The sequence below is a fragment of the Ruminococcus difficilis genome (assembly GCF_016680995.1).
The window spans coordinates 1-57,671 of sequence record NZ_JAEQMG010000061.1; the positions used below are offsets into that span (position 1 = coordinate 1).

General features: G+C 53.8%; 49 protein-coding genes and 1 riboswitch (1 of these 50 running past the window's edge). Of the genes, 25 read left to right on the plus strand and 24 right to left on the minus strand.

From position 1 onward, the window contains the following. Window positions 1-85: 85 nt before the first annotated feature. The 3 genes from JKK62_RS07210 to rsxC are packed head-to-tail and all read right to left on the minus strand — an operon-like array spanning window position 86 to window position 2,975. Window positions 86-655 carry an RnfABCDGE type electron transport complex subunit G gene (locus tag JKK62_RS07210; protein ID WP_201427333.1) on the minus strand — a complete coding sequence of 190 codons (570 nt, stop codon included), beginning with the start codon at window positions 653-655 and terminating at the stop codon, window positions 86-88. Further along, window positions 652-1,602: an RnfABCDGE type electron transport complex subunit D gene (locus JKK62_RS07215; RefSeq protein ID WP_201427334.1), complete on the minus strand. Its 951-nt coding sequence runs from the start codon at window positions 1,600-1,602 to the stop codon at window positions 652-654. The genes JKK62_RS07210 and JKK62_RS07215 overlap by 4 nt, the downstream gene beginning before the upstream one ends. Then, window positions 1,602-2,975, minus strand: coding sequence for an electron transport complex subunit RsxC (gene rsxC, locus JKK62_RS07220; protein WP_201427335.1), 1,374 nt, complete (start codon window positions 2,973-2,975; stop codon window positions 1,602-1,604). The genes JKK62_RS07215 and rsxC overlap by 1 nt, the downstream gene beginning before the upstream one ends. A gap of 166 nt (window positions 2,976-3,141) precedes the next feature. Here rsxC and spoVAE point away from each other — a divergent pair, with 166 nt between their 5' ends. Continuing rightward, entirely contained in the window at window positions 3,142-3,495 is a 354-nt protein-coding gene (spoVAE, locus tag JKK62_RS07225; protein ID WP_201427336.1) for a stage V sporulation protein AE, read from the plus strand. Window positions 3,496-4,091: 596 nt separating this feature from the next. Here the strand turns inward: spoVAE and JKK62_RS07230 are convergent. The 6 genes from JKK62_RS07230 to feoB (JKK62_RS07255) form a co-directional block, all read right to left on the minus strand. Then, entirely contained in the window at window positions 4,092-4,256 is a 165-nt protein-coding gene (locus JKK62_RS07230) for a hypothetical protein (RefSeq protein WP_201427337.1), read from the minus strand. Window positions 4,257-4,557: 301 nt separating this feature from the next. Then, window positions 4,558-6,342, minus strand: coding sequence for a glycosyltransferase (locus tag JKK62_RS07235; protein ID WP_201427338.1), 1,785 nt, complete (start codon window positions 6,340-6,342; stop codon window positions 4,558-4,560). Between the two features lie 5 nt (window positions 6,343-6,347). Further along, window positions 6,348-7,181: a glycosyltransferase gene (locus tag JKK62_RS07240; RefSeq protein ID WP_201427339.1), complete on the minus strand. Its 834-nt coding sequence runs from the start codon at window positions 7,179-7,181 to the stop codon at window positions 6,348-6,350. Window positions 7,182-7,257: 76 nt separating this feature from the next. Further along, window positions 7,258-8,067 (minus strand): lysophospholipid acyltransferase family protein, encoded by an 810-nt coding sequence (locus tag JKK62_RS07245; protein WP_201427340.1) that lies wholly within the window; start codon window positions 8,065-8,067, stop codon window positions 7,258-7,260. Window positions 8,068-8,712: 645 nt separating this feature from the next. After that, on the minus strand, window positions 8,713-8,856 hold the full coding sequence (locus JKK62_RS07250) for a FeoB-associated Cys-rich membrane protein (protein ID WP_201427341.1): 144 nt from the start codon (window positions 8,854-8,856) through the stop codon (window positions 8,713-8,715). A 2-nt stretch (window positions 8,857-8,858) separates the two neighbouring features. After that, the gene (gene feoB / locus JKK62_RS07255; protein ID WP_201427342.1) at window positions 8,859-11,201 is read right to left on the minus strand and encodes a ferrous iron transport protein B; all 2,343 of its coding nucleotides are present in this window, start codon (window positions 11,199-11,201) and stop codon (window positions 8,859-8,861) included. A gap of 169 nt (window positions 11,202-11,370) precedes the next feature. Continuing rightward, window positions 11,371-11,482, plus strand: a riboswitch (TPP riboswitch). A 163-nt stretch (window positions 11,483-11,645) separates the two neighbouring features. Here feoB (JKK62_RS07255) and JKK62_RS07260 point away from each other — a divergent pair. The 5 genes from JKK62_RS07260 to JKK62_RS07280 all read left to right on the plus strand — a co-directional run bounded on the left by JKK62_RS07260 (window position 11,646) and on the right by JKK62_RS07280 (window position 15,182). After that, window positions 11,646-11,942, plus strand: coding sequence for a thiamine-binding protein (locus JKK62_RS07260; protein ID WP_201427343.1), 297 nt, complete (start codon window positions 11,646-11,648; stop codon window positions 11,940-11,942). Next, window positions 11,911-12,702 (plus strand): ABC transporter permease, encoded by a 792-nt coding sequence (locus JKK62_RS07265; protein WP_201427344.1) that lies wholly within the window; start codon window positions 11,911-11,913, stop codon window positions 12,700-12,702. Before JKK62_RS07260 ends, JKK62_RS07265 begins: the two co-directional genes overlap by 32 nt. Beyond that, the gene (locus JKK62_RS07270; protein WP_201427345.1) at window positions 12,699-13,715 is read left to right on the plus strand and encodes an ABC transporter substrate-binding protein; all 1,017 of its coding nucleotides are present in this window, start codon (window positions 12,699-12,701) and stop codon (window positions 13,713-13,715) included. Before JKK62_RS07265 ends, JKK62_RS07270 begins: the two co-directional genes overlap by 4 nt. After that, window positions 13,715-14,467, plus strand: coding sequence for an ABC transporter ATP-binding protein (locus tag JKK62_RS07275; RefSeq protein ID WP_201427346.1), 753 nt, complete (start codon window positions 13,715-13,717; stop codon window positions 14,465-14,467). Before JKK62_RS07270 ends, JKK62_RS07275 begins: the two co-directional genes overlap by 1 nt. A gap of 100 nt (window positions 14,468-14,567) precedes the next feature. After that, complete coding sequence (locus JKK62_RS07280) at window positions 14,568-15,182, plus strand: thiamine diphosphokinase (RefSeq protein ID WP_201427347.1); 615 nt, start codon at window positions 14,568-14,570, stop codon at window positions 15,180-15,182. A 288-nt stretch (window positions 15,183-15,470) separates the two neighbouring features. Here JKK62_RS07280 and JKK62_RS07285 read toward each other — a convergent pair whose 3' ends face one another. After that, window positions 15,471-16,145: a hypothetical protein gene (locus tag JKK62_RS07285; RefSeq protein ID WP_243411786.1), complete on the minus strand. Its 675-nt coding sequence runs from the start codon at window positions 16,143-16,145 to the stop codon at window positions 15,471-15,473. A gap of 92 nt (window positions 16,146-16,237) precedes the next feature. Continuing rightward, on the minus strand, window positions 16,238-16,705 hold the full coding sequence (locus JKK62_RS07290) for a hypothetical protein (RefSeq protein ID WP_201427348.1): 468 nt from the start codon (window positions 16,703-16,705) through the stop codon (window positions 16,238-16,240). A 217-nt stretch (window positions 16,706-16,922) separates the two neighbouring features. Between JKK62_RS07290 and JKK62_RS07295 the strand changes: the two genes are divergently transcribed. From JKK62_RS07295 to JKK62_RS07310, 4 genes are all read left to right on the plus strand, one after another. Further along, complete coding sequence (locus JKK62_RS07295) at window positions 16,923-17,816, plus strand: ATP-binding cassette domain-containing protein (RefSeq protein ID WP_201427349.1); 894 nt, start codon at window positions 16,923-16,925, stop codon at window positions 17,814-17,816. After that, window positions 17,806-18,573: an ABC transporter permease gene (locus JKK62_RS07300; protein WP_207752157.1), complete on the plus strand. Its 768-nt coding sequence runs from the start codon at window positions 17,806-17,808 to the stop codon at window positions 18,571-18,573. Before JKK62_RS07295 ends, JKK62_RS07300 begins: the two co-directional genes overlap by 11 nt. Before the next feature lie 194 nt (window positions 18,574-18,767). After that, the gene (locus tag JKK62_RS07305) at window positions 18,768-20,264 is read left to right on the plus strand and encodes a YdcF family protein (RefSeq protein ID WP_201427351.1); all 1,497 of its coding nucleotides are present in this window, start codon (window positions 18,768-18,770) and stop codon (window positions 20,262-20,264) included. A gap of 48 nt (window positions 20,265-20,312) precedes the next feature. After that, window positions 20,313-21,455 carry an HAD family hydrolase gene (locus JKK62_RS07310; RefSeq protein WP_201427352.1) on the plus strand — a complete coding sequence of 381 codons (1,143 nt, stop codon included), beginning with the start codon at window positions 20,313-20,315 and terminating at the stop codon, window positions 21,453-21,455. Window positions 21,456-21,504: 49 nt separating this feature from the next. On the opposite strand, the gene JKK62_RS07315 is transcribed toward JKK62_RS07310, so the two are convergent. The 4 genes from JKK62_RS07315 to JKK62_RS07330 all read right to left on the minus strand — a co-directional run bounded on the left by JKK62_RS07315 (window position 21,505) and on the right by JKK62_RS07330 (window position 24,860). After that, on the minus strand, window positions 21,505-21,732 hold the full coding sequence (locus JKK62_RS07315) for a hypothetical protein (protein WP_201427353.1): 228 nt from the start codon (window positions 21,730-21,732) through the stop codon (window positions 21,505-21,507). A gap of 20 nt (window positions 21,733-21,752) precedes the next feature. Beyond that, entirely contained in the window at window positions 21,753-22,541 is a 789-nt protein-coding gene (locus JKK62_RS07320) for a histidinol-phosphatase (protein ID WP_201427354.1), read from the minus strand. 391 nt (window positions 22,542-22,932) lie between these two features. Continuing rightward, a complete protein-coding gene (locus JKK62_RS07325) occupies window positions 22,933-24,339 on the minus strand; it encodes an autotransporter outer membrane beta-barrel domain-containing protein (RefSeq protein ID WP_201427355.1) in 1,407 nt (468 codons plus the stop codon). Window positions 24,340-24,587: 248 nt separating this feature from the next. Continuing rightward, window positions 24,588-24,860 carry a GIY-YIG nuclease family protein gene (locus JKK62_RS07330; RefSeq protein WP_201427356.1) on the minus strand — a complete coding sequence of 91 codons (273 nt, stop codon included), beginning with the start codon at window positions 24,858-24,860 and terminating at the stop codon, window positions 24,588-24,590. A gap of 224 nt (window positions 24,861-25,084) precedes the next feature. On the opposite strand from JKK62_RS07330, the gene JKK62_RS07335 reads away from it, so the two are divergent. The 12 genes from JKK62_RS07335 (at window position 25,085) to JKK62_RS07390 (ending at window position 35,358) form a co-directional block, all read left to right on the plus strand. Then, window positions 25,085-25,294 (plus strand): FeoA family protein, encoded by a 210-nt coding sequence (locus JKK62_RS07335; RefSeq protein ID WP_201427357.1) that lies wholly within the window; start codon window positions 25,085-25,087, stop codon window positions 25,292-25,294. Between the two features lie 104 nt (window positions 25,295-25,398). Beyond that, window positions 25,399-25,620: a FeoA family protein gene (locus JKK62_RS07340; protein ID WP_201427358.1), complete on the plus strand. Its 222-nt coding sequence runs from the start codon at window positions 25,399-25,401 to the stop codon at window positions 25,618-25,620. Between the two features lie 116 nt (window positions 25,621-25,736). After that, the gene (gene feoB / locus JKK62_RS07345; protein WP_201427359.1) at window positions 25,737-28,214 is read left to right on the plus strand and encodes a ferrous iron transporter B; all 2,478 of its coding nucleotides are present in this window, start codon (window positions 25,737-25,739) and stop codon (window positions 28,212-28,214) included. Window positions 28,215-28,311: 97 nt separating this feature from the next. Further along, window positions 28,312-28,488 carry a FeoB-associated Cys-rich membrane protein gene (locus JKK62_RS07350; RefSeq protein WP_201427360.1) on the plus strand — a complete coding sequence of 59 codons (177 nt, stop codon included), beginning with the start codon at window positions 28,312-28,314 and terminating at the stop codon, window positions 28,486-28,488. 436 nt (window positions 28,489-28,924) lie between these two features. Beyond that, window positions 28,925-29,368 (plus strand): MarR family winged helix-turn-helix transcriptional regulator, encoded by a 444-nt coding sequence (locus tag JKK62_RS07355; RefSeq protein ID WP_366503170.1) that lies wholly within the window; start codon window positions 28,925-28,927, stop codon window positions 29,366-29,368. Window positions 29,369-29,386: 18 nt separating this feature from the next. Further along, window positions 29,387-29,932: a glutathione peroxidase gene (locus JKK62_RS07360; protein ID WP_201427361.1), complete on the plus strand. Its 546-nt coding sequence runs from the start codon at window positions 29,387-29,389 to the stop codon at window positions 29,930-29,932. Between the two features lie 8 nt (window positions 29,933-29,940). Further along, complete coding sequence (locus JKK62_RS07365; protein WP_201427362.1) at window positions 29,941-30,354, plus strand: flavodoxin family protein; 414 nt, start codon at window positions 29,941-29,943, stop codon at window positions 30,352-30,354. A gap of 174 nt (window positions 30,355-30,528) precedes the next feature. Continuing rightward, entirely contained in the window at window positions 30,529-31,077 is a 549-nt protein-coding gene (locus tag JKK62_RS07370) for a hypothetical protein (protein WP_201427363.1), read from the plus strand. Window positions 31,078-31,089: 12 nt separating this feature from the next. Continuing rightward, on the plus strand, window positions 31,090-32,724 hold the full coding sequence (locus JKK62_RS07375; RefSeq protein ID WP_201427364.1) for an L-aspartate oxidase: 1,635 nt from the start codon (window positions 31,090-31,092) through the stop codon (window positions 32,722-32,724). Continuing rightward, on the plus strand, window positions 32,714-33,388 hold the full coding sequence (locus JKK62_RS07380; RefSeq protein WP_201427365.1) for a succinate dehydrogenase/fumarate reductase iron-sulfur subunit: 675 nt from the start codon (window positions 32,714-32,716) through the stop codon (window positions 33,386-33,388). The genes JKK62_RS07375 and JKK62_RS07380 overlap by 11 nt, the downstream gene beginning before the upstream one ends. 11 nt (window positions 33,389-33,399) lie before the next feature. Then, window positions 33,400-33,849 carry a GNAT family N-acetyltransferase gene (locus JKK62_RS07385; RefSeq protein WP_201427366.1) on the plus strand — a complete coding sequence of 150 codons (450 nt, stop codon included), beginning with the start codon at window positions 33,400-33,402 and terminating at the stop codon, window positions 33,847-33,849. Window positions 33,850-33,861: 12 nt separating this feature from the next. Beyond that, window positions 33,862-35,358, plus strand: coding sequence for a Na+/H+ antiporter NhaC family protein (locus JKK62_RS07390; RefSeq protein ID WP_201427367.1), 1,497 nt, complete (start codon window positions 33,862-33,864; stop codon window positions 35,356-35,358). Window positions 35,359-35,491: 133 nt separating this feature from the next. Here JKK62_RS07390 and JKK62_RS07395 read toward each other — a convergent pair whose 3' ends face one another. Beyond that, window positions 35,492-36,757, minus strand: coding sequence for a cation:proton antiporter (locus tag JKK62_RS07395; RefSeq protein WP_201427368.1), 1,266 nt, complete (start codon window positions 36,755-36,757; stop codon window positions 35,492-35,494). Between the two features lie 404 nt (window positions 36,758-37,161). Here JKK62_RS07395 and JKK62_RS07400 point away from each other — a divergent pair, with 404 nt between their 5' ends. Both JKK62_RS07400 and JKK62_RS07405 read left to right on the plus strand, forming a co-directional pair. Continuing rightward, entirely contained in the window at window positions 37,162-37,596 is a 435-nt protein-coding gene (locus JKK62_RS07400) for an ATP-binding protein (protein WP_366503173.1), read from the plus strand. 5 nt (window positions 37,597-37,601) lie between these two features. After that, on the plus strand, window positions 37,602-39,050 hold the full coding sequence (locus tag JKK62_RS07405; RefSeq protein ID WP_201427369.1) for a PP2C family protein-serine/threonine phosphatase: 1,449 nt from the start codon (window positions 37,602-37,604) through the stop codon (window positions 39,048-39,050). Between the two features lie 355 nt (window positions 39,051-39,405). On the opposite strand, the gene JKK62_RS07410 is transcribed toward JKK62_RS07405, so the two are convergent. The 6 genes from JKK62_RS07410 to JKK62_RS07435 form a co-directional block, all read right to left on the minus strand. Further along, window positions 39,406-40,515: a GGDEF domain-containing protein gene (locus JKK62_RS07410; RefSeq protein ID WP_201427370.1), complete on the minus strand. Its 1,110-nt coding sequence runs from the start codon at window positions 40,513-40,515 to the stop codon at window positions 39,406-39,408. 150 nt (window positions 40,516-40,665) lie between these two features. Beyond that, window positions 40,666-42,786, minus strand: coding sequence for an HD-GYP domain-containing protein (locus tag JKK62_RS07415; protein WP_201427371.1), 2,121 nt, complete (start codon window positions 42,784-42,786; stop codon window positions 40,666-40,668). Window positions 42,787-42,799: 13 nt separating this feature from the next. Next, window positions 42,800-43,144, minus strand: a complete 345-nt coding sequence (locus tag JKK62_RS07420) for an Hpt domain-containing protein (protein WP_201427372.1) — start codon at window positions 43,142-43,144, stop codon at window positions 42,800-42,802. After that, on the minus strand, window positions 43,138-44,844 hold the full coding sequence (locus JKK62_RS07425) for an EAL domain-containing protein (protein WP_201427373.1): 1,707 nt from the start codon (window positions 44,842-44,844) through the stop codon (window positions 43,138-43,140). Before JKK62_RS07425 ends, JKK62_RS07420 begins: the two co-directional genes overlap by 7 nt. A gap of 27 nt (window positions 44,845-44,871) precedes the next feature. Further along, window positions 44,872-47,790 (minus strand): amino acid permease, encoded by a 2,919-nt coding sequence (locus JKK62_RS07430; RefSeq protein WP_201427374.1) that lies wholly within the window; start codon window positions 47,788-47,790, stop codon window positions 44,872-44,874. Between the two features lie 56 nt (window positions 47,791-47,846). Next, complete coding sequence (locus tag JKK62_RS07435) at window positions 47,847-50,675, minus strand: PAS domain-containing hybrid sensor histidine kinase/response regulator (RefSeq protein ID WP_201427375.1); 2,829 nt, start codon at window positions 50,673-50,675, stop codon at window positions 47,847-47,849. A gap of 326 nt (window positions 50,676-51,001) precedes the next feature. Between JKK62_RS07435 and JKK62_RS07440 the strand changes: the two genes are divergently transcribed. Beyond that, window positions 51,002-53,572: an EAL domain-containing protein gene (locus tag JKK62_RS07440; protein WP_201427376.1), complete on the plus strand. Its 2,571-nt coding sequence runs from the start codon at window positions 51,002-51,004 to the stop codon at window positions 53,570-53,572. Between the two features lie 77 nt (window positions 53,573-53,649). Here JKK62_RS07440 and JKK62_RS07445 read toward each other — a convergent pair whose 3' ends face one another. Together JKK62_RS07445 and JKK62_RS07450 are read right to left on the minus strand one after the other, a co-directional pair. Then, window positions 53,650-55,776, minus strand: a complete 2,127-nt coding sequence (locus tag JKK62_RS07445) for a hypothetical protein (RefSeq protein ID WP_201427377.1) — start codon at window positions 55,774-55,776, stop codon at window positions 53,650-53,652. Further along, a protein-coding gene (locus JKK62_RS07450) for a family 2 glycosyl transferase (RefSeq protein WP_201427378.1) crosses the window boundary here: on the minus strand, window positions 55,773-57,671 show its 3' portion. The gene runs 342 nt beyond the window's last position; only the last 1,899 of its 2,241 coding nucleotides appear in the window; the start codon falls outside the window, past its right edge — the gene reads right to left on this strand; its stop codon occupies window positions 55,773-55,775. Before JKK62_RS07450 ends, JKK62_RS07445 begins: the two co-directional genes overlap by 4 nt.

Genomic DNA, 57,671 nt, shown 5'->3' on the forward strand with positions numbered 1-57,671 from the left:
GGGCAGGTGCCCAGCACCAGACAGAGAACGGGATTCTCTTTGATAATGCCTTTGGTCAGTTCTTTGAGGTAACTGCGTTTTTCCATTACTCTGCCCCCTTTACATTTTCGTTATAGAGCCGACACGCGTCGTTGACCGCCTTGGTGACGGCGCGTGAGCTGATCGTCGCGGAGGTGACCGCGTCGACCGTCTGCGCGTTGCCGGAGGCGTCGTCCTTGCTGACGACGATATCCTCGTTGACGTTCAGACCCTTGTATTGATCACGGAAGGATTCGTTTGAGGTGTTTTTGCCGAGACCCGGCGTTTCATCATTATTATAGAATACGTCTACGGCGATGATCGAGCCGTCGGCGATGCCGGTCATGACCTTGACCTGTCCGCCGTAGCCCTGGGTGGCGGTGGAGATCGCATAGCCCACCGTCTTGCCGCTGTCATCCAGACCCTTATACATGGTGTCGGGGATGACCTCTTCAAAGGTTTTCGCGCCGGGACAGACGGTCAGCATACTTTCTTCCTTGCTTTGCTGATCGTTGGCGGCGATCTGTTTGGCGGTGATGTTGTTGGTCAGCGCCAGCGCCGCGGTGACGACCAGACAGATCAAAAACAGGGAGAGCGTCGGGATCAAAACCGCTTTCGGGGTGATTTTTACTTTCATTTCTGCTCCCCCTTCTTCTTTTTGATGTAGCCCAGTGTGCGGGGAATGGTAGCGCGCTCGATCAGCGGCACCAGAATATTCATCAACAGGATCGAGAAGGATACGCCCTCGGGCATATTGGAATAGGCGCGGAGCAGGATCGTGAGGATACCGCAGCCGACGGCATAGATCACCTTGCCCCACTTGGTGACGGGCGAGGTAGTGTAGTCGGTCGCCATGAAGATCGCGCCGATCATCAGACCGCCCGAAAGCAGCTGATACAGCGGATCGAGTCCGACGATCAGGCTCATCACAGCTGCTGTCGCGAGATAGACGCAGGGGATGATGGGGGAGATGACCCGGCGGACGACCAGATAGACGCCGCCCAGGATCAGCGCCGCGGCACAGACCTCGCCGATGGAGCCGCCGCAGCGACCCAGCAGAAGATCGACATAGGAGTAGATGCCGGGCTCAGCCGCCAAAGGCGTCGCGGAGGTGGTCGCGTCGATCGCGGCAGCCTGAGGAGCGCCTGCCGCGGTGACCCAGTGCATCATCGGACGGGGGAAGGATACCAGCAGGACGATACGCGCCGCTAACGCGGGATTGACAAAGTTCATGCCGATACCGCCGAACATTTGCTTGACCACGACGATCGCGATCAGACAGCCGAACATGGCGATCAGTGGATTGATGTCCACGGGTAAGTTCAGCGCGAGCAAAAGACCGGTCACGACGGCGGATAAGTCGCCGATGGTCGTGTCGCGCTTCATGATCTTGCGCGAGATGAATTCGAGCAGCACACAGGTCGCGATGCAGATCGCTATCAGTACCATGGAGCGCAGCCCGAAGATCACGCACGCCATGACCGCCGCCGGGATCAGCGCGATGATGACGTCGAGCATGATGCGGCGGGTGGTGTTATTGCCTCTAAAATGCGGTGAGGAGGAGACGTGTAATTTTGCTTCCATTACTTCTTACCTCCCTTATCTTTCGAGGCGATCTCTTCACGCTTTGCCTTTTGGATCAGCGCCTTGCCCACGCGGATATTCTGCACCAGATGGCGCTTAGCGGGACAGGTGAAGGAACAGCAGCCGCATTCCATGCAGTTCATGGCGTTGTAGAATTTCAGCCCGTCGATATCGCCGCGGTCAGCCGCGTTCGCAAGCTCCAGCGGCTGTAAGTGCATCGGACACGCGTCCAGACATTTGCCGCAGCGGATGCACGCCGTGGGTTCGTGATGCTTCGCTTCTTTCTCGGACAAAGCCAGGATCGCGTTGTTTTGCTTGAGGATATACAGATCATCGTTCGGCAGGGCGATACCCATCATGGGGCCGCCCATGATCAGCTTGTAGGGCTGTTCCTTATAGCCGCCGACGAATTCGATGACGTCCTTGATCGGGGTGCCGATGGGAGCGATGACGTTGACGGGGTTTTCGATACAGCCGCCGTCGACCGTCAGTCGGCGTGAGATCAGCGGGATACCCGTCTTGAGATAACGGGAGATGAAGGCGATGGAGCCGACGTTCATCACAAGACAACCCGCGTCGCTGGGCAGACCGCCTACGGGGACCTCGCGTCCGGTACACGCCTTGATCAGGATCTTCTCGGCGCCCTGCGGATAGGTCGCCTTGATGGGCAGTACGCGGATCTCGTCCTCGGGATCGACCTTGCTGTCGGCGATCTCGCGCAGTGCCTTGATCGCGTCGGGCTTGTTGTTCTCGATACCGATGATCACGCGGTGGATACCGAGGAATTCCTTGACCGTGATGATGCCCGAGATCACATCCCATGAGTTCTCGAGGATCTCGCGGTGGTCGGAGGTGATGTAGGGCTCACACTCGGCGACATTGATGATCATGGTGTCGACATTCTTGTCCGAGGGGATATTGAGCTTGACGGATGTCGGGAATCCCGCGCCGCCTAAGCCCACCAGACCGCTGTTGCGGATCGCGGTGATCAGATCGGACAAGCTTTCGACCTTGGGCGGTCGGATGTCGGGAGAAAGGCGCTGTTCACCGTCGCTTTCGATGAAGATCGCTTCTACCTTACCGCCGTCGGGCATGGTGATTTTGTCGATTTTTTTGACTTTACCGGAAACACTGGCGTGGATCGGAGCGCTGACAAAGGCGTCGCTGCCCGCGATCTGCTGACCGACGTCCACGATGTCGCCGACCTTGACCAGCGGCTTACACGGCGCGCCGATATGCTGTGTCATCGGCAGAGCGACCATACTCGGCACCGGCAGCATCAGGCTCTCTTTGTGCGCTGTATTCTTGTTGTGCGGAGCATGTACGCCGCCCTTGGTGCGGTAGGGTCGCTTAGGAAAACTAAGTTCAGCCAAAAATATACCTCCTTCATAACAATATATACTTACTCTATTTAATAATTTAACGTATTAAAACACGCTATTAATATATAATAACATTAATAAGGCTGTTTTTCAATATAAAATAATTGTTAAATAAATAACTTATTGTCGAAGAATCAAGAGCAAAGGAGAGCTAAATATGCAGTTTTTATGGGCTTTTTTGGTAGGTGGAGCGCTGTGTCTGATCGGACAGGTGTTGATCGACCGCACCTCGCTGACCCCGGCCCGGATTCTGACGGGGTTCGTGGTAGCGGGCGTTGTGCTGTCCGCGATCGGGTTGTACGAGCCGCTCACGGAGTTCGCGGGTGCGGGCGCGACGGTGCCGCTGTCGGGCTTCGGGCATTTGATGGCGCAGGGTGTACGCGACGCGGTAGACAAAGAGGGCGCGATCGGGATCCTGACCGGTGCGCTGTCCTCGGCGGCAGCGGGCATCGGCGCGGCAGTGGTGCTGTCGCTGACGGCGGGATTGATCAGCAGACCGAAGGAGAAGTAGAGATAATTAGGAATTAGTAATTAGGAATTACCGGACGATGCAACGTTTATTGTAGGGGAGGGTCTTGACCCTCCCGCTGCAATGCGTTTCCTATATCGAAAACGTAAGATAAAACAGAAATATTTCTGTCGTGCGGATGGTCAATGACCATCCCTACGGAAACAGGTATTTGCTCCGCATGATGCAGCAATCGAAAAGGAAAGGTTTCGGTACGTCGGACACGCGTGTCCAAGCGCCGTACCCTACGGAAGTCAGTATTTGCTTCGCGGTGAATGACATTTATCCGGAACGTTCCGGGAGGAGCATTCCTCGGCGGAGACGCCTTTCTCTAAGCGAGAACGGCAACCCTTTTGTCCGCTTCGCGGACATTTCCCCTATCAGGGGAATCTCCCACTGTCACTTCGTGACGTCTCCCCAACGGGGAGCACCCCTCCCCTACACAATTTGACGGAAACGTCGCGTCCTCGTAATGAAAACAAAAAAAAGACACATGGAATCCATGTGCCTTTGATCGATGTCTTTATCATTGAGAAAAAAGAAAAGGGCACGCGTGCCCAAACTAAAAACGGAGGACTATTGCCCTCCGCCTTTAGTGCTTACTGTATTGAATAATCGAGGTATTCCTCAAGTTCTTCTTCTTCTCTCTTCTGCTTCTCTTTTATGACAAAGAAAGCGGTAACCGCAGCTGTGATAGCTGCTACTGCGGCAGCAATCCAGATAATCCACTTTACAGTTTTTTTACCATCGCAATTATTACACATACCGTGCCTCCTGAATCTTAATGTAATACAATGTATAAGAAAATAATACCAGAAATTTTGAAAAAGTCAATATATTGTATGTAAGTTTCTGAAAACTTTCATCATTTGCGGTACATATTGGGGTGATCGGGCAAAATCAATCACCGTGACAGCTTTATTATTGCCGCGGATGGGGCGATTATGCGGCGTTTGCGGTTTGAATCAAAGCTCTGCCGCGGGACGTCGAACACGCGTGTTCAAACGTCGTCCCCTACAAAAAGAGGCTACCACATCATCAAAGTGATAGCCTCCGGTCATTCTGTTATTCCGCGTCCTCCAGCTCGGCGGTATCGTATACCAGCGGCATGTGATACTCGCGCTCGTAGATCTCTTTCCACAGCTGATAGTTGCGGTCGAGCATATCCTTGACGCTCTCGCGGTAGGACAGATCGGGATTCGGATAGATCGGCTCGCCGATGTGGATGGTGTATTCCTGTACAAAGAAGCCGTCCTCGCCCATGATATCGGAATCCTGCATGGTGATGAAGCACGGCAGGACGGGTACGTTGTTGCGTACCGCAAAGCTGTAAGCGCCGTTCTTGAGGGGCTTGGGCTTGCGGTAGTTCCACCACATGGACTGCTCGGGATAGACGAGGATGAAGTCGCCCTTTTGCAGGAGCATATCCACGCCCTTCATGAACTTCTTCATGGTGCGCAGGTTCGAGGAGAGGGGCAGGGTGTTGCAGTTGCGCATCAAAAAGCCGTAGAAGCCGGGGAACGAGGTATAGTTGCCCTCGCGGATGACGCGCCAGAAAGTGCGGTCGGGCTGCTGTGCCGCGTCGTATGCCAGCTGGATCGCAAAGCTGTCGAAGGCGTTGAAGTGGTTGCAGGTGATGATCGCACCGCTGTTCAGATTGCGGAAGTTCTCGATACCCTTGATGTCCTTGATGATCAGCTTTTTGTCCGCGATCAGATAGTTGACGTAGCGGCGTGCCGCGGCAAAGGCTACCTTGCTCTTCATCTTCTTGGTGATACCGCGCTTGCCGTATTCGATCTCGTCGGGCATGAGGGTGCGTGAGGGCGGATCGTCCTCGACGTCCACGTCGAAGCGGCCTTCGCGCTCGAGCTGTGCGATCTTTTCGAGTATTTCAACTCTGTCCTTGGCACGGACGTAGCTGTCGAGCTGTTTTTGGTAGTTATCGTCACGATCGGTTTCAAATTTCGCCAATGCTAACAAGTTGTCCATGACCTCCGCATCATTTATTCTATCTTCATCGGTGAAGTTATCGAGCACCGCCTTGATCTCGTCATACACCTCGGTCTCTTCGGCGTAATGCCAGAAGATGTCGCCGCCGGTGCAGTCGGGGTAGTGCCACGGCTTGCTGACCATGATATAGTGGATGATTTTTGCTTCTTCGATCGGATAGGGGAAGGAGCAGTATGCCTCGGTGTTCCAGCGCTGGTCGAGCCACAGGATGTGATCCTTGCAGATCAGGTTGAGGTAATCCTCGTCCTGGGTGACGACGAACTGGTATTCCGCCAGACGGTCGGCAAAGCGCTTGAGGATCTCTTTTTCACGGAAGAGCTTGGCGTTGATCAGCAGCAGACCCGCGTTGAAGAAGTTATGGCGCGATACGCCGACGACCTTTTCGGCATAGGTGCCGTAGTGGTCGGTCTGCACCATCGCCTGTTCGTGGCACGCGCCGATCCATTTGTCGCCCAGATCGGTGTTGTACAGCTCGCTGATATCGCCCTGCACGACGGTGTCGCCGTCGATATAGATGACCTTGTCGTACTCGGGGAACATATCCGCGATGAACAGGCGGAAATAGGTGGTATTGCTGTAATAATCGCGCACGGGCAGCGCGTCGGTGATGGCATGCAGACGCTCGCTGACGTCGGTGAAGATGACGTCAAAATTCTCGTTGCCCTCAGCGAGCTTGGTCGCTTTTTTCTGTGTTTCTTCAGAGATGCCCGCGTGCAGGATATAGATGCAGTAGTGATAATCGGGTGAGGCGTTCACCATCATCGAGTGGATGGATACGACGGAATACTTGATAAAGCCTTCGTCACACGCGTAAAAAATCGGTATAGTTTTCTTGTTCATAGCTCTTACTCCGGTTTACTCTTCGTCATAATCGTGAGGTATTCGTTGAGGATGTCGTCAAATTCGTAGTAGCCGAAAACATTGTGGACCTTGTCGACCTGCCACTGCTTGATGTTTTCGGTGTGGGGGTAGGGGGTGTAGAACAGACGCTTGGAAAAATGTCTGACCACCGTGTGCGGGTGGAGAAATTTTTGGTCGTTGAAGCGCTGGGGCAACAGCTTTTTCTTTGTTGTCGCGTGGATCAGCGCTGTCTGGTCGGCAAAAAGGAATTTCTTTCGCCTTAATTCGCGGCGTGCCTTTTCAAATAAGCCATTCTTAATTGACTGCGCCATGTTGAACAGCAAAACGCCGGCGTTGACATAGTTGGGATACAGGAGGTATTTGCCGTAATGGTCGCGTGCCGCGGCGTATTCATAGCCCTCAAGGTCGATATCGTACAGCAGATGCACGTCGCGCTGGAAGAGGATATCCGCGTCGAGGTACAGCAGTTTGTCGTCCTTGGGGATGTCGTCGACCAGATCGGCGAGCAGCCGCAGCAGGGTGTAGGGCGAGCAATAGGCGCCCTCGTTGGGACAATAGGCGAATTCCTGCTCATACAGGGCGGTGACGTCGATGACCTTCAGGGTGTTTTCAGGATTATATTTTTGCACGGTCTTGCGGAGCAGTTCGATGTGCTCCTCGGGGACGCCGGTATATTTGGGATTCAGTCGGGGCAGTTCCATGGTAAAGATCCGGAACGAAAAGGGTTCGTCGGATTTCGTGCGCTTCATCAGCGATAAGGCGCAGGTGAGAAATCCGTCGAAAACACCGTCGTTTCCGCAGAATAGTACGTTTACCATGATATACCTCCGTTGATTGATGATGGTTTCACGCTGACAAGAGGTCAGGTGACATCAGGAAGATGACAGCAGTTTTTCAGCCTGATTCAGTCTGCTGAGTCGTGTCGTCCTCTTTTTCCTTTTTGATGTATTGGATGACCTCGACATTGGAGAGCTCGGCGCGTCGGCACATCTGCTCATACACCTCGTCGCGCAGCTTTTTGCGGCGCTGCTTGAGGGGCAGCTCCATATCGGGGTAAAAAGGCCCGTCGATGTAGGTGGTCATGCGCGGTTTGCGCTTGTTGCCGCGCTTCTGGTAGGTGTTGACAAAGCAAAACACCGGCGTTCCGTCCTTGGCGGGATAGCCGAAGGAGCCGTCGGGAAAGGGTCGGATATGGGTGTAGTACGGCCAGATATGCGCCTCAGGATAGATCACGACGGCGTGGTGCTTTTCGATGCGGCCCGCGATGCAGTCCTGAAAGTTGCGATAGGCATCCCGCGTATCGGGCAGCGGGATCGCGCCCAGCGAGGGGTTGATCCGTCCGAGATACGGCATCGATACGTTATTGGCGTGCACGATGAAGGACACCCGCTTGGGAAAGCAAAAGACGTTGGGTGTGAAAGGATCGCCGATCGCCTGTGTATGGTTGCCGTACAGGTAGATACCCTGCTTGCGAAAGGGCTTGAGCTTTTCGCGTCCGACCGATCGCTGGTGCAGGCTGAGCTTGGCGTACAGAAACGCGATCGGCGTCGCGACGATGCGATACCAGAAGAAGCGGGTGAACGCGCGGACGGGTCCCTTGCGGTCATAGACATAGTCGCCGTCGATCTTCTTTGCTTCGATGACCGCCGTGGAGAATTCATCGTTGAGTTCATCCTGATAGTATATCACCTTGCGGTTATCCACGAACAGCCTCCTTTACGCAAATTCCGTCGGCATGACGCTTCATGATACGCCGTTTGGTCACGGCGTTTTTCGGGAATCATTATAGCAAAGTTGTGAAGCGTTGAAAAGTAACTGTCGCCCCAAAACTGTCTACATCTGAACGCGATGGTTCTACAAAGCTCTCAACAGCGGGTAGAACGGGCTCTACCGACAGTAGAACGCACCGAAAAAACGCACTGTTCATGCGGATTTTTCGCAAAAACAGCACTCTACCGACCGAATTCGGGGGATTTAGACCGAATCTGCCGCGCATGGCAGAAAAAACGACTCCGTGATGATCGGAGCCGTTGTATCAAAAAGCAATAAAATAACACAATCTATTGCAAAAAATCCGTATCGCTGCATTGTCGGCAAACAGGCGTCAATCATAAAATTATTATAGCAATACAGAATAATAAAATCAATAGGAAAGTCCTGTCTGAAATGAAAAAAACCTGCTTTTTTTATGAAAATAATTCAGATTTTCTGAAAATGGTTTTGCGGTAAATTATCATCGACTTTACTCCCATATCATTAAGGAAAGGAAAAGGTATATCGCTGACGTTCGATCGAATGATGCGATTCCCGAAAGGAGCCTTTCTTAATCAAATGATATTGCGCTTTATCTCAGCTTTTTTTGCAGGGGTAGGGGCAGTTTTCACAGGAGCAGGAACAGCTTTTCCCCTTGCGTTTGCGCAGGATGATGAAAACCACCGCCGCGATCACAGCCGCGGCGATCGCGCAGATGATCAGGATATCGGCAAGGTTCATATTCAGCCTCCCATTCCGCACAGCACACAGATCAGGTGAACGATCGTGGTGACGAGGTAGGCGACGACGCACTGCCAGATGACCACGCCGATCGCCCATTTGTGTCCCAGCTCACGCTTGACGGAGGCGATCGCCGCCACACAGGGGGTGTAGAGCAGGCTGAACACGAGGATGGAGATCGCGGTCAGGGCTGTCATCGCCGAGCTGATACCGCCGGTGTAGAGGATCTTTAAGGTGGAGACAACGCTTTCCTTCGCCATCACGCCGCTGATCAGTGAGGTGACGATGCGCCAGTCGCCCATGCCGAGCGGTGCGAATATCGGCGCGATCAGCCCCGCCAGTTGGGCGAGGATGCTGTCCTGTGAGTCGGTGACCATGTTGAACTGCAGATTGAAGTTTTGCAGGAACCAGACGATGATCGTAGAGATGAAGATGACGGTGAACGCCCGCTGGATAAAGTCCTTCGCCTTATCCCACAACAGGCGGATCACGTTCTTCGCGCCGGGCAGTCGATAGTTGGGCAGCTCCATGACGAACGGCACCGCCTCACCCTTGAAGATCGTTCTCTTATACAGCATCGCGATCAAAATCCCGACGATGATGCCCAAGAGGTAGAGTCCGGTGAAGATCAGCCCTCTGTACTGCGTGAAAAAGACGCTGACAAAGAAGCCGTAGATCGGCAGCTTAGCCGAACAGCTCATAAAGGGGGTGAGCAGGATGGTCATCTTGCGGTCGCGCTCACTGGGCAGGGTACGCGTCGCCATGACGGACGGTACGGTACAGCCGAAGCCGATCAGCATGGGAACGATACTGCGTCCCGACAGACCGATCCTGCGGAGCAGTTTATCCATAAAGAACGCGACGCGTGCCAGATAGCCGCTGTCCTCCAGGATCGACAGGAACAAAAACAGCGTGATGATGATCGGCAAAAAGCTGAGCACACTGCCGATGCCCGTAAAGACGCCGTTGGTGACCAGCCCCGTAAGGATCGGGTTGACGTTGGCGCTTTCCATCGCGTTTTTTGTGATATCGGTCAGATTGGAGATCCCCGCATCCAACAGGTTTTGCAGGTTGCCGCCGATCAGATCAAAGGTCAGCCAGAAGATCAGCCCCATGATGAGGATGAACATCGGGATGGCGGTGAACTTTCCCGTCAGGATGCGGTCGATCTTGACGCTGCGGCGATGCTCGCGGCTTTCGGCGGGCTTCGTCACGGTGCGGGAGCAGACCTTGTGGATGTAGGAAAAGCGCATATCTGCGATGGCGGCGTTGCGATCCAGCCCGCATTCCTTTTCCATCTGGGTGATGATGTGTTCGAGCATTTCTTTTTCGCCGCTGTCAAGGTTCAGCTTTTCGAGGATGAGCTCATCGCCGTCGACGACCTTGCTTGCCGCGAAGTGCAGGGGGATGTCGGCTTTTTTTGCCTTGTCCTCGATCAGGTGACGCACCGCGTGCAGGCATCGGTGTACCGCGCCGCCTTTTTCATCGGCGGAGCAAAAGTCCTGCCGCATGGGTTTTTCCTGATAATGCGCGATGTGGATCGCGTGCGTGACCAGCTCGTCCACGCCTTGATTCTTGGCGGCGGAGATCGGCACGACTGGTACGCCGAGCAGAGATTCGAGCTGGTTGATGTCCACGGAGCCGCCGTTGGCGGTCAGCTCGTCCATGATATTCAGCGCGACGACGACAGGGGTGTCCATCTCGAGCAGCTGCATGGTCAGGTAGAGGTTGCGCTCGATGTTGGTCGCGTCGACGATGTTGATGATCGCGCGGGGCTTTTCGTCCAGTACAAAGCTGCGCGAGACGATCTCTTCATTGGTATAGGGCGACATCGAATAGATGCCGGGCAGATCGGTGATGAGGGTGTTTTTGTGGCCCTTGATGACGCCGTCCTTGCGGTCGACGGTCACGCCGGGGAAGTTGCCGACATGCTGATTGGAGCCTGTCAGCTGATTGAAGAGCGTGGTCTTGCCGCTGTTCTGGTTGCCGACTAAGGCGTAGGTCAAGATCGCGTCATCGGGCAGAGGATCGCCGCTGCCCTTGGGGTGGAATTTACCGCCCTCACCTAAGCCGGGGTGGTCGCTCTTTGCCTTTTTAGGAGGAGATATCTGATTGGTTTTTTCGATCGGTTCGACCTCTATTTTTTCAGCTTCGGCAAGGCGCAGGGAAAGCTCATAGCCGTGGAGCGTGAGCTGCATGGGGTCGCCCATGGGGGCGAGCTTGACCAGCTTGACCTGTGTGCCGGGGATCACGCCCATATCCAGAAAATGCTGGCGCAGCCGTCCTTCGCCGCCTACCGCCGTGATGACGGCGGATTGTCCTGTTTTCAGTTCTTTTAATTGCATGAAGGGTACTCCTTTGTGTATCTATTAAAAATGATACCGAATGACTTGCCGTTTGTCAACAATATATGGCGATAGTCGGGCGTTTTTATTCCGATTGCGGGATCAATTCATCAAAAACGGTTGTGATCCCGCTTGACAAACGTTTAACATAGGTATAGAATAAATGCAGAAAACACCACAGGGGGGCTGACGCAGAGTCGGCTGAGAGTAGAGCTGAGGCGCTCTTGACCCTTATACCTGATACGGATAATGCCGTCGTAGGGAGCTGTCATCAAGTTGATCTGGCACCATGCGGAGGCGTGGTGCTTTTTTATTTTCAATAGTCATTGCGAAGGGCGCAATGGTTAAGGTTGAGATTGCCACGTCGGAACAAAGTTCCTCCTCGCAATGACAATCTGAAATGCGCCCTGTGGCAATCTCAACTTATAATAAGGAGGTATTTGTATGAACGCAAGTGTAGCGATCCAGACGCTGCCCGAGGCACAGAATGACGAAGAGCTGATCCGCATCGTCGACGAGGTCATCGCGTATATCAAGAGCACGGGGCTCAAATGCTATGTCGGTCCCTTTGAGACCGCGATCGAGGGCGATTATGACGAGCTGATGGATATCGTCAAGGAATGTCAGCATATCGCCATCCGCGCGGGCGCGCCGTCTGTGCTGGCGTATATCAAGGTCGATTACCGACCGGAGGGGGATGTACTGACGATTGAGCGCAAAGTTACGAAGCACCATCAGTAAGGTCGCGCCGCGTGTCGGGATCTTTCTGCTGATACTGGCGATATGGTACTGCGTGTGCCGCTTTACGGGGATCCCCAAGTTCGTCCTGCCCTCACCGGGGGATGTGATCGGGGCGTTCAAGGAGGATTGGCAGCTGATGCTCAGTCACGCGCGTGTGACGCTGACCGAGACCATGATCGGTCTGTTTTTCGGCATCCTGATCGGTTTTTTGACGGCGGTGCTGATGGATCGGTTCGCGCTCGTGCGCAAGACGGTCTATCCGCTGATCGTGGTCAGCCAGACGATACCCACCGTGGCGATCGCGCCGATGCTCGTCATCTGGATGGGTTATCAGATGCTGCCGAAGATCGTGCTGATCGTGCTGGTCGTGTTCTTCCCGATCGCGATCAGCCTGCTGCAGGGATTTTCCGAGGTGGACAAGGATACCGTCAATTTGATGCGCTCGATGGGCGCGAATCGGATGCAGATCTTTCGCTATGTCAAGCTGCCGAATTCGCTGGGACATTTCTTTTCCAGCTTGAAGATATCGGTATCATACGCGGTCGTCAGCGCGGTCGTATCGGAATGGATCGGCGGCACGGAGGGTCTGGGCTGTTATATGACCAGAGTCCGCAAGTCGTTTGCCTCCGACAAGATGTTCGCGGTGATCATTCTGATCTCCGTGATCAGCCTGATCCTGATCTGGTTGACAGAGTTGATCCAGCACGCGTGTATGCCGTGGGAAAAAACACATTACCATCACAGGAGGAGTAAAGAATGAAAAAACTGATTGCTGTTATTTTAGTATGTTTATTGGCGATGGCAGCCGTAACGGGCTGCGGATCGCAGAAAACCGAAACCGATAAGTCGACCGCGGATTCCGCTGAAAAGACAAAGATCTCCTTTGTCCTCGACTGGACGCCCAACACCAACCATACGGGTCTGTATGTCGCAAAGGATAAGGGTTATTTTGAGGAAGCCGGTCTGGACGTAGAGATCGTTCAGCCGCCCGAGGACGGCGCAGAGATGCTGGTCGGTTCCGGCAAGGCGCAGTTCGGCGTGTCGTTCCAGGATTACCTGCCCCCCGCGTTGGCAGGCGCAGACGCGATCCCGATCACGGCTGTCGCGGCGCTCGTCCAGCACAACACCTCCGGCATCATTTCCCTGAAAGGAAAGGGCATCGACAGCCCCAAGGGTCTGGAAGGCAAGAAGTACGCGACCTGGGATCTGCCGATCGAAAAGGCGACCTTGAAGAAGGTGGTCGAGGATGACGGCGGCGATTTCAGCAAGGTCGAGCTGATCCCCTCTACCGTGACCGATGAGGTGTCCGCGCTGCAGTCGGGTACCGTTGACGCGATCTGGGTCTATTACGGCTGGGCAGGTATCGCGACGGAGCAGGCTGATCTCGAGACCGATTTCTTCGCGTTCAAGGACGTCGATCCGGTATTTGATTATTATTCTCCCGTTGTCGTCGGCAATAACACCTGGATCGAGGAGCATCCCGACGAGACAAAGGCGTTCCTCTCCGCGCTGAAGAAGGGCTATGAATACGCGATCGACGATCCCGACGGCGCGGCGGATATCCTGCTGAAAAACGCGCCCGAGCTGAACGCCGAGCAGGTCAAGGCGAGCCAGAAGTATCTGTCTAAGGAATACATATCCGACGCAAAGCGCTGGGGCTTTATTGACGCCGCGCGCTGGAGCGCTTTCTTCAAATGGATCAACGATAACAAGCTGTCTGAAGCCGAGGTTCCCGAGAACGGCGGCTTTACCAACGAATATCTTCCCGAGTAATGGCGGAGCTGGAAGTCAGAAATGTCACGTTCAGCTATGACGGCGAGAACAAGATCCTGAATAACGTAAATCTCAAGCTGAACGACGGTGAGCTGGTCTGTCTGCTCGGTGTGAGCGGCGGCGGTAAAACGACGCTGTTCAATATCATCGCGGGGCTCTTGGAGCCTCAGCAGGGACAAATACTGTTAAACGGCGAGGACATCACGGGACAGAGCGGCAAGGTCAGCTATATGCTGCAAAAGGATATGCTCCTGCCGTACCGCACGGTCGAGGATAATGTGGCGCTGCCGCTGATCATCAAAGGCATGAAGAAGAAAGAGGCACGTGAGAAGGTCGGCGGCTACTTTGAGGAGTTCGGCATCGAGGGAACGCAAAAGCGCTATCCCGTCGAGCTGTCGGGCGGCATGAAGCAGCGTGCCGCACTGCTCAGGACGTATCTGTTCTCGGCGCAGGTCGCATTGCTGGATGAGCCGTTCAGCGCGCTCGACACCCTCACCAAAAGCGAGATGCACCGCTGGTATCTGGACGTAATGGACAGGATCAAGCTCTCGACGCTGTTCATCACCCACGATGTGGACGAGGCGATCCTCTTGTCCGACCGCATCTATCTGTTGGACGGCGGCGGTCTCACCGATGAGATCGTCATCACTGAGCCGAAACCGCGCCGCAAGGAGTTTGTTCTGTCGGAGGAATTCTTACAGTACAAGCGCGATATCATCGCGAAGATCTACGCGGGCAAAACGGACGCTTGAACGAATCTCTCACCAATCGTAAACACTCAATCGTCATTGCGAACCTCCGTCAGGAGGTGTGGCAATCTCCACCGAAAAACCACGGAAAGAAGGTCATGGGATGAACCGATGCTTTATCTTCGGCGCGCTGAAAGTGAGCTGTTTGCCGATCAAGCCTGAGTCCGGCGACTTCATCATCGCTGCCGATAAGGGCTATGATACGGCGCTGTCATTGGGTATTGATCCCGACCTTGCGGTGGGGGATTTCGATTCCCTCAACAGGATCCCCGACGCGGAAAACGTCGTCACCCTGCCTGTCCGCAAGGATATGACCGATGTGGGTTATGCCGTGGAAAAGGGCTTTGAGCGCGGATGCGCGGAGTTCATCATCTACGGCGCTGTGGGCGGCGCGCTGGATCACACCTTTGCCAACGTCGCGATCGCGCACGATATCGCCCGCCGCGGCGCAAGGGCGCTGTTGATCGGCGAGGAATACTCCTTTACCGTGCTGCATGGATCCTCATTCACGTTTAAAGCGCGTGAGAGCGGCAGGATCTCGGTATTCGCCCTTGGCGGCACCGCGCAGGGCGTTACGATCCGCGGACTGGATTATGAGGTTGAGGACTGTTCGATCGAAAACACCTCGCATATCGGTGTGAGCAACGCCTTTGTCGGCAAAGAGGCGACGATCTCCGTCCGAGAGGGCGAGCTGTTGGTCGTATGGCAGACAGAATAGAAATAGATAAAAAATACAGGGAGCTGTCGCAGTTGATACGACAGCTCCCTGTTTAGCTTTCCCTTCGGGATAAAAAAGCCTTCCCCTCGGGGGGAAGGTGTCGACCATCGGGAGACGGATGAGGGGATAACCTTTCCTATAGATGTATGTCTCGGTGAGGATGTTTGCTGACCGAGGATTGAGGAAAAGTCTCACACTCTTTGTTAAGATAATCTTCCGGATAAGTAAGCCCCTCATCCGACTCAGCTTGTGCCGAGCCACCTTCCCCCCGAGGGGAAGGCTTGAATACTATGAATGAGCGGTTTTTCGGAACATCACGATCATCCAGATGTACATACAGGTTTTCGGGAGCATCAGCATACCGATCAGGGGGATCGCCTGCGCCCACAACACGACGGGCAGATAGAACAGAAAGCTCAGCGTGACCGCCAGCCACATCCATTTCAGCGGCTTATCCTGCTTTGCGGAGCGCAGCCAGAGGATCACGGTCATCACGCCCATGATGACGAACGGGATGTTGCGCAGGATACCCCACAGCAGGGACGGCTCGGCGCTCGTCCAACCGTTTTGCGGAAAACAGCACAGGGTGATGCGGATGATCGCGCAGACCCACAGGATGATGAGGATCGGCTTTTCGCCTTTGATATGATAGCGTTCACGCCGCGCGTACTCCATCAGCAGATAAAAGACGGTCATCGTGACGGAGGTGACGAGCTTACCGATACCGAGCGCGGCGGTGAAGTCGCCCTCGATCCAGTAGTTGAGGATACGCGGCACCAGATGAAACGCGTCGCCGCAGCCGAGGATCAGCGCCATCCATCCGAACAGGCGGATGTCCTTTCTGCCGTTGGCGTATTTGAGCAGACGGATACCGCTGACGATGGCAAAAACCAGATAACAAACGTCAAAGATACTTTCCGGTAAAGCGGGCATCAGGCGCATGGGGATGCTCCTTTCTTTCATAGGCTGAGATCGCGGTTCACTTCAAGATCGATAAAACAATCCGATAATCGAACGAGAGCCCGATTATCGGAGAATGTCAGCAACCGTCATGATCATTTGAGGGTAATGGAATTGAGCACCTCTTGGAACGCGGGAAGGTTCGCGCTCGCGTTCACCTTGCGGGTGACGTAATATACGGAATAGAAGTGCTTTTTATATTTGAAGGCGACCAGATCGCAGACCTGTACCAGCGCCGCGTCCTTGACCCTGTATTCAAAGCGGATGGCATACGCCTTTTGCTTGCCGATCTTCATTTTGTAATCGGTGACGCGCTGGTAGTTGAGCAGATTGCGGTGGAGAAAGGCTTCTACGTCGATCATATAGGATTCGGCGTCGGTGAAAAGATACTTAAAGCCCGCCTTTTTCCAGTTGACGGAAAGAATGATGTGCTTGTCGGCGTTATACACGCCCCAGCGGTCGGCGGGTGTGCGGAAATAGCGGATCAGCTCTTCTTCACCCATCAGGTCGAAGCCGTCGGGATAGGTCAGGTTGACCTCGTTGTTGATCTGGATACTGTTCATCTTCATCCTCCGTTCCCGCGTAATACACGTATAGTTTAAACCATTATACATCATGGCGAATCGTTTGTCACGAAAAAAATGCAAAAACATCTCGTTTTTTGATCACGACGCATTTGTCATGGTTTTGTCATGGTATATATGTTATCATAAGAGTATAACAGAGAGAAGCGCTCTCTGATACGATAGATCATTTTGTAATCGGAAGAAAGGAGAGATGATGATGAACACGATACTGACAACACAAAATCTGACGAAGAAATACGGCGACAAAATCGCCGCCGGCAACATCAATATCCATATCCGGGAGGGTGAGATCTACGGATTGATCGGCAGGAACGGCGCCGGAAAGACGACGATCATGCGGATGATCAGCGGGTTGTCCTCTCCGACGAGCGGCAGCTATGAGATCCACGGTGAACACAGCCGCGGGGTCGGCGTGCTGATCGAAAGCCCCGGCGTATACAACAATCGCTCGGCGTTTGATAACCTGAGGATCAAATGTATCGCGATGGGCTGTTACTCCAAGGAATATGTCGACGGTCTGCTGAAAACGGTGGGTCTGACGGATACCGGAAAGAAGAAGGTAGGCTCCTTCTCACTGGGAATGCGCCAACGTCTGGGCATCGCCCTCGCGCTGGCGGGAGATCCGAAGCTCATCGTCCTCGACGAGCCGATCAACGGTCTTGACCCGCAGGGTATCGCCGAGGTCAGAGAGACGCTCGAAAAGCTCCGGGATGAAAAAGGGATCACCGTGATGGTGTCCAGCCATATCCTCGAGGAGCTCGGCAAGGTAGCGGATTCGTTCGGGATCATCAACAACGGTGAGCTGATCCAGGAATTCACGAGTGAAGAGCTGGAACGCCGCTGCGGACAGTATATCACCGTCAACACCGACGATAACGAGAAGGCGATGGAGATCATCCGATCGCTCGGGATCGAAAACGCGGTACTCAGCGGCAGTAAAATACGGATCGACGAGCATCTGGATCAGACCGCGGCGATCAACAAAGCGCTGGTAACGGCGGGCTTAGCGGTCGACGAGATCCATACTACCAATATTTCGCTGGAGGATTACTACCTCAGCCTGACGGGAGGGAAGCATGATGACTAATTTATTAAAAATGGAATGGTATAAGCTCAGAACATCCAGGCTGTTTATCGTTTTATTGATCGTGACCTTTGCGCTCAACGCATTGCTTCTCGCGGCACTGCCGTTTGCCTCTTCGGCCTTGGGACAGGAGATGTCCGCGACAAACCTCTCCGCCGTCCTCGCTTCTCCCTTTGCGCTGGGACTGCTGATGATACCGATCTTCATCTCGGCGGTATCGTTTCTATATCTGGACTTTTCGGGAGGCTACATCAAGAATATCGCGGGACAGCTGCCCGACCGGGGCAGTATCGTATTCGCGAAATTCATCATGATCGGCGTCCATAACCTGATCTTCTTCCTCGTTGCCGCGCTGTCCGCTGTCCTCGCGTCAGCCGCGACAAGCGGTCTCGTCATGGATGAAGCGATAGGAGGCGGCGTGCTGACACTGCTGCTCAAATGGCTGTTATCCCTGTCCATTTGTACGATCCTGATGTTCTTCGCAGTCGGCATGAGAAACAAGACCCTCGCGATCATCATGGCGGTGGTCTTCTCGACAGGCGCGCTGTCACTGCTTTATCTGGGTATCAATTCGGGAATCTCGGCGCTCTTCAAGGTCGAGAACGTCAGCGTCGGTGACTACCTGCCCGATTCCTTGATGGGCTCCGTGAACGCGATCACAGGCGATCTGGTGGTCAACGCGATCATCGTAGCCGTCGCATTCATCGCGCTTTTCCTGAGTCTGACATATATCATGTTCAAAAAGCGAGACGTCAAGTAAAGAAATATCAAATCACCGAATCAACAAAAGCCTTTTCTTCATCGTTGAGAAAAGGCTTATTTTATTGCGGATTTTTGCAAATTAGGGAATGACAACGCTGATTTTTTGTGTTATAATAAATCAGATTGAGCTGTAAACGGTGACAAGCGGCAGTTCCGCATACAGCTTTGGGAGTATTGAGGTGACAAAAGAAGATGAAAGAAAAAATAAAAAAAGTAAAAAAGAAGAGGGACAAAAGATTTTTGATCCTGAATATCATCATCATCGCCGTGATCGTTTTTGCGTTCGCGTATGTCTGGACGGTCGGCGATGATTATACCCTGCACACGAACTTTTATCCGGAGGACGGAACCACCAAAAATGTGGTGGTCGACGTCAAGGATGACGACGTTGTGGAATTTGTCAACGTGCGAACCGAAAAGGGTGAGCTCGTGGCGGATTTTCGATCGGATAACCGCGGTAAGACGGATGTGCTGATCAGCTACAGCGTTGGTGACACAAAGATGGATCCGATGGTGTTCAATCTGGAGGTCAACGAGTTCGACACGATCATCGACCATACCATGGGCTCGGTCCGTTTTAACGGCGATAAGGTTGTGATCATCTCGATCATCGTCCTGTTGGCGTTGGCGGAGATCATGATGCTCTGGATGTACATCGATTACCGCAAACACGGCAAATTCTCTTATTCGATGATAGCCTGCGGCGGCTTGAGTATCTTCAACGCGATCCTGCTGGCGTATGTCATCTATTACCTCATCAACTGGCCGACGCTTTCGATCGGCGATTTCCTGATGCTGGTCACGGGCGCGGGCACGATCATGCTGATCATTCTGTTCCCGCTGATGTTGCTGCTCTCGATCCTTTTGGCGATCAGCAATATTTGGCTGATGAAGCACGAGGGGTATCGCCCCGTCAACGCGCTGGGTATCTTTTTCGCGGTCATTTGGGCATTAGGCACACTGTGGACGTTAGGGTTCTACTTCATCCCGTATGACAGCTTCAGCAGCGGAGGGGACAATTATAAGATATATAATCTGATCCTGATGGTACTGGTTTACGTTATCGGTTATCTGGAGTGTATGTTTATCTCCACGGTCATGTGCTCGTTCCTCGCGACCAAGTACAAGGTGCCGATGGATCGTGACTTTATCGTCATCCTCGGCTGTGCGATCCGCGGCGATGGAACGCTCACGCCGCTGCTCAAGGATCGTGTCGACAGTGCAGTCGCCTTTGAGAAAAAGCAGTATCGCACCAACGGCAAGCACGCTGTCTTTGTCCCCTCGGGCGGACAGGGCGCCGATGAGGTGATCTCCGAGGGTGAAGCGATGGAGAATTATCTCAAGAGTATCGGTATCCCTGAAGATCGCATCGCGCGTGAGGACAAGAGTACAAGCACCCTCGAGAATATGAAATTCTCCAAAGAAGTCATTGACGGCTTGTCCGACAGCGAGGATAAGAAGATCGCGTTCGCGACCTCGAGCTATCATGTGTTCCGCGGCTACATCATGGCGAAGAAAAGCGAGATGGAAGACGCCAAAGGTATTTCCGCAAAGACAAAGCCCTATTTCTTCCCGAACGCTTTTCTCAGAGAATTTGTCGGTCTGTTGTTCGACAAAAAGTGGAGTCACATCGTGTTCGTTCTTGCGATCGTAGCGTTCTTTGGTACCTTAGCTTATCTGATTATTTAATCAATGATTTTGATTAAGTAAAAATAGATTGATGAAAGGAGAATATCAATGGAAGAAAAGAAAAAGAATCCGACCCTCCCGTGGAAAGTCGTATCGGGCATTTTGGTCGTCGCGTTGATCGTGATGTCCGTGCTGTATTTCTCCGGTGCAGGGATGAACAACAAGGCTCAGCCCTCTGCCGAGCCGACAACGGTCAGTGAGTCAAACGCGAACAGCTCACAGGACGCACTGTCGCTGTGGACGGAATCCGCACCTCTGAAGTCGGAGCTGACGAGCTATATGAAGACGATCACCGACGAGAACTCAAAGGACTTTATCCCCGTCGAGAACCGTATCGCGGTGTTTGACATGGACGGTACCCTGTGCTGTGAGACCGATCCCGGCTACTTCGATCACAAGCTGCTGTATCACCGCGTGATGGAGGACGAAAGCTATAAGGATAAGGCGTCCGAAGAGGAAAAGGAGACCGCGGCGATCGTCAAGGAATACTTTGACACCGGCGAGTACCCCAAGGGTCTGGACGTCAAGCACGGCACTGCCGTAGCGACCGCCTTCAAGGGCATGACCCCCGATGAATTTGACGCGTATGTCAAGGATTACAAGAACACCGCGATGGTAAGCTACAGCAACATGACCAACGGTCAGGCGTTCTACAAGCCCATGCTGCAGGTCATCGACTATTTACAGGCGAACGACTTCACCGTTTACGTCGTCAGCGGTACCGACCGACTGATCACACGCGGTCTGTGCGACGGTGTGATCGACATTCCGAAGAGCCAGATGATCGGCTCCGACGAGAGCTTTGTCGCTACCAATCAGGGCGACAAGGACGGACTGGAGTACACCTTCTCTCATGATGACAAGGTCATCACCGGCGGTGAGTTCATCATCAAGAACCTCAAGATGAACAAGGTCAGCGTCATCGAGAGAGAGATCGGCGAGCAGCCCGTGCTGTGCTTCGGCAACAGCTCCGGCGACGCGGCGATGGCGAACTTTACCATCACCAACAATAAGTATAAGAGCGGCGCGTATCTGCTCTGCTGTGACGATCTCGAGCGTGAGAACGGCAACATCGAAAAGGCGGATAAAATGCGCGCGAGCTGTGAGGAAAACGGCTGGACGGCGGTTTCCATGAAGGACGACTGGACGACCATCTACGGCGACGGCGTGACCTACAGTAAAAGTAAATAAGTTTGATACAACAAAAGGGTTGGCGTTTTGCCAACCCTTTTTTTCAATATCAAATCCCGTTATGTCGGTCGACCATCTCCCGCAGCTTTTGCAGCAGCTCGTCGGTCGAAAGTCCCGCTTTCTCGCTCAGGTCGGCGAGGGTGGCGTTTTTGATCATCATCTTTCCGATCGGGGTGTTCACGATCTTAAAGCGGCTGTCGAGCTTGATCAGCTCCTCGGGCAGCCACGGATACTCCGCGAGGATATCGGTCAATTTGGTTTGGCTGTTATACTTCATTTTTATCATCCTTTATCTGATTATTTGATCCCGCGCAGGTTGATTTCATCGATAGTCGCGGGTGTGATCCCGCGCTTTAAGAGGTTTTGCTCACATTCTTGGTAGATCTCATCATTCAACAATGCCTCCGGCGTATGCGCGTCATAGCCGATGACTGCCTTGCTGCCGATCTTTGCGACGATATACCAGAAGGTCGGGTTCGGGTAACAGCGCTTGTTGAAATAGCCGAGGATGTTGTATTCCAGCGGGATGTCATGTGCCTTTGCAAATCGGCACAGGTCGGTCATCTGCTCGATATAAAAGTCCGGATCGCCCTCGTACCAGACGGTGTCGGGGTGTGCCAGATAGGTGAAGGCGCCTGTCGACAAGCCCTCCTTGACCTGTGCGACGTACTGCGCGAGGTAATCTTCCTTTTTGCCTTTACCGGCGACATAGTACGAGCCTTCGTCGTATTCGTTGCCGACGAAATGCTGACCCATGATCATGTAGTCGAGGTGCAGGGGGCGGACGAAGTCGATCAGCTCATCAAAGGTTTCGGGGTAATACTCCGTTTCAAATCCCAGGAGGATGCGGATATCGGAGGCGTATTCCTTTTGCAGGGCGCGGATGCTCTCGGCGTATTCCTGCGCCTGTTCGGGGAACATGCGGAAATGGCTGTAGTAATCGTCGACAGGGAAGAACTGAGGGCAGTGATCGGCGAAGCCGAGTGTTTTGAGTCCAGCTTTGATCGCCGCCTCGACATACTCTCTGTCCTCGCCCACGGCGTGATGACAGCGTGTGGTGTGCGTATGCAGGTTGTAGTCCGCCATGTTGAGCCCCCTTTCCGTATTTGAAGTTGACATTATCATAGCAAAAACAAGGAGGTTTGTCCAGAGAATATTACGCTTGTTGTTGATGTAACGCAGTATGATTGAGATACTCGCTTCGCTCAAACAATTTAATACAATCCCTCAGTCCTCTTTCGAGGACAGCCTCCTCGCCGGAAGCGGCTTCTTCTGCGAAGACAGCCGACCCTTTTGTCCGCTTTGCGGACATTTCCCCTAGCAGGGGAATCTCCCCTTGTCCTTCAGACATTCCCCCAACGGGGGTACCTTTACCAAAAGGAGCCTAAAAACTGCATCTCATATTTTTGTTTTTTTTTCTAAAAAAAGAGACTCCCGAAAAGGGAGTCTCCTAAGGGGATGTATCATGAAAAGATGATCAGTTATCGGGTTTTGCGGGAGGGGTACTGCCGCCGCCGTGACCGCTGCCGGTCGATACGACCGCGATCGCTTCGCCGGTGGATGCGGTGCCCGCGGTGTATGCCTTGCCGTCGACGTAGAGGGTATGACCGTTCAGGTCGATGCTGTCCGCGTCACAGGTCAGCGAGGTGATATAGCTGTCGGATGTGAGCGTCCATTTGGCGCCGCCGCTGAGATCGACAAAGACTTCGCCTGCCTGACCGGAGCTGTTGATCGCGCCGGTGAATACGGAGCTGTCGGACAGATAGAGGTTAAGGTGGGACACATCATCCACTACCATGTCGCCGTTGATGGTCTGCTGTTTCGCGTTCAATGTGACCTGACCGCCGTTTTTGCCTTCACTGCCCCATCCGGCTGCCGCCGCTCTGAGGAATACGCCTTCCGCATCGTTGTTGGTGATGGTAGCGCCGGACAGGCTGATGTCGGTCGCGGTATTGTTGACGAAGAAAATGTCGCCGTTCTCATTGGTGAGCGTACCGCCGTTCATGGTAAAGGACGAGGTACCCTCCGCCGCGTCGCCGGACATGCTCTGATAGATCATGACCGCCTGATACCAGCTCGATTTGTTGCTGTTTTTCTTGTTGTTGTCGGCGTTGAGGTTGACGTTATTCAGCGTGACGCTGTTCTTGCCTTCGACCACTACGCCCTGAGAGGCGGTGGACTCCATCTCGGCATTGGATACCGTGATATCGGCTGTAGAGTAGATGACCGGTGAGCCGGTGCCCGAGGTAGTATAATAGCCGCCGCTCACGTTGACGGTACCGCCGCCGCGGTCGGATCGGATCGCCGCCGAGGAGTTGCCTGAGGTGTTGATGGTGAGGTCGGTGGCATTCATCGTGCCGCCGCCGGTCGTCATCAGACCGCCGGAGCAGTTGCCCGCGGTCTCGATGTAGGAATCTTTGATGTTGACGGTCGTGCCCTCGCCGTAGCTGAACACGCCGTTTGCGTGCTTGCCGTCGGATTTGACAACGATATCGCTGAGGTTGAGTGTGCCGCCGTTAGTGGCAAAGATCGTGGCGTTATCGCCGTAGAAGTCGGCTTTGTCGCTCTCACTGCTGTCGCCGCTCTTGATGACCTTGACGTTTTGGTAGTTTGCCGATTCTCCGTCGGCTGTGATCGCGTGCTCGCCGTCGGCGGTATTCTCGATGGTTTGGGTGGTGGTGACGTCCGCTTCCGTCAGCTTTTTGGCGGATGTTCCCGATTGATCCGCTGTGCTTGCCGCGGTGGAGTGGACTGCCTCATCGATGGTAGCGACAGCCGCCTGTGTCGCCTCGGTACTGCCCTTTTGATTGCCGCATGCCGCGAGCGGTAACGCCATGAGCGCCGCTAAGATGATTGCGGTGCTTTTCTTCGATAAAAACTTCATAGGATGACCCCCTTGATCTTGGATTGTGGTATTATCATAACAGATGATATTGAAGATCATTTGAACGCTGTGTGATGATTATGTGAAAAATTTCGTTGAAACAAAAAAGTGCCCGCAGAATAGGGCAATGTCATTAAGTTAAGGAAAAGGTATCTCGCTGACGCTCGTTCGATTGATACAATTCCTCAGTCAGCTTGCGCTGACAGCTCCTTTTACCAAAAGGAGCCTTCCTTAACATAATGATATTTTCATATTAGGGAGCCGTGCCGGATCAGGTCGATCTTCTCCTGTCGGTTCAGCTGCTTGATCTGATACTCGCGGCTCATCGCCTCCTGCCTGGTCGCGAACTGCTCGGTGTAGACGATCTCGACAGGTCGGCGCGGCGCGGTGTATTTCGATGCCGTGCCCGCGTTATGGGCGGCAAGGCGCTTTGCGAGGTCATTAGTCCATCCGCAGTAAAAGGTGCCGTCGGCACATTTCAGGATATAGGTGTAGTTGGGATTATCGCTTTGTTTCGTCATCATTTCTCCGTCACAATCATTTTATATTCCATATGATACACGAAAAACGTCGATTTGTCCAATCGGAAGATCATGTGTAAATCGGGACTTGACAAAAGAGAAAGCGGCTGATATAATCTATTAGTAAGGCAAGGCTAACCACCAAGCCTTGTTATTATCCCTATAGGTTAGCTTTAGCTAATCAAGTTAGCAAAACATAACCAAATGTAAAAAAGGAGATCGCTATGCCGCTCACCTTGGCCGTTATCGGCGAAGAACTCATCATCAAAAGAATCGGCGGAAACGCGGAGGTCAGGACCCATCTGCAGAATCTGGGCTTTGTATCCGGTACCGTTGTAACGGTTGTCAGCTCTATGGGCGGCAACCTGATCGTGAATGTCAAAAACACACGTATCGCCATCAGCAAAGAGATGGCGCAGAAGATCATGGTATAAATATAGTCATTGCGAACCCCGGGCATGAGGTCGGGGTGTGGCAATCTCAACCGAGTATTATGTTGATGATTGTCCGTGATGACAGAATATAAAGGAGGAAGAGTATGAAAACACTGAAAGAGGTCGCGATCGGCGACACCTGCAAGGTCAAAAAGCTCCACGGTGAGGGCGCGGTCAAGCGCCGTATCATGGATATGGGCATCACCAAGGGCGTCGAGATCAAGGTGCAGAAGGTCGCTCCCTTGGGCGATCCGATGGAAGTCACCGTGCGCGGCTATCAGCTGTCGATCCGCAAGGCGGATGCCGAGATGGTCGAGGTGGAATGACGCGCATATCAACGCGTGCGTCTATATTTGACTGATAGCAACGAGGATTGTATCCAAACAAACACTTTATTTTTATCCAATAGTTAGCAAAAACTAACCAAGAAATGAGGTATCATATGAACATCAAGATAGCCTTGGCGGGTAACCCGAACAGCGGTAAGACCACCCTGTTCAACGCCCTGACAGGCGCGAACCAGTTCGTCGGCAACTGGCCCGGCGTAACGGTCGAGAAAAAGGAAGGTAAGCTCAAAAAGCACAGTGATGTGACCATCACCGATCTGCCCGGTATCTACTCGCTTTCACCCTATACGATGGAAGAGGTCGTGGCGCGTAACTATCTGATCGATGAACGCCCCGACGCGATACTGAACATCGTCGACGGTACCAACTTAGAGCGCAACCTATATCTGACCACCCAGCTCTGCGAGCTCGGTATCCCTGTCGTCATCGCCGTCAATATGATGGACGTTGTCGAAAAAACAGGCGTTCGGATCAACACCGAGGAGCTCAGCCGTCAGCTGGGCTGCAAGGTCGTTTCGATCTCTGCCTTAAAGGGCAAGGGCGTGATGGACGCCGCCGAAGAAGCGATCAAGGCGGCGGAAGAAAAGAAGCCCGTTCCGAAGCATCCGTTTGACGGTTCGGTGGAGCACGCGATTGCGCATATTGAAGAAGCCTGTGTCCATGATATGCCCGAGGAGGAGCAGAGATGGTACGCGGTCAAGATCTTTGAGCGTGATGATAAGGTCATGGAAAAGCTCAATCTGAGCAAAGAAACCCTTGATCATATTGAAAAGGATATCAAGGCTGTTGAGGAAGAATATGACGATGACGCGGAGTCGATCATCACCAACGAGCGTTATGTCTATATCGGCAAGATCATCAACAGCGTTTATAAGAATAAGCAAAAGGGTCAGCTCTCGACCTCCGACAAGATCGATAAGATCGTGACCAACCGCTGGCTGGGTCTGCCGATCTTCATGGTCGTCATGTTCCTCGTGTACTACATCTCGATGGTAACGGTCGGAACCGCCGCGACCGACTGGATGAACGACGGCGTGTTCGGCGACGGCTTCCATCTGTTCGGTATCGGTACCGCGCAGTATGAGGAGCACGCTGACGCGATCGGTAAACTGACCGGCGCCGCCGAATCGGCAGGCAACGAAGATCTGCTCGCGGCGCTGGACTTTGAATCGGAAAAATATGACGCTGATAAGGCGGTGACCTCCGTCAAGAGCTTTGCCGCAAGCGTCAAGGACAGTGATGAATCCACCTTTGAGGTCGAAGATGAGGAGACCCTCGAGGTCAAGAACGAGACCATCACCGGCAAGGACGTCAAAGACGCGGCGGAGATCTTCGTGAAAAACGAGGGCAAGCCCGACGATCCCGCCGAGTTCGGCGTATGGGTACCCGGTATCCCGGTCATCGTCGGCAACTGGCTGGAAGCCGCCAACGCTCCCGAATGGCTGTCGAGCCTGATCCTCGACGGTATCATCGCCGGCGTGGGCGCGGTACTCGGCTTTGTACCGCAGATGCTCGTCTTGTTCCTGCTGCTCGCGTTCCTCGAGTCCTGCGGCTACATGGCGCGTATCGCCTTTGTCCTCGACCGTATCTTCCGCCGCTTCGGTCTGTCGGGTAAGTCTTTCATTCCGATCCTGATCGGTACGGGCTGCGGCATCCCCGGCATCATGGCGTCGCGTACCATCGAGAATGAGCGCGACCGCCGAATGACCATCATGACGACCACGTTCATCCCCTGCGGCGCGAAGGTGCCCTTCATCGCGATGATTGCGGGCGCGATCTTCGGCGGCTCTCCGTGGGTCGCGACAAGCGCGTATTTCATCGGCATGGCGGCGATCATCATCTCCGGTATCATGCTCAAAAAGACCAAACCCTTTGCGGGCGAACCCGCTCCGTTCGTCATGGAGCTGCCCGCGTACCACTGGCCGACCCTCGGCAATGTACTCCGTTCCATGTGGGAACGCGGCTGGTCGTTCATCAAAAAAGCGGGTACCATCATCCTGCTCTCCACCATCGTTCTGTGGTTCCTGAGCCGCTTCGGATGGGTCGACGGCGCCTTTACCATGCTGGGTGAAGAGGAGATCGGCAACAGCATCCTTGCTGTGATCGGCAACGGCATCGCATGGATCTTCGCACCGCTCGGCTGGGGCAACTGGCAGGCGGCTGTCGCCTCCATCACCGGCCTGATCGCCAAGGAGAACATCGTCGGCACAATGGGTGTGCTCTACGGCGGCGGAGAAATGTCCACATGGGCGGCGCTCGCGAGCGTATTCACCGGCGTGACCGGCTTCTCGTTCCTCGTATTCAACCTGCTGTGCGCGCCGTGCTTTGCGGCGATGGGCGCCATCAGACGTGAGATGAACTCCGGCAAGTGGACGGCGTTCGCGATCGCGTATCAGTGCGGCTTCGCGTATGTGATCGCGCTGTGCATCAACCAGATCGGCGGCGCCTTCACCGGCAACTTGAATGTCATCGGTCTGATCGTCGCGATCCTGCTGATCGCCTTCATGCTGTATATGCTCTTCAGACCGTATAAGGAAGCCAATAAGCTGACCAAGGATGTAAAGATCAAGTAGGATCGAGTCATTGCGAACCGCCGTATGGCGGTGTGGCAATCCCCTTCCTGTTCCGACCGGTCGGAATGACATCACATAAATAAAAGGAGTTGAATGTATGTTTACATGGATATCGAATAACATCGGCACGATCATTATCTGTGCGGTGCTGATCGCGATCGTCACGGCGATCATCGTCAGCATGATCAAAAAGAAAAAGCAGGGTAAGTCGGTGGTATGCAGCTGCGGCAACTGCAAGCACTGCGCGATGTCCGGCTCCTGTCATAAACAATAATCGTTTTCCTCCGGTACCGAGCGCTTTGTGCGCTCGGTACCTTTTTGTCAGATGGCTGTTTACAGCGGAGACGATTTCAGTTTCCGTACCCTACGGAATAATTGATTTGCTCCGCATTTGAACGACATATTTCGGATAGGTTTCGGGATGTCGCAAGCGTCATCCCCTACAATAAACGTTTCATCTGCTCCGCGATTATGTGGGATGCATCGGATAGGTCGCGGCGGGAGCAAGCCCCCGCCCTACAGAATAATGGATTTGACGTTTTCGATAATGGATATATCCGTCATTCTGCGGGTCGTCGAGGGCGCCGACCCCTACAGGTAAGTTCTGCTTCGAATGAAAAAATATTGAAATAAGGAATAAATTCCCCTTGACAAACTCATTTATCTTTGATACAATATAGTTGCACAAGAGATAAAGGAGTGCAACAGAAATGGAAATGAGCTATAAAGAAGAAATGAAGCTCGAAAATCAGCTTTGTTTTCCGCTGTACGCGGCGGCGCGGAGTGTGACCGCTCTGTACACGCCGTACCTCAAGCCGTTGGGGCTGACCTATACCCAGTACATCGTTTTTCTGGTGCTGTGGGAAAAGGACGGCATCCCCGTGGGTGAGCTCGGAAAGCGACTGATGCTCGACAGCGGCACGCTTTCACCGCTTCTCAAAAAGATGCGGCAGGCGGGCTATATCGAAAAGCGCCAGAGCGCGGAGGATGAGCGATCCTTTCTGATCACCCTGACCGACAAGGGCAGAGCGCTGCAGGAGCAGGCGAGGGAGATCCCGCGCAATGTCGGCGGTTGTATCGCTCTCAATCACGAAAAAGCCGCTCAGCTGTATCAACTGCTGTACGAGCTGCTGGAACACACAAACAGTAACTAACCGAAAGGAGAATGACAAATGAAAACAGTATATGATTTTACGGTAAAAGACAGAAAAGGTAACGATGTGAGCCTGTCCGATTATAAGGGCAAGCTGCTCTTGATCGTCAACACGGCGACCGGCTGCGGATTCACCCCGCATTATGAGCCGCTCGAAGCGATGTACCGCGATCTGCGCGATAAGGATTTTGAGATCCTCGACTTCCCGTGCAACCAGTTCGCGAATCAGGCGCCCGGAGATGAGGAAGAGATCCACAACTTCTGCACGCTGAAATTCGGCGCTGATTTCCCGCAGTTCAAGAAGATCAACGTCAACGGCGAGGATGCCGATCCGCTGTTCGCGTTCCTCGCGACAGAAAAGCCGTTTGAGGGCTTCGGCAAGGGTCTCAAGAATAAGGCGCTGAACAAGTTCGCCGATATGAACAACAAGGCGTTCGGCGACAAGGCATATATCAAATGGAACTTCACCAAGTTCCTCGTTGACCGCGAGGGTAAGGTTATCGCTCGCTTTGAGCCGACCGTCGATATGAAAGACGTCAGAAAAGCGGTCGAAGAAGCGCTCTGAGGTATCATATGAAAGTTGCAGTCAGATATTATACCAAAACCGGTAATACCGAAAAGATGGCGAAAGCGGTCGCCGACGCGGTCGGCGTCAAGGCACTGCCGATCAGCGAACCCATCGACGACACGGTTGACATCCTCTTTCTCGGCAATTCCTACTATGCGTTCAGCATCGACCCCGAGGTGAGGGATTATATCCGCAGGCTTGACGGCACCAAGGTGAAGCGCATCGTCAATTTCGGCTCCGCCGCCATGCTCAACTCCACATGGAAAAAGGTGAAAGCCGAGGCGGATAAGGTCGGCATCAAAATGGACGACCGTGAATTCCACTGCAAGGGTGAGTTCAAGGGACTGCATAAGGGCAGACCCAATGAACAGGATCTGACCAAAGCGGCGGCGTTCGCAAAAAAGATTATCAAATCATAAGAGAGACCGGTAACTGAGCATGTTTCAGTTACCGGTTTTTTGTCAGAAAAGTTACCATTGTAAAGATGTTTTGCTCAACTGAAAACAGAAAGTTGTAGGTTGTACATATTTATTGACTTTGAGGGTGAAATCATTTAGAATTGAGGTATCTGATTATTGCTATGAGGTGGCATTATGAATATCAAAAAATGGAACGCACGGCTGTCGCTGTTAACGATCGTGCTGTTTTTGATACATGAAGGGTACCAGCTGTACGCCTACACCACCATGTATTACAACCCGGTTTTGTCAAAGGTCACGGGTTACGTGCTCACCGGCGCATTGGCGCTGCATGTGATCCTGTCGGTGATGAGCGTGTTCATCCTGCATGACGCAAAGAAGGTCACTTACAAAAAGCTGAATATCAAAACCGTGCTGCAGCGCGTCAGCGGGGTATTGATCGTATTGATTCTGCCGTTGCATATTTTTTCATTCGGTATACTCAAAAGCAGTGTGGGCGGGGTTGGGTACATCCTGACGGAGATCGCCCAGATCCTGTTTTACGCGGCGCTTTGTTGCCATATCTCATTATCCTTTTCCAATGCGCTCGTTACGCTGGGATACCTTGCGGATATGCGCAAAAAACGTGTGATCGATATCGTAGTCACCATCATTTGTGTGATCTTGTTTATCGCGGCAAGCGTGATCATCACGTCGGCACATACTATGATATTCAAAGGTTAGGCGGTGCGGTAAATGAAACATGTATTAGTGATCGGAAGCGGTATCGCCGGATTGAGCTGTGCCATCAACTGCGCCCAAAAGGGGATGCAGGTCACGATGGTATCGCCGTTTCCCTCTGAGCGAGCCCAGTCCGTTTTAGCGGCGGGCGGTATCAACGCCGTGACCGCTTCCTGTGAGGCGGGCGACAGCGTTGACAGTCATATCGACGACACCCTCAAAGGCGGCTGTGATATCGCGGGCAAGGAGGCTGTCAGGGGCTTGTGCGAGAGTGCGCCCGACATTATCGATTGGCTCAAAAAGAACGGTACGGTCTTTACGACCGATGCCGACGGCAATGTCAGCAAACGCGCGTTCGGCGGTCAATCCTATCGGCGCTCCTGTTTTTGCGGCGCCTCTACGGGCAAACAGATCGTGACCGCGCTCGTGATGGAGGCAAGAGGCTTTGAGGGCACGGGCAGGATCAAGCGTCGGCTTTGGGCGGATTTTTACAGCGCCCTGATCAAGGACGGCGAGTGCTTCGGCGCTGTTCTATATAATGAATCGACAAGAAAGCCTGAGGCGATCACAGCGGACTGCGTCGTCATCGCGACAGGCGGACAGAACGCGCTGTTCGGTAAGACGACAGGTTCCACCCAGTGTGACGGCTATGTTGCCGGCAAGCTCCTGACCCAGGGTGTGGAGCTGAAAAATCTCGAGTTCATCCAGTACCATCCCACGACCATCGAGACCGCGCAGAAGAGAATGCTGATCTCTGAGGCGGTCAGGGGAGAGGGCGGCAGGCTCTATATAGAAGAAAACGGTCGGCGCGTCTATTTCATGGAGGACAAATACGGTGAGCGCGGCAACCTCATGCCCCGCGATATCGTATCGCGCTGTATCGAGGAAACGGGAAAGCAGGTCTATCTGGATATCACCTTCCTCGGCAAGGAGAAGATATTGCAAAAGCTGCCCGAGGTCTATGAGCTGTGCAAAAAATACCGCGGGATCGACATCACCAAAGAGAGCATCCCCGTCACACCGTCGGTGCACTTTTTCATGGGCGGTATCGCCGTGAAGAACAACCACGAAACCAATATCAAAAACCTGTACGCGATCGGAGAATGTGCCTCCATCTACCACGGCGCGAACCGTCTGGGCGGTAATTCACTGCTCGCGGCGATCTACGGCGGCAAGGTAGCGGCAAATTCCATCGAACAAGCGGAATCGAGCGATACACCCAACGATTGGTCAAAGGAATTGAAAGAAGCGGAGGAAAAACTGCGTTCTCTCAAAGGCTCCAAAAGCCCCTACCCCGTCAAATACATCCGCGATATGCTCGCCGAAACGATGCAGGAGGATCTCGGGATCGTCCGCGACGCCGACAAGCTGCAGAAGGGGATCGACGATGTGTCGTTCTATCTGTCCGTTGCGGATAAGATCCGCTTCGACAGCTCCGAGATGGCGTACTTCGGCTATAGTTTGAAGGACATTTTGACGCTCGCCAAGGCGACCCTGCTCTGTGCGCTGAGTCGAAAGGAAAGCCGCGGCGCGCATTACAGAAGTGACTGTCCTGAGCCGTCGGACGCATACAAGGCCGCCACTATCATCCGTTATGATAACGGCGAATTCACCACCTACCTCGATACGGAGGGCAAGTATGAGAATTAAAATATTGCGCCAATTGTCGCCTGTCACGGAGCCGTATTGGCAGGAGTTCGAAGGCGATTTTGCAAAGGATCAGTCCGTCGCGGGTATGCTCGACGAGCTGAATTACAAGGATGATCTGTTCGACGTCAACGGCGATCCCGCGCCGAGGATCCAGTGGGAGTGTTCGTGCCTGCAGGGAATGTGCGGCGCGTGCGCGATGGTCATCAACGGCAGACCCGCCCTCGCCTGTGAGGTCTTTTTGAGAGATTTCAAGGGCGATACCGTGGTCATCGAGCCGCTGAAAAAGTTCGCGACCATCTCCGATCTGGTGGTCGACCGCGGCATTATCCATCAAAATCTGAAAAAAGCGAATGTGTATATCGGAGAGTACGAGGGCGCCGATCCAAAGGAGTATGACCATATGTACGCGGCGGGCAAGTGCCTTAAATGCGGCTTGTGTCTGGAGGTTTGCCCCAATTATCTTGACGGCAGCAGCTTCTACGGCGCGGCATTCGCCAACGACTGCTTCCTGATCGCGTCACGCAGCAAATCCCGTAAGAAAGCGATCACGAAGTCATATCAAAAGAACTTTGAGCAGGGCTGTTCCAAGGCGCTGTCCTGTGTGGACGTCTGCCCGATGAAGATCCCGACCCTCGCGTCGATCGCGAAGATGAACCGCAGATAACGGGTGGCAACATGAAAATAACGTGTCAAAAACTGGACGATCATCATATACATGACCTTGCACAGCTATCGGGCGCAGAGGGATTTCCGTATCCGATAGCGGAGGATACCGCGCGGGTCTATTGCCGAAATCGGGACGCGTCCGATCCCGGTGTGCAGACCTACGGCGTTTTTGAGGAGGGTAAGCTCGTCAGCGTGATGACCGCCACCTATTGCGTGGTGTTTCCGTGCGATGATTCGCCGAGCGGTCGGATCGCGCATATCAGCGGCGCGTATACACTGCCCGCTTTTCGGCACAAGGGCTATGCGACCGAGCTGTTGACGGCGATCCAAGCGGACGCTGCCGCATTCGGCGCGGATTACCTGTGCTGTGACAGCACGGCGGACGGTCTGTACCGTAGCTTCGGGATGTACCCGACGTCGGATGACGAAACAAGAATGTGGAAAAAGCTCAATGAGTGAGGAGGAAAACATATGATAGAAACAGGCTGGGTATCGATCCTGCCGCCTTTGATCGCCATCGTGCTCGCGCTGGTGACCAAAGAGGTGTACTCGTCACTGTTCCTCGGCGTTTTGTCGGGAATGGTGATCTATGTCGTATCGGCGCAGGAGCCGTTCATGGCGGTATTCTCGCGTATTTTCGACATGATGGCGCAAAAGATCGCGGACAACGCCTATATGATCATCTTTTTGGCACTGCTGTGGGCGGTGATCACACTGGTCGGAAAATCCGGCGGAACGGCGGCTTACGGGCGATGGGCGGAAAAACGGCTCAAGAATAAGCGCGCGACACTGCTGACGACCGCGCTGTTGGGTATTCTGATCTTCATCGACGACGGCTTCAACTGCCTGACGATCGGCACGGTCATGCGCCCGGTCTATGACCGCCAGCGTATCTCTCGTGAAAAGCTCGCCTATATCATCGACGCGACCGCGGCGCCGATCTGCATCATCGCGCCCGTGTCGTCATGGGCGGTAGCGGTAGCGTCAGAGGTCAGCGATACCAACGGTTTCCAGACGTTTTTGTCCACCGTTCCCTATAATTTGTATGCACTGCTCACGATCATGATGGTCGCGTTCGTCTGTATCACAGGGCTCGATTTCGGCAAGATGCGCAAGGCGGAGGAAAAGGCTCAGCTTGAGGGCAACGGCGACACTATGACCGAAGAAAAGGATGACACGCAAGAGAGCAAGGGTCGGGTCATCGATCTGGTTCTGCCCATCCTCGTGCTCATCGTCTGTGCGATCCTCGGCATGGCGTATGTCGGCGGCTTCTTCAGCGGCACGCCCTTCTCCGAGGCAATCGGCGCGAATCCGACCGCGGGCTTGTCCCTCGGCGCGTTCGCGGGTCTGGTGACAGCCTTCATCCTGTATATCCCCCGCAAGATCATGAAGCCCAGGCAGTTCGCGGGCAACATCGTCAGCGGTATCGGCAGTATCGTACCGCCCATGCTGATCCTGATCCTCTCTTGGACGCTCGGCGGCGTATGCCGTGAGCTGATCGGCACCGGCGAGTTCATCTCCGGCTTTATCGCGTCATCGAACGTGCCGCTGCAGCTGCTGCCCTTCGTGGTATTCGTGATCGCGGCGCTGATGTCCTTCTCGATGGGTACGTCATGGGGCACCTTCGGTCTGCTGATCCCCATCGTGACCATGATCTGTTCGGCGACTGCCGGCAGCGAGCTGTTGGTTCCCACTCTGGGCGCGACGCTTGCCGGTTCTGTCTACGGCGACCACTGCTCACCGATCTCCGACACGACGATCCTCGCCTCCACCGGCGCGCAGTGTGAGCATATCCGCCATGTGGAGACCCAGATCCCCTACGCGACCTTGACCGCCGTTGTCTGCGCGGTCGGCTATCTGATCATCGGCTTCACCAATATGCCGTGGATCGGTCTGGGCGTAAGCGCGGCGCTGTTGATCGGCGCGATGCTGATCCTCCGTAAGGTCTATCGACCGAAGGAAGCATAAACATCATACCGTATGAAAAGACCACCCGTTTTGATGAACGGGTGGTCTGTTTTATGCAGATTAAAAAATCGGTAACCGACATAGTGCCGATTACCGATTCAATGTCTTATTCTGTTTTATACTCTTCGAGCGATCATGCCGGTTTCTTTTTTGTGATCGCTTTGTAAACAGGCTTCATCGTCAGACCCTGGATGACCGTGGTGAAGAATACGACGGCATAGGTACAGCCGAGGATGATGTAATAAACCTTTTCGGGCACCATATCCCTGGTGCTCATCGCAAGGGCGACGGACAAGCCTCCGCGCAGTCCGCCCCATGTAAACAGCGTGATGAAGCCGCCTCGGGAGAATCCGTCGGGGATCTCGCCCATGAACAGCGAAGAGATCGACAGACTGCTGACGCGCGAGATCAGGTTCGCGGCGATCGCGATGAACGAGAGCAGCAGGACGCTTTCCATCTTGAGGATGCTGACAAACGACAATCCCAAAAGCACATACAGGATCGAGTTGAAGAATACGTCGAGCGTCTCCCAGAAGGAGTCGAACAACTCCACGTGCTCCTTTTCCTCGGATTCCGCGTATTTGGAGCGCAGGTGAGAGAACAGGATACCGCAGATGACGGACGCAATCGCGCCGGAGCAGTGGAACACTTCGCACAGCGAATACGCCAGAGAAACAGCCAGCAGGCTGATAAAGATCTTGAGCTGCGGGTGCTTCGAGAAGCGGAACATCAAGAAGCAAATCAGCGTGACGATAACACCGATGGCGACCGCGCCGAGTACCTCGCGGAGCATCACGGTGAGGAAGCCCTGTTCCTCAGAACCGCTTGCCTTTACCATGCCGGAGAAGCAGACGAACAGCGCTACGCCGATACCGTCGTTGAACAGGGATTCACCTTGGATCAGGAAGGAAGTATCCTTCGGCAGACCGAACTTGCTGAGGATACCGGTGGCGGCGATGGGATCGGTGGGGGCAATGATACTGCCGAACATCAGGCATACGGGCAGGGAGAGATTGAGTCCGAGCAAAAGGCTCGCGCCGTAGATCAGCATACCGTAGAATACCGCGCCGAGCAGGGTACATACCAGCGAGAGCACGGTGATCTGTCTTGCCATCTTTTTGAAGTCGGATAACTTCATATGGCAGGAACCGGCGAACAGCATGAAGCACAGCACGCCGTTCATCAAGAAGTCGTGGATATCGAACCCCTGTATTTCTTTGAGGACGTTTCCGACGCTGGTATCGTTGAATACCGCTATACCGATCAGCAGAACGATACCGAGGATGGTCGAAAACAGCATGAGTCCGATCTCGTAGGTCAGCTTGGTGACCTTCTCGTTAAAGAATCCAAGGATACATACCAAAGCGATGATTCCGGCAAACATATATAATGTTTCCATATATTTCTTTTCCTCCTTTTTCTTTTGGTTGACCCTCATATTTTGACGGCGATGACGGAATCCGCACAGCTGTACACAAGGCACTGCGGCTGCGCGGATACGACCTTTCATGACGCCGTATATGCCGATTTTTATACATTATAGCATAAAAACAGAGGCTTGAAAACCCGTAAAATAGAAATTTTTACAAAAGATTGCCGGGTTCATCTTACACACGCCGCCCTTTGTAGCAGATGTAGCAGCAAGAAATGGTTGTTTTCAGAAAAGGTCTTTTTTAAGAGAGTTTACTTTTTACCTGCGACATCTGCTACATCGTTAATTTTTGTGTTTTGATCCGTGAAATGCAGTGCGAAACTCTTGTCAGCACAATGAACATATGCTATACTCATACGTAAGAGATCCGTATGATCGGAGAAGGAGTGATAGAGATGAAAGAGCTGACCGTTGACGCTGTAGTAGGGAACATAGAAACCATCACCGATTTTGTCAACGCGGAGCTGGAGCTCCTCGACTGTCCGCTGAAGGTACAGATACAGATCGACGTCGCGATCGACGAGCTGTTCGGCAACATCGCTCACTATGCCTACGGGCATATCAAGGGCAAGGCGACGGTGCAGATCGCCTTTGACGAAGCTGAACGCACTGTGACACTGACCTTCATCGACAGCGGTACGCCCTTTGATCCGCTCAAAAAGGCTGATCCCGATACCACGCTCTCCGCACAGGAGCGCAGCATCGGCGGGCTGGGGATCTTTCTCGTCAAAAAGTCGATGGATCATATGGAATACCGTTATCAAGACGGTCACAATATACTCTCTATCATGAAAAAATTGGGGTGATCGATATGGGAAAAATCAAAGAGTATTTTAAGATCTATGAATCGGAAGAGACCAAGGCGGTCTTTGAACAAAACGATTATGAAGGAAACCGCCTGTCTTATTATGTCATTCTCTCCTGCGCGGTGATCCTGCTCATCTCGTGGGGCCTCAATCTGGCAGGGGTCTTCACTGTCCCTAAGGTCAGGATGAATGTCCTCGCCATATTGGGATTGATCGAGTTCGCCATTCCGGTCGTGCTGTATCTCAAGTTCAAAGGACAACGGCGCTGGCTCAAATACGTGATGGTCATCGCCCTGCTGTTTGCCTGTACCCAGCTTTTCAGTATCCTCAACCATAATGTTCTCCTGATCATGGTACTGCCCGTCATGCTGTCGAGCCGATACTTTTCCAAGGGCTTTACGGTGATGATCTCGATTTTGACGGTGATTTTCGCCACTGTCGGCAGCATATTGACAGTGCTGTACGGTATCATCGACCTGAACTTCTATCCCTCGCCTGAGAAAGGCACGGTCATCATCATTGAACAAAAGCTGCGTGAAGCGATCGTAGCCTTGGGCATCGACCCCTCCAAAGCGGTGGTCAGCATGATGGTCAACGGCTTTTTGCCGCGACTGCTGGCATTCACCGTCATCTGCTTCATCTCGATCTATATCGCAAAGCGCGGTCACGATATGGTACTCAGACAGAATGAGATCGCTCGCGCTTCCGCCAACGTCAAGGCGGAGCTGAACACCGCCACCCAGATCCAGAACGGTATGGTTCCCAGCATCTTCCCCGCTTTTCCGGGACGCAAGGAATTTGACATCCACGCCGGCATGTACACCGCGAAGGAGGTCGGCGGCGACTTCTACGACTTTTTCCTGATCGATGAGAAGCACCTCGCGATGGTGATCGCGGATGTATCGGGAAAGGGCGTTCCCGCGGCGCTGTTCATGATGGCTTCTAAGATCCTGATCAACGACAGAGCGCTCATGGGCGGTACTCCCGCCGAGATCCTCCAATTCGTCAACGATCGTATTTGCAGCAATAACCAGGCGGAGATGTTCGTCACCGTATGGCTGGGCATCCTCGATCTCGAAACAGGCGATGTGATCGCCGCCAACGCAGGTCATGAATACCCTGTGATCCGCAAAAACGGCGGAAAATACGAGCTGCTCAAGGACAAACACGGCTTTGTCGTCGGCGGTATGGAAGGTATCAGATACAAGGATTATGAGTTCAAGCTCGGCAAGGGCGATTCCATCTTCCTTTATACCGACGGTATTCCCGAGGCGAACAACATCGAAGAGGAACAGTTCGGCACCGACAGGATGGTGGACGCGCTGAACATCAAGCCCGAAGGCACGCCGGAAGAGGTTCTGATCAATGTGAAAAACGAAGTCAACACCTTTGTCGGCGACGCGGTCCAGTTCGATGATCTGACCATGCTTTGCCTGCGCTATAACGGCGAATAAACATTGTTCTTCTTATACGAAAAAATAAGCACATTCGACTGAAAATGCCGAATGTGCTTTTTTGATAGCTTCAACGATTCGCGTTGCTTTAGAGTGTAGAAAAACCTGTAAAAGCCTTCCTTTGGGAAAGGAAGGTGCCTCCGAATGGAGGCGGATGAATTGCATCAAATGTTTGAGCAAAGAGAGTTACCATTAGAATAGTGTTGATCAAGCCTTGATAATTTGTAGGTTTCTCCCTTCGGTCGATCAATTTATGCAATTCCTCAGTCGCCAACGGGCGACAGCTCCTTTTACCAAAAGGAGCCTTGGAAATCGACTGCTCAAATTATATTGATACTTTTTCGACACGCTTGGATCAACGTTTCGCGTTGATCTTTTGTTTTTCCTGATACAGCAGTTGATCCGCCTGTGTCAGATATTCAAAGAATTCCGTGGGATCTTTCGGACACGCCGTGACGCATCCGAAGCAGCATCCCAGTTTTGAGTCGACATCCGAGATCTTGAGCGTTGAAAACCGCTCGTTGACCTGTCTGAGCTTTGCGTTTAATCCGTCGAGGTCGTTGTTTTTCTCGATGATAAGGAACTCGTCACCGCCGAAACGGAACACGCTGTCGGCGGGGAAGATCTCTACCAGAATATCGGAAAAGCCCTTGAGCACGTCATCGCCCACACGGTGACCGTAGGTGTCGTTGACGGCTTTGAAGCTGTTGATATCGCCGATCGCGATACAGATGTCATTGCCGATATAGTCGGGGACATGTTGATTCAGCGCGTAGCGGTTCTGCAATCGCGTGATGCTGTCGTGGTTGGCGATGATCTCCAGCGAGTCGTTGAGCAGATTTGCCTTGTTCTTCTCTGAGATATAGCCGACGGTCACGCGATAGTTCGTGATAGCGCCTACGACCGACAGTGCCGCGAACATCAGATAATTATACGGGTTGATCACACCCTCCTCAAATCCGAAATCCAGGATCAGATAGTTGAGGATGTAGGAGCCGAAGATGACCGTCGTCGTAAAAGCGGGATGGAGCTTGACGAACAGGACGAGGATCAGTCCCACGGTATAGAAGGTGAGGAGCTGCTGGTGATTGATATAGTTCCATACCGATACATACATGCTCCAGATGATCAGCAGAATGACAAATCCGCCGATAAACACCTTGACGCCCATCGGGTGCTGTTTGACGGTGTCAGGTCGTTTCATCAGGCTTCCCGCGATAAAGTAACCCAGCAGGCACAGAAAGACGCTCAGGCCGACTCTGATCGCGGCGCCGATGACTTCACTGTCGGTGATTCTGTTGTGGTTTATGATAAAGAATATGATCAAAGAGATGAGCTGTACAACTCCGACAACGAGCGAAACATAGTGAATGGTTGTGACATTCAGCGAATCGATCTCGTTTTGGGTCTCTCTGCTCATGGCAGGGAAGAACCAATCTTTGATCCATTCTGTTCTTTTTTTCATTCCATCACCTCTGAAGGATAAAACCAAGGATAAGGGTATTAACTCCAAAGCATTTCGTGGTTGAATAAAAGCATTTTAACTGTGTTTGAGGAAAAAATCAATGGTAATAATGCCCAAAAATCAAGGAGATCACCCATATACAGGCTGAAATTACGGCTCCAGATTGAGCTTTGCGATGCGGCGAACCTCATCCTCCGCGTCCAGAAATGCCTGCGCGACAAGCGGATCAAAGTGCGATCCCGCGTCCTCGCGAATGATGGAGAGCGCCTTCTCGATGGGGAACGGCTCCTTGTAGCTGCGGCGGGATACCAGCGCGTCAAACACATCCGCCACCGCCATGACGCGTGCCGAAAGCGGGATCTCTTCACCCTTGAGACCGGCGGGATATCCCTTGCCGTTCCACTTCTCGTGGTGGTAGAGGGCGAGGTTTTTCGCTTCGGTCAGGTAGCCCGTGTCCTCGTCCACGATCGACATCGCCTTGTCGATGATCTTGCCGCCCTCGACGGTATGACTCTGCATGATGCGGAATTCTTCGTCGGTGAGCTTGCCGGGCTTGTTGAGGATCACATCGGATACGGTGATCTTGCCCACATCGTGGAGCGGCGCGGAGTTGACGACCTCCGTGATGTATTCTTCGGTCAGCTGATCGCTGTAGATGCCTTCCTTGAGCAGCTGACACAGGATGATTTCAGTATATGCGGCAGTTTTGAAAACATGATCGCCCGTACACTGGTCACGGCTCTCGACCATATCGGCGAGTACCATGATCAGCCCGTTTTGGAGCCTGGTGAGCTGTTCGCTTTGATGCTGGAACTCTTCGATGTAGCGTACGGTATTATGCGCCGCTCTTTTGTAATCCTCATAGAGGGTCTCGATCTCGTCGCCGGTGCGGATATCCAGCGCGTTGAGCATACGGATCCACTTCTCTCTCGCCTCGGGGGTATCATAGCCAGAGTGACGCGATACATGGGCGATGGCGTTGATCGGCTTGACGATATGGCGCTCCGCCAGCCAGACCGCGTAGGTGCGGATTAAAAGCAAAAAGCCGAGGAACAGGGAGATGATCTTGGCGAGGAAGGCGATCTCATCGGAGCGCAGTCGTCCCATGTCCATATCGATACCGATATAGCACTTGACCTGACCGGCGCTGTTTTTGACGGGTTCATAGACCGAGAGCAGCCATCCGTCCTCATCAATCGAGATGTCGGTGGGGATCTCCTCGCCCGCTAAGAACCGATCCTTGTATTTTTTGATCGAACTATCGTAGCGGATGACCTCGCCGGGATCGTCAGCCTCGACAGTCTCGGAGTCGACGTCAAAGATGACATGGGTACCGTCCTCACTGATACGATAGATATAGGCGAACTTGATGTCGGGTGATACGTTGACGATCGTGTTGAGAAGCTCCTCGATGTGGCTGTATCCCTCCGCTTTTCTGCCCTTCTCCAGATATTCATCGATCCGGTCACGGTCCAGCTTGTCGGCGATGACATGGATGGCGTGGTGACCGTCCTCTTCAAATTCGGCGACAGTCGAATCATGATACTGTAAAACGCTGATTCCGATCGCCGCCGATACCACCAGAGTAGTGGAGACCGCGACAACAAGCGTGACTTTCCAGCGCAGGGAAAGCCGCTTGCGGTTATGCGGATTGTGCCGCTCTATCAAGGTGACATAATACCAGCTTCGTGTCTGGACATAGTCAAGAACGCTTGACGGAAGCAGCTTGTAGATGATCAGCGCGATCACGGTGACCAGCGCCTTGTCGACAAAATCGATCAAAAAGTTCGCCGTCATATTGGACATGAAATAGCCCATCGGGATCACGTTGTTGATCTGTTCCGCAAAATCGACGGCAACACCCTCGCCGAAGCTCAGGCCGTTGATGAACCATGTCAGAAATCCGCCGACGATACCGCCCCAAAACGCGAAGAACACGATCGAGAGCAGGATATACGGTATCTTGAGTCGACGCAGTTTTTCGGCGAAAGAAACCGCCGTCACCGCGATGAGCACGCTGATGATGCAGTAGTAGATCGAAGATGGGCTGGAGAAGCCGTTGATGATATTCGTAAAGAAGCCGACGGTGATACAGGGGATGTAGCCGCCCGCCATCGCGGACAGGATCGTTCCGACATTGTCGAGATAAAACGGAAGCCCCAGTACTTCGTTCAGCTTGATGCCGAGGATATTCAGCAGGACGCCTATGACGATGACGCCGAAAAGCGACGCCCCGGTTTGCAGCGATTTTGATCGCAGTTTCGTTGCCATGATGATCCTCCGATCAGTCGGCGCACAACGCGCCGAGCGTATCTCTCTTTGTCAAAAGGTCCTGCAGAAGAGGGGTGTAATCCATTTCGGTACGCGCGCGCAGCAGCTCTGTTATCTCGACGGAAACCTGATACATCGGGGTCAGCGAAAGATTGCCCAAAACGCCCTTGAGCGCGTGAGCTGCCTCAAACGCGCTGTCAAGATCGCCTGCTTCCAGCGCGGTCTGCAGCTTATCGAAATTCGCTTCCGCGGGGATCATGCCTACCAGCTTCAGATACAGCGCTTCATTGCCGGCGCATCGGGAGAGACCTTCTTCGGTATTTACTCCGAAATCGTTCAGCTTTTCGATCGTTAACATGATGTTTCTTCCTTTCCTTGACATTCCTGATTGATCAATTCACCGAAGCGCTCAGCGGGCAGCGGCGGCGAAAAATAAAAACCCTGTACGATATCACAGCCCATTTGCCGAAGCACGTTGAGCTGTTCTTCTTCCTCTACGCCCTCCGCCACGACGGGGACATGAAGGAACCGAGCGATGTCCATCACCAGTCTGACGAGCCCGAGCTTTTTGTCATCCAGCAGCATACGGCGGATGAACTGCATATCGATCTTCAAGACGTCGATCGGGATCTCGGTCAGCATATTCAGCGAAGAATAGCCGGCGCCGAAGTCGTCCATCTCGATCTTGAAGCCCTTATCTCTCAGGCTGCCGACCACCTCGATCAGCCGATCCGCGCTGTCGGAATAGGCGGACTCGGTGATCTCGAGCATCAGCTCGTCGGGGGTGAGGGAGAACTCGTCGAGGATGTCGCAGAGCTTTTTCTCCAGCTCGGGGTCGAAGATATCGACGCGCGACACGTTCACCGAGATCGGGACGGTTACATCGTATTGCTCGCGCCAGCGCTTGATCTGCCGCGCGGCACAGCGCCAGACATAGTGATCCACCCGACGGATCAGACCGTTCTGTTCAAAGAGCGGGATGAACTCGCCCGGACTGATAAATCCAAGCTCTGGATGGATCCAGCGGATCAGCGCCTCGGCGCTGGTGAGCACGGGACGCTCACTCTGTATTTGATATTTCGGCTGAAAATAGACGACAAAATCACCGTTGTCGATCGCGGCGTCAACGTCGCCGATCAGTCGTTCGTGAAAGACCGTGCGTTCATACAGCTCGTTGTTGTAGCGGGTCGTCAAAGAGCCGTACTGACCGCGGATGCGGTCGCATGCCAGCTTGGCGCGGCCGAACCACGACTCGGGCTCGCCCTCATTCCCTTCGCAGGAATAAACGCCCGCCCTCAGGCGCAGACTGCGCGATCCGGCAAATTCCGCGAGCTTCTTTTGCATCTCTTCCAGCAGCGGCTCATATTCCTCCTGCCGTTCGCAGAAGATGAAGAAAGTGTCGCTTTCACTGCGGCAGGCGATACCGCGCAGCTGTGTGAGCTTTTCATCGATCATCCCGCCGATGCAGGCGAGCACGCGGTCGCCCTCGCCGCGACCGAACAGCTCGTTGATGAGATGGAAGCGGTCGAGGTTGAGCACCAGCGCGTCCATCGGGCGATCGAGCCGATGGATCATCCGACGCAGGTAAACGAAGAAGAAACTGCGCGTATACAGCCCCGAGACCTTGTCGCGCTCGGTGGAGCGGATGATGCTCTTGTCCTCGCTCAGCTCGATGATCCTCTCACAGCGCGCGAGAATGACCTCGGGCATGTCATAGGGCTTGGTGATGAAATCCGCCGCGCCCATACGGATGCTGCGCACCTCGGCGGATTTTTCGGACGTCATCACGATGATGGGGATCCGCTTGAGCGCTTCATCCGCCTGACAGCGCTCGATCACCTCAAAGCCGTCCATCACGGGCATCAGCAGATCGAGCAGGATCAGCGAATAATCCGCGTCGGGCTGCGTGAGCATCATCATGGCTTCCTGACCATCGGACGCGGTCTCGATCTCAAAGGTCTGTGACAGCATAGCGCCGAGCAGTTCCCGGTTGATCAGTTCATCATCGACTATCAGCACGCGGCGTTTAATACCGCGTGCTGTCATATAATTCTTCATGGCACTCTCCGTATCAATCTTTCGGAATCATTCTGCTTTGATACATTCGGCGAGCATCGCGATCAGCTCGTCGGGGTTAAAGGGCTTTGCGACGTGGGCGTTCATCCCCGCGTCGAATGCCTCTTGTCTGTCATCTTCAAAGGTGTTCGCCGTAACGGCGATGATGGGGACGCGGGCGTTCTCACCCGCCGATGCGCGGATCCTGCGCGTCGCGTCATAGCCGTTCATCACGGGCATCTGGATATCCATCAGGATCGCGCTGTAATAGCCCGCATCGGTACGTTCAAGCATCTCGGCGGCGATTTGTCCGTTTTCGGCGACGTCTACGATAAAGCCCTCCTGCGTGAGGATCATGCAGGCGATCTCGCTGTTGATCGGGTTATCCTCCGCCAAAAGGATCCGCACGCCGCTGAAATCGAAGTGCTTCGATTCTGCCTGAGCGGCGGGCGCATGGATCTCGTCCTCTTTCGCGAGCGGGAAGCTCAGCCGTACCGTAAAGGTCGAGCCCTTACCCTGCTCGGTTTGGACAAAGATCGTACCGTTCATCATCTCGACGAACCTCTTGGTGATCGCCATACCCAGACCCGTACCCTGGATCGCGTTGACGGTTTGACTGCGTTCGCGCTCGAAGGAGTCAAAGATATGCTCGGCGAACTCCGGGCTCATGCCGATGCCCGTGTCGCTGACGCTGATCTCATAGGTCGTTTCTGTTCCGGAAGCCTCCAACTCTGTCAGCCTGACGCTGACGCTGCCGCCGGAGGGCGTATATTTATAGGCATTGGAGATCAGGTTGAGCAGGATGCGGTTGAGACGGTTTTTATCACAGACGACATAGGTGTGCTTGACGTTGCTGTGATCCACCGTGTAGGTCAGCGGCTTTGCCTGCATTTGTATATCAAAGATATGACAGGTCTCGTCGAGGATCTCGGTCAGATCGGCAGGCGCCGGATCCAACTCCATCTTGCCTGATTCGATGCGGCTCATATCGAGGATATCGTTGATCAGTGAGAGCAGTTGTTTACCCGAGGTATCGATCTTTTCCAGATAGGAGCGGGTCGATTCGGGCACGCCCTCCTCCTTCAGCGCCAGCGCCGTGTAGCCGGTGATTGCGTTCATCGGCGTGCGGATATCGTGGCTCATGTTGGAGAGAAAGGCGCTCTTGGCGCGGCTGTTTTCTTCCGCGAGAAGCCGTTCGGCTTCAATGAGCTGCTCCCGCTTTTTGATGATGGAAAAGATGCTGAATATCAGGAGCAGTGATCCGAGCAGCAGACCGCCGAGTATCAGGATATTTTTTCTGACAGTCTGGGCAAATCCGTTGAAGCGTTCATCCAGAAATCGGTTCGTCTGTCTGACGCTGTCGTTGTGGGGTTCCAATCCCGCCTGCCCGGCAAGATCGGTGTGTACCTCCTGCACCTCCTGCGTGACTGCCTTTGCGTGATCGAGGGTAGTGCGGTTCACCCATGATACGGATACCAGCAGGATCAGACAGAACAGGATGATCCAGACCACGGTGCTCTTACCGATCAGTCGGGTTTTGTCGCGCCGCATCAGCACGCGGAACAGGATCATACCGATCAGGCTCCACAATATCAGGATCATATAGGATTCCGCCGCCAGCTCACTTTGTGACTGGATATGCGGCAGCAGATAGAATACCGCGAAAATCACCGCGATCACGGCGCCGATCACACCGAACAGGAGTGTGGAGATCTTTTTCTCTCGTTTGCCGACCACAGCGGCGCAAATCGAAACATAGGCGTAGACGACCGTCGCGCCGATGGTGGTGACGTCGACGATCCAGCCGATCGCCGTTCTGCCGAAGAACGGGATGATCATGGAGATAATTGCGACAGACCACAGCGCGCGTGAGGGGATGCCCTTTTTGTTGAGCTGTCCGACTTGTTTGGGAAGCATTTCGTCGGCGGACATACGATAGATCAGGCGGCTCAGCGCGATCATATTGCCGATCAGACCGGTGAAGATGCCGCAGAAGGAGGCGACGCCCAAGATGATCAGACCCGCCGTTCCCATGGCGTTTTGCGCGGCGTAGAAGGTCGGCAGACCGCGGATGCCGTCTATGTCGGATAATACACTGATGTATTCGTTCCAGCTGTGAAAGCCGTCAGGGGTAGCCGCGGCAGCGCACAGCGTGAGCATGATATACGCGAGCGCGCCGGTGGCGAGCGCCGCGATCAGGATGAGCAGGACTTTTTTCTGTCGAAAACGAAATTCTTCGGCAGAATGGGAGATCGACTCAAAGCCGATGAATGCCCACGGAGCGAGGAGCACGATCGCCATGATCTGGGATACGGGCTCACCCTGTGACGAGAAAGCGGGCGTAATATCGCCGAGCCCTCCGCGTCGGACAGTGATCATGACAAAGCACACGGCGATCCCCGCAAAGAGCAGGATCGCGCAGAGCGTCTGTACAAATGCCGAAAGCCGTTTTCCCGCGACACAGACCAGACACGCGGCGGCGATGATCGCAACGGACAACAGCACTTCGCCCATGTAGACGGTGTAGCCCGCGATCTGATAAGAAAAGCCGAAGCAGAATACGTCGCCGAACAGGAATCGGACGATCAAAGCAAGCGCCGTACTGTTCGCCCAGATGATCGCGGCGTAGGTCAACAGCAGCATCCACGCGCACAAAAAGCCGTGGTCGCTTCCGAGCACCTTGGCGGCAAAGGTATAGGAGCCGCCGGCGTCGGGATACCGCGCCATCAAAACGCGGTAGCTCAGCCCGATGATCAGCATGATCGCCGCGCCGATCAACAGTCCTGTCACGGAGCCCCACGGTCCCGCGATGGGCAGGAAGGTGGTGCCGGGCATGACAAAGGCGCCCCATCCGACAGCGCTGCCGAAGGCGAGTGCCCATACCGCGACAGGGGAGAGGTATTTGCTCAGCCCGCCGGTATTCTGTTGTGTGTCCTGAATACGAATCATGGTATGCTCCATCAAATTATGGTTACGGATGGATCCCTCCATACCGGTTATTTCGATTATAAATCAGCGTCGATGAGCTCCATCAGCGTATGGTGGAGCTGGTCGGGCTCGACGGGTTTTGACAGATGAGCGTTCATTCCCGCCTGCAAAGACCGCTGTACATCCTCATCAAAAGCGTTTGCCGTCAGCGCGATGATCGGGACGCTTTTGGCGTCCTCGCGGGGCAGCGCACGGATCGCGGCGGCGGTCTCCAGACCGTCCATGACCGGCATGCGCACATCCATCAGCACCGCGTCATAGTAATGCGGCTCGCTGTCGCTGAACAGTCGGAGTGCGATCTGTCCGTTTTCGGCGTGGTCGGTCGCCATGCCCTTGATGGACAGCAGTTCCTTGATGATCTCGGCGTTGATCGGCAGATCTTCGGCGAGAAGGATCCTTCTGCCTGCCAGCTCAACGCGGCTCTTCGCCGCTTTGACGGGCAGGTGCATGACGCGTTCGATCTCACGGCTGACTACCACGGGGAACTCCGACTTCGGGATAAAGCCGTCGACTCCCGCCGCGATCGCCTCATCCATGACGTCGACGCTGTCATAGGCGGTCAGCGCGATCACGCGCGTCTCGTTGCTGTATCGGCGGCGGATCTCGCGCGTGACGTCCGCGCCGCCGCGATAGGGCATCCGCCAATCCACCAGCACAAGGTTATAGGGCTCCTGTTTCGCGTGATGGATCTCGATCGCCGAGATCGCCTCATCCGCCGAGGACACGGCGTCCGCCGAAACGCCGATGTCATCGAGAACGATACCGGCGTGCTCCAGCGCGATCGGGTCGTCATCCACGACCAGCGCCTTGATCGCCGAGTAATCAAACGCCTTGGTATTGCGTTTGCCGTTTTCACAGTTTTTGAGCGTAACGGTCACCGTGAAGGTCGAGCCTTCACCCTTCTTCGACGTAACGTCGATGGTGCCGTTCATCATTTCTACGATGCTTTTGGTGATCGCCATTCCCAGTCCCGTGCTGCCGTATTTGTTCCTGCGGCTGGCGTCCTCCTGCGTAAAGGGATCAAAGAGCTTCGGCAGATAATCCCTGTCCATTCCGATACCGGTATCGCGAACGGTAAAACGGAGCGTTGTCTGGCGGTCAAAACAGGCGATCTGATCGACCGTAAAGGTCACATTTCCCGGCGCGTCGGTGAATTTGATCGCGTTGCTCAGGATATTGATGATGACCTGTTTGAGCTTGGTGTCGTCGCCGAAGTACCAGTCGTCGACCGCGCCGTTGATATGACATTCAAAGTTCAAGCCCTTGTCGTCGCACTGGGATTGGACGATGGTGTTGATCTGTTCCAGCATTTCCGCCAGATTGAATTCTTCTTTATGGAGCGTCAATCTGCCCGATTCGATCCTGCTCATATCGAGGATATCGTTGATCAGGTTGAGCAGATGACCCGCGCTTTCACCGATCTTGAGGAGATAATCCTTTGTCTTTTCGCTGAGGGTCGGATCCTTCAGCGCAATGCTGTTGAGTCCGATGATCGCGTTCATCGGGGTGCGGATCTCATGACTCATGCTGGACAAAAAGGCGGTTTTGGCGACATTGGCGTGCTCTGCTTCCTTCAGCGCGAGCGCCAAAATGTCGTTCTGCTCGCGCTCGTGACGGAGAACGTCGGTCACGTCGGACTTGAGCAGCAGGAAAAAGCGCGTTTCTCTGTCGATGACATAGTAGGTGAACCGTTTGTAATAGGTCGCGCCGTCGATCTCACAGGTTACGTTGATGGTGTAAGACTCGTTGTCCTCCAGGTTTTCCGCGATGGTGTCGATCGAAAGCGCCTCTTCCAGCGCCGCGATATCGTGCATGCTCTCAGACGCCGCGGGCAACACCTGATCGTGGATATAGTCGGCATATAAGCCGCTGTGGTGCTTGGGAAAGATACTGCCTTTCCCTATCTTGGAAGCGTCGCCGATCACGACGCTGTAGTTGTTGTCGACGATGTAGGTGACCATATCGTACTGCTGCGCGAGAACCTTCTCGTTGAGTACCTCGGAGACCTTCTCGTTGTTGTATTCGCTCTCGGTGCCGAAGAGGATCAGATCGCCGCTCGTGGGCGCATGGGCGACCGAACGCGTAAAGTGGACAAAGCACTGCCGTCCCGATTGCCGACGGCAATAGGCGACAAAGGTCGCGGGCGGAGCGCCCTTATAAAAGCGATCCATCAGCTGTTCGATGCGGAAGCATTCTTCATATTTCTCTCTGTCGCCGTCGACGAGCAGACTCTCCTGACGAACCCGCTCCGCTTCCTCAAAATTCACGCCTGCCCGATCTGTTTGGTAGAGGTCGACGCCGTGTGCTTCTTCGATCAGTCCCGTGGTCAGGTTACTGCGAAAAACGGTCAGGCTGGTGTCGGCGGCAGAGTGGAGCTGTTCGAGCATCGAGTTATAGACGCCCGCGCGGCGGTAGCTTTCTTCCTTGGCGAGATACTGCTCGGTGATATCGCTGATGAACACATAGAACACGTCGCCGTAGCCCGGGAACTGGGCGAAATGGCCGTAGTCGTCGACCCATCGGATACTGCCGTCCTTGCGGATGATGCGGTACTCCACGTGATCGCGGTTTGCCGCCTTTTGATCGTGGATCTGCTCCTCAATCGACTGATCGATTGATTCATAGTCGTCGGGATGCACCATGCCCTTGAAGGTGTATCCGGTCAGCTCGCGAAACTCTTCATCCGTGTCGCAGCCGTACATGATCCGCACGGCGCTGTTGACATACAAAAGCTCCATCTCCGCGTCGGCGCGATAGATGAAAAATCCGCCGGGGATCTGTTCTCCGATCCACTCGATCGCAGAGGTCATATATCCGCTTTGAAACAGTTCGTTCGGTGTCGACATAGGCTCTCTCCGTTCCGTAGGCAACACCGCAAGAAAACTTGCGTGTTTGCCTTAACATCTTAACCAATTTATTATAAACTATCACCGCAAAAAATACAACAATTATACGAAAAAAAGGCGGCTTTTTCCGACTGATTGCGGGGTACGGGTCGCTCAGAAGCGCCGCGGTGGAAAAAACACCGTTTTGCCTTGTGTAGATTTCATAAAATCTGCCATATAATTATATGACTAATTCCGATTTTAAGGCTGCCATATTGAAAAAATAGCCGAAAAAGACTATGATTAATTTGAATTCCCGGCGATTTTTTTAAGGAAAGGTAATGGTCATGGACACTGGTTTTTTCGATCTGCTGAAGCATGTCAGACAGCCCGAAACAATCGTGCGATTTCTCGACAATTCATCCTATGATGAGCTGCTCGAGATCGATGTGAAGCAACAGACTTTCAAGAGTGTTTTTCACGTTTCAAAAAAATATGCCATGCCGCTGACGAAGGGCAGTTACAGAGAGGTTTTCATCGGTATGTCCGAGGAACTGATCCACCCTGAGGAGCGCGAAAGATTTGTCGAGCTGATGAATCCGGAAACGATCCTCTACCGTCTGTCCGGTTCCGAGATCCCCGGATTGTGCTGCGAAGAATACCGTTTTCGACTGATCGTCGGAAACTGGCATTGGGTGGAAATGGTGCTGATCGCGGGAGAGGAGTACGGATTGGAGCCCGACGTCATCCGTATGTATATCTTTGACTGCCAAAGCCGAAAGATCCGCGAGCTGGGTCTGACCGACACAGCGGTATATGCCGACAACAACCGCAACGAGATGACCGGACTGCTGAAGAAGCGCGCCTTTGTCAAGGATGTACAGCAGCGTATCAAGAACACCGATACAGAATGGTGTCTGGTCAGTATCGATATCGATAATTTCAAGCTCTTCAACGAGTGGTACGGCCACAGTGAGGGCGATCTGTTGATGATACAGATCGGCGCGACGCTGCTCGAAGCCGGTGAACGTACCGGCGGTACGGCAGGTTATTTCGGACAGGATGATTTCTGTCTGCTGATCCCCTACGACATGGAGCTGATCGGTCATATCTATGAGGATATCTCTGCTTTGATCGGCTCGCGCGGCAACAGCTCGAGCTTTTTGCCCGCGTTCGGCATTTGTATTGTCAAGAGAGAGTACGAGCTGATGGATATGCTCGACCGTGCGCTGTTGGCGGCACAGGTTGCGAAGGAAGGCTACCACAGCCGTATCCGTGTATTTGAAAAAGGGATGTATTCGCGCACCAACGCGGAGTATCGCGTGCTGACGGATTTTTCACGGGCGCTCAAACAGCATGAGATCGTCTTTTATCTGCAGCCGCAGTGCCGCGCGTCATCGGGAAAGATCGTCGGCGCCGAAGCGCTGGCGCGATGGATCAAGCCCGACGGTACGGTCATCCCGCCCGACACGTTTATCCCCGTACTCGAAAAGCGCGGACTCATCTCCGATCTGGATCTGTATATCTGGGATGACGTTTGCCGCTGGCAGCATGAATGGATCAAGAGCGGTCACACGCCGCTTCCCGTTTCGGTGAATGTGTCGGTTTCCGATATCCTGCACACCGACCTTCCCGCTATCTTTGAAAACCTGATCAAAAAATATGAATTGGAGCGCAACCTGCTCAAGATCGAGATCACCGAATCCTCCTATATCACCAACACGGCGCTCGTTATGGAGACCGTCCGTTCGTTAAGGGAAAAGGGCTTTACGGTATTGATGGACGATTTCGGCAGCGGCAGCTCCACGCTGAACATGCTCAAAAACCTGAATATCGACGTCATCAAGCTCGACGCGCAGTTTTTGAACATGAATGAAAGCAACGAAGAAAAGAGCATACAGATCCTGGAGTCTGTTACCAATATGACCAAGACGATCGGCGTGCCGATCATTGTCGAGGGCGTTGAGACCAAGGAGCAAAAGGACTTTTTGATCGATATGGGATGCCGCTATATCCAAGGGTATTATTTCTACCGCCCGCTGCCGATCACGGATTTTGAGATCCTGATCGACGATCCCGACAAGATCGATACCTCGGGCATCTCGTTCAAGGCGAACCAGCAGTTCCGCCTGCGCGAGCTGCTTGATAACAACATCTACAGCGATACCATGCTCAACAATATCCTCGGTCCGTGCGCGCTGTACTCGTGGCACGGCGACGACGTGGATATCGTGCGATATAATGAACAGTTCTATGAGGCGGTCGACGTACCCGATTTTTCGGAACGGCTGGTCTGCATCCAGCGCTTTCTGCCTAAGGCGGATATTCCGCGCATGACCGAGCTGCTGCGGCTGGCGCAGCGCGACCGACTGAACGGCTCCAAGGGTCTTTTGCATTTCTACAAGACCGACGGAACGCTGTCTACCTTCCATATGCACTTCTACTATCTGCACAGCGAGGGTGAGGAGAAGATCTTCTACGGCTCCGTGCGCAATATCACTAAGCTGAGCAACCTTGAAAAGCAAATGTCCCTGCTCTCTCATATATCGACAGATACGGTACTCTTTTTGTCCCGTACCTCCGGCGGCGATATTCGCTTTACCGTTCTGTTCAACGGGCTGGAGAACATTATCGGCATCAGCGCGCATGAGTTGGAAACCGAGTTGAACGGTGAGAACTTTATCGACAGGATCGGTTCCGAAAACGACCTGTCCGTTTATAAAGAGGTTTTGGAACACATCCAAAAAACCGAACCGTTCTCGACGAAGGTGTGTATCAGAAACGCGAACGGTGATCACGTGACGCTGAACGCGGTCGGTAACTACATCCCCGACGAGACCAACACGATGGATTACATCATCATCCTGAGCAAACCGACGGAGGAAGAGAAACAGCCGGTCGGTTCGTCGGAAGCTTAATTAACCATATGATACAGTTAACCCCCTGCCTGAGCGATCAAGCAGGGGGTCGTGTTATGTGTGGCGCAGTGTTTTGTTTATCCTTTATTGATCTCGAACGAAGGCAGTGATCGGAAGGCTTCTGCCATGATATCGTACGATTTTTTCAGCCTTTGATCGTACGTGGTGGTTTTCAGCCCGGAGAATTCGGCGTCATACAGGGTGATCTCTCCCTGTGTTCCCGCGCCGAGCTTAATCGTGTCAAAGGTGGTGAAGGTGAGCTCCTTACCGGTCAGCTCACCGATACACGCTTTTGTGCGGGGATTTTTGATCCCGAGCAGATACCACGCGATGCGGATCTCGAGCTTGTTGCCCGCCAGACAGAAATCCGCCTGCGAGTTGAAATCCTCGCTGTCGGGATTCGCGTTGCCGTAGAGCAGCTTGCCGGTCTCATAATACTGCGGCTCGAGCGTGATGCCCTCGTCGGGCAGGTACATCTCGTTTGCCGTCAGCATGTAGGTGGGATGATACTCGCCGCTGTTCTTTACGGCGGGATCCGCCTTGTCGTTGCCGAAGATCTTTCGGATCACGTTCTGGCGGTAATAAAACACATCGCGGTAGGCGTCGCACAGCACGCGGGAGTTGTCTTTTCCTTTGAGCTCGATCAGGTAATCGACCGGCTCCGAAAAGCGCAGGGCGCCGTCCTTTTTGGCGGTACTGCCCTCACCCGTCACCTGAACGGGGATGTAGTAGGTATCTTTCTCAAAGTCGAAGCCGTCCGGCAAAGATACGAGCAAGTGCAGATACTCCGCGTCATAGCGGACGCATACTCTGCTGTCGCCGATACCGGTGTTGCCGTTCCACTCCGCGGTGTCGCCGTCGGGATAGGCGGCGGAAACGTCGAACGCCATCACGCCGTAGCTCTGCTCCGCGGACGACAGGTCGTGTGTGCGGTCAGCAGGCTTGTCGGGGTAGTACATCTCCATGTTCCATGTGCGCTTGAACCACTCGTCCTGCCATGAGAAGAGCAGTCCTCCGCAGCAGCCCGCGTCGCAGATATCCCGCGCCATCCGCGCGTCCAGCTCGCCCTGCTGCTGTTCCGTCAGCCCGCCCTGCTGGTAGCCGTTGATCCCGGTGTGCGCGATCCCTCGCGAGGTGCTCAGACCGTATTCGGCGATGAGCAGGGGCACGGTGTAGGTCTTTTTCAGATCGTTGAGATAGGCGAGGTAGTTATCGTCGGTCTCGACATATTCTTTCTGGTGATTCATGAATTCGGGATAGTAGGGGTACACATCAACCGCGGCAAAAAGTCCCGCGTAATAGCCGTCCGCCGCCTTGATCTTCTCGGTATCGACGCTCTGCGCGTCCTCTTCCTCGGCAAAAGGCTCGGCGCTGTGCTTTATGGTGTCGAGAGTCTGCCAGTTCAAAAACGCGACCGGTATCTGGCAGGAATAGGCGTCGCTCTCATAGGTGATCAGCGTGTCGCCGACCTCGCACAAAAACGCCTCGAACGGCGTCGAACCCTCGGCGGTCGACAGGAACTTTCCCTGATAATTCGCCATATCGGGATGCGAGGCGTTGGTTTCCTCCACAAACGCGGCGGGATATTCCAGCCCGAGGATATAGCCGACCACATAGTCGGAGATATCGCGGTCATAGATCGCGGGGCTGAACTTGCCGTAAGTCGTATAGTCGCTGGAGCCGTGGATCGCGTCGATCGTCTCGGTGATCGAGTGCTTGAATGCCGTGATCAGGATCTTGTCGCTCTCGAGGGCGTCGGTCAGCTGGTACATCAGATCCTCCGAGAACCAGATGCCCTGAATCAGATACAGCGGGTTGCTGTTGTTTTCATTGTAATCGGCAAAGGCGCGGTAAAAATCGGGGTTCATGATCGTGAACACGCGCACGGTGTTGACGTTCATGGCGGCGATCTGTTTGAACCAATCCATATAGGTGTCATAGGTGGTATCGGGCGCCGCTAAATCGGTCTGCGGCTCCGTCAAGCCCATATTGACGCCGTTGACATAAAACAGCTCGCCCTTTTGCTTGCCGGTATTGCGGTAGATATAACCGTTATCAGCGGCGTAAAAAGGCATAAAAACGCCTTGTGTATCGGGCAGAGTGATCTGCCCGGGAACACCGGCGTTTTTATCATCTTGCTCTTTGGAGCAGGCGACAAGAAGAAGCATCATCAACGCTAAAATCAGCGCTGTTATCCTTTTCATTTTGTCACCCCTTTTTTGTTGTTCTTTTCGTTATCGCGATAGGTCTGCAAATACTTTTGCAGCTCATAGTAAGAGGGCTTCAATCGCTCGTGCCATGTGGGGATCGTCCATTCGTCATAGGTGTAGCTGCCGGAAAGTGAGATGCTCAGCGCCTTATCGTCCGAGGTATAGCCAAAGCCGAAGTCGAACGCGTTGAAATCCTGCGGTGTAAAGACCTGTTCCTCCTGGAAGTCGCCCATCTGCTGCTTGGAGGAAGGATCCATGACGTTCAGCAGCTGCCACGGGATGCGCAGCTCAACGCCGCCGTTGCCGTAGCAGAAGTCGGTGAGGGAGGCGTAGTCCTCCGATTCGGGATTGCCGTTGCCGTACTGGAGCTTACCGGTCTCATATGCCTTATCCGGTACCTCCACGCCGGTACCGCCTACCTTGAGGTTGTAGCCGTAGCACATCATCATTTCGTCAAAGTTGCCGCTGTCCTTTTTATCGGAATCCTTCAGCACCGGAAAATCCGACAGGATACGGGACTCGACAAAATGATAATTGAACGCGTCATAATAACGATCCACATAGATATGGGAGTCGCTCGCGCCGTGCAGCTTGATCAGGAAATCCGCGCCTTCGTCAAAGGTCAGCTTATCATCCGGCGCCTTGGTGTTGCCCTGTCCGGAGATCGTGTTGATCGGGATGTACAGCGTGTCGTTGTTAAAGTCATAATCCTTTGCCTTGACCATGATGTAGACATAGCGCTCGTCACTGCGGACGTACAGATCGCCCTGATCGTTCGTCACGGTCGCTTCGGCGTTATCCCATTCGGACAGATCGCCGTCGGGATAGCTGACGGTGTATTTCGCGCCCGGATCGAACGCCAGAATACCGAAGCACTGCTCGGTGGTCTGGATATTCGACCAGAACGGTCGGCGGTCGGCGATATCGAACATGACGTTGTTCCATGTACGCTTGAACCACTCGTCCTGCCATGTGAACACCAGTCCGCCGGCGTAGCCTGTGTCATAGATGGAGTCGATCATGCCCGTGAGCATCGCGCCCTGCGCGTTTTCATCAACATGACCCTGATTATAGCCCATCACGCTCTCATGACCCATGCCGCGCGAGGTCGGGATACCGAACTCGGCGACGAGCATCGGCAGGGTGTGTACCAGCTTCAGATCCTTGAGGTACGCGGAGTAGGTGTCGACCTTGCCCTCGCTGTCTTTGTTGGACAGATAGTCCTCCTGATAGTTCAGGCTGTCGGGGTAATAGGGATAGATATGGTACGAAACGAACATGCCGGGATCAAAGTTACGGAACTTGATATTCTCGGTGTTCACGGTCGCCTTATCCTCATCAAAATGTGGCTCGTTGGGATGGCTCAGCGGGTCGGTGGTGATCCAGTTGGTAAAGGCGAGCGGTACCTGGAACCGGTATTGCTCGGTCTCATGGTCGATCAGCGCGTCGCCGACACGGCATAGGAACGCTTCAAAGGGCGTGGCGCTCTGGGTAAACAGATAATTGCCGTCATAGTCGCGCATATTGGGATGCTGCTCATCCGTGTTGATGACGAGATTGGGATCCCACTCGATACCGACGATCCAGCCCGCCATCCAGCGCGATACATCGGTGCGATAGGTACCGGAGGCTTTACCGGGGCTTTCGGGGATGACAGCGTTGCCGTGGATGACGTCAACGGTGGACAGAACGTCCTTTTTGAAGTCCGTGAGGATCTTCTCATTCTCGGCGTAGACGTCGCTCAGACGCTCGATATCGTCCTCGTTGACCCATACGCCCTGGAAGAGATAGATCGGTTTATCGGCGTCTTTATTAAAATCGTTGAGCGCCAGATAGAATTGCGGGCGCATGGTGGTATAGACACGGATGCAGTTGCAGTTCATCTCGCT

Excerpts from the sequence above, each read along its gene's own strand:
- JKK62_RS07210 (WP_201427333.1), bottom strand. The coding sequence starts at position 655 with ATGAAAGTAAAAATCACCCCGAAAGCGGTTTTGATCCCGACGCTCTCC.
- JKK62_RS07215 (WP_201427334.1), bottom strand. The coding sequence starts at position 1,602 with ATGGAAGCAAAATTACACGTCTCCTCCTCACCGCATTTTAGAGGCAAT.
- spoVAE (WP_201427336.1), top strand. The coding sequence starts at position 3,142 with ATGCAGTTTTTATGGGCTTTTTTGGTAGGTGGAGCGCTGTGTCTGATC.
- JKK62_RS07230 (WP_201427337.1), bottom strand. The coding sequence starts at position 4,256 with ATGTGTAATAATTGCGATGGTAAAAAAACTGTAAAGTGGATTATCTGG.
- JKK62_RS07235 (WP_201427338.1), bottom strand. The coding sequence starts at position 6,342 with ATGAACAAGAAAACTATACCGATTTTTTACGCGTGTGACGAAGGCTTT.
- JKK62_RS07240 (WP_201427339.1), bottom strand. The coding sequence starts at position 7,181 with ATGGTAAACGTACTATTCTGCGGAAACGACGGTGTTTTCGACGGATTT.
- JKK62_RS07250 (WP_201427341.1), bottom strand. The coding sequence starts at position 8,856 with ATGAACCTTGCCGATATCCTGATCATCTGCGCGATCGCCGCGGCTGTG.
- feoB (WP_201427342.1), bottom strand. The coding sequence starts at position 11,201 with ATGCAATTAAAAGAACTGAAAACAGGACAATCCGCCGTCATCACGGCG.
- JKK62_RS07260 (WP_201427343.1), top strand. The coding sequence starts at position 11,646 with ATGAACGCAAGTGTAGCGATCCAGACGCTGCCCGAGGCACAGAATGAC.
- JKK62_RS07270 (WP_201427345.1), top strand. The coding sequence starts at position 12,699 with ATGAAAAAACTGATTGCTGTTATTTTAGTATGTTTATTGGCGATGGCA.
- JKK62_RS07275 (WP_201427346.1), top strand. The coding sequence starts at position 13,715 with ATGGCGGAGCTGGAAGTCAGAAATGTCACGTTCAGCTATGACGGCGAG.
- JKK62_RS07280 (WP_201427347.1), top strand. The coding sequence starts at position 14,568 with ATGAACCGATGCTTTATCTTCGGCGCGCTGAAAGTGAGCTGTTTGCCG.
- JKK62_RS07285 (WP_243411786.1), bottom strand. The coding sequence starts at position 16,145 with ATGAAAGAAAGGAGCATCCCCATGCGCCTGATGCCCGCTTTACCGGAA.
- JKK62_RS07290 (WP_201427348.1), bottom strand. The coding sequence starts at position 16,705 with ATGAACAGTATCCAGATCAACAACGAGGTCAACCTGACCTATCCCGAC.
- JKK62_RS07295 (WP_201427349.1), top strand. The coding sequence starts at position 16,923 with ATGATGAACACGATACTGACAACACAAAATCTGACGAAGAAATACGGC.
- JKK62_RS07300 (WP_207752157.1), top strand. The coding sequence starts at position 17,806 with ATGATGACTAATTTATTAAAAATGGAATGGTATAAGCTCAGAACATCC.
- JKK62_RS07305 (WP_201427351.1), top strand. The coding sequence starts at position 18,768 with ATGAAAGAAAAAATAAAAAAAGTAAAAAAGAAGAGGGACAAAAGATTT.
- JKK62_RS07310 (WP_201427352.1), top strand. The coding sequence starts at position 20,313 with ATGGAAGAAAAGAAAAAGAATCCGACCCTCCCGTGGAAAGTCGTATCG.
- JKK62_RS07315 (WP_201427353.1), bottom strand. The coding sequence starts at position 21,732 with ATGAAGTATAACAGCCAAACCAAATTGACCGATATCCTCGCGGAGTAT.
- JKK62_RS07320 (WP_201427354.1), bottom strand. The coding sequence starts at position 22,541 with ATGGCGGACTACAACCTGCATACGCACACCACACGCTGTCATCACGCC.
- JKK62_RS07325 (WP_201427355.1), bottom strand. The coding sequence starts at position 24,339 with ATGAAGTTTTTATCGAAGAAAAGCACCGCAATCATCTTAGCGGCGCTC.
- JKK62_RS07330 (WP_201427356.1), bottom strand. The coding sequence starts at position 24,860 with ATGACGAAACAAAGCGATAATCCCAACTACACCTATATCCTGAAATGT.
- JKK62_RS07335 (WP_201427357.1), top strand. The coding sequence starts at position 25,085 with ATGCCGCTCACCTTGGCCGTTATCGGCGAAGAACTCATCATCAAAAGA.
- JKK62_RS07340 (WP_201427358.1), top strand. The coding sequence starts at position 25,399 with ATGAAAACACTGAAAGAGGTCGCGATCGGCGACACCTGCAAGGTCAAA.
- feoB (WP_201427359.1), top strand. The coding sequence starts at position 25,737 with ATGAACATCAAGATAGCCTTGGCGGGTAACCCGAACAGCGGTAAGACC.
- JKK62_RS07350 (WP_201427360.1), top strand. The coding sequence starts at position 28,312 with ATGTTTACATGGATATCGAATAACATCGGCACGATCATTATCTGTGCG.
- JKK62_RS07355 (WP_366503170.1), top strand. The coding sequence starts at position 28,925 with ATGGAAATGAGCTATAAAGAAGAAATGAAGCTCGAAAATCAGCTTTGT.
- JKK62_RS07360 (WP_201427361.1), top strand. The coding sequence starts at position 29,387 with ATGAAAACAGTATATGATTTTACGGTAAAAGACAGAAAAGGTAACGAT.
- JKK62_RS07365 (WP_201427362.1), top strand. The coding sequence starts at position 29,941 with ATGAAAGTTGCAGTCAGATATTATACCAAAACCGGTAATACCGAAAAG.
- JKK62_RS07370 (WP_201427363.1), top strand. The coding sequence starts at position 30,529 with ATGAATATCAAAAAATGGAACGCACGGCTGTCGCTGTTAACGATCGTG.
- JKK62_RS07375 (WP_201427364.1), top strand. The coding sequence starts at position 31,090 with ATGAAACATGTATTAGTGATCGGAAGCGGTATCGCCGGATTGAGCTGT.
- JKK62_RS07380 (WP_201427365.1), top strand. The coding sequence starts at position 32,714 with ATGAGAATTAAAATATTGCGCCAATTGTCGCCTGTCACGGAGCCGTAT.
- JKK62_RS07385 (WP_201427366.1), top strand. The coding sequence starts at position 33,400 with ATGAAAATAACGTGTCAAAAACTGGACGATCATCATATACATGACCTT.
- JKK62_RS07390 (WP_201427367.1), top strand. The coding sequence starts at position 33,862 with ATGATAGAAACAGGCTGGGTATCGATCCTGCCGCCTTTGATCGCCATC.
- JKK62_RS07395 (WP_201427368.1), bottom strand. The coding sequence starts at position 36,757 with ATGGAAACATTATATATGTTTGCCGGAATCATCGCTTTGGTATGTATC.
- JKK62_RS07400 (WP_366503173.1), top strand. The coding sequence starts at position 37,162 with ATGATCGGAGAAGGAGTGATAGAGATGAAAGAGCTGACCGTTGACGCT.
- JKK62_RS07405 (WP_201427369.1), top strand. The coding sequence starts at position 37,602 with ATGGGAAAAATCAAAGAGTATTTTAAGATCTATGAATCGGAAGAGACC.
- JKK62_RS07410 (WP_201427370.1), bottom strand. The coding sequence starts at position 40,515 with ATGAAAAAAAGAACAGAATGGATCAAAGATTGGTTCTTCCCTGCCATG.
- JKK62_RS07415 (WP_201427371.1), bottom strand. The coding sequence starts at position 42,786 with ATGGCAACGAAACTGCGATCAAAATCGCTGCAAACCGGGGCGTCGCTT.
- JKK62_RS07420 (WP_201427372.1), bottom strand. The coding sequence starts at position 43,144 with ATGTTAACGATCGAAAAGCTGAACGATTTCGGAGTAAATACCGAAGAA.
- JKK62_RS07425 (WP_201427373.1), bottom strand. The coding sequence starts at position 44,844 with ATGAAGAATTATATGACAGCACGCGGTATTAAACGCCGCGTGCTGATA.
- JKK62_RS07430 (WP_201427374.1), bottom strand. The coding sequence starts at position 47,790 with ATGATTCGTATTCAGGACACACAACAGAATACCGGCGGGCTGAGCAAA.
- JKK62_RS07435 (WP_201427375.1), bottom strand. The coding sequence starts at position 50,675 with ATGTCGACACCGAACGAACTGTTTCAAAGCGGATATATGACCTCTGCG.
- JKK62_RS07440 (WP_201427376.1), top strand. The coding sequence starts at position 51,002 with ATGGACACTGGTTTTTTCGATCTGCTGAAGCATGTCAGACAGCCCGAA.
- JKK62_RS07445 (WP_201427377.1), bottom strand. The coding sequence starts at position 55,776 with ATGAAAAGGATAACAGCGCTGATTTTAGCGTTGATGATGCTTCTTCTT.